Genomic DNA, 57,671 nt, shown 5'->3' with positions numbered 1-57,671 from the left:
ATTCATTTTTAGGTCTGCTTTGAAGATGTTGCCAAATAAATCACGACCTTTCAATGAAATCTCCATTCTTCCCCCACGCGCTACCATCCAGTCGTCTTCATTTTCTTCAACAGGATCAAACGATGCTCTCTCCTGATAATTCGTGCGAATCCCATTTTAAGCTCATATTTCTGTTATACACTCCATGTCGAAAGCTTTATTTTCCTATTCCGGTTTCTGAAAATGCGGTACATCCGGCGATATTTTCGCCTTCAGAGTATAAGGTATTCCATTTTCCTCCAACTGACGGAAAAACAGCTCCATCAATTCATCATCCTCAAATTTTTGATGAATGGACAAGCCTATCTTCCCGTTGATGGCGGAAATCTCGGAAGCGAACTCAATTGCTGCCGGCACGTGAGTCCAAAACTCGTCAATGTAAGAACCGATCGCCTTTTGTTTCCACTGCCCTACATAACTCACAACATGCGTAATGAACTGTCTGCCGCCCGCCATCATCTGACCAAAAGCCTTCTCCTTTTCTTCCACCGGGCCTGGCATTGCCAAAAAACCTTTGTACATCGATGACATGACGGTCATCGACTTCTGAACATAATCCTCATCGCTTTGCACGAATGTCATCCCGCGCAAAGCGGTGCATTGCCGGTCAAAGGACATATTTTTCAGCCGTTCCGAGTAATCATAGCGCATCGTGGTTATACAGTTGTGATGGGAAGCCGGCGCATGGAGCATCGGACGGCCATTGACCACATATCCGGCCTTGATCATTTTCTCCCGATTCGGATACCGCGCATCGATGGCTCTTGTGAACAGAAGAGACACCATCGTGCCGGGGCTTGCGTCACTGGCAGAAGAAAACCGTACAAAAGCGGATTCCGGAATCTCGATATCCGTGATGATCGGCGCACAGGGCTTTGCTCCGCCATCGTCCGTGATCAGGAACGCAGCGTCCCTCTTCTGTGCCGGCATTTTGGAAAGATCCATGACCGGCAAGAGATCCAGCGGATCGATGGTCTCCTCCGGAAGAATCGGATCCTCCAGTGTAAAAATGCCCTCATGGTCCGTCACTCCGTAACGAGCATTGCAATAGTAATATAAGAGAGTTGCGAGCACCCTGTACATGCCGGTTCCGTCAGCAATGCCATGGTAGAAGTCTAAAAAGAGCCGGTTGTCCTGATAGCATACTGCCCAGACATGTCCGTTGGACTCCGGCGCGTTCAGCGTAATCTGACGGTCGGTATGCAAAAGAGCGATGGGCGCCGGATTGGCCTCATAATAGTATTCGGTATCATTTTTGCACAGATGAACGGAAAAATAAGGATAGCGCTGCTCTGTCTTTCTCAGCGCATCCCGGAGCATATCTCCATCCACCTCATCCTTCATCTTCAGAACCAGTCGAACCGTATAATCCACGCCTCTTCCGAAGCTGCCGTATACATGCAGGCCATCCCCGGCAGTGATCTTTTTGCCCATGTTATCGATGTTTTTCAAGTTCTGTCTCCTTTTTTGTACCTGTCAAACAAATTATGCCGCCCGGTAAAACACGGTTAATCAAAGGAAAAGCTGATCAAAGTGTTTTCTTAAATATAACTCGTATTTTGGTTTTAAAAAAGAGGTCGCCCGACGGCGACCTTGATGTTCATTTACTTATTAAAAATATCTGAATGAAATCCCGTATCAACGAGAGTCAGCGTCAGAATATCATTCTCGATTAGATATATTAACAGCCAGTCCGGTTTGATGTGACACTCACGGAAACCTTCAAAATTTCCGGTCAATGCATGGTCTCGATACTTCTCCTCCAATGGTATTCCCTGACGAAGATTATCTACTGTCTCATCTATGAGAGACATATTAAGACCACGTTTTTTCATCAGCTTATAACTTTTCTTATAAGTTGTGGTGAATTTCACCCGGTACATCAGTCAGCCTCCAAAGCAGCTTTGAGTTCTTCCATTGAAGAGTATCCCTTTACATCTGGATCTCGAGATATTCGCCTTGCTTCCGAAATAGCGTCGAGTGTTGCCTGATTGTACTGCGGCATCTCGACACTGAAAGGAAGGCCACCTCTTAAAACACACTGATGAAGGAAAATATTTACAGCGCTGGACATATCAAGTCCGAGATTGCTGAACAAAGCTGTTGCCTGTTTTTTTATATCTGCATCGATGCGAATCTGAGTAGGAGTAGTTGCCATATTGATCACCACCTTTCATTTTCATTATCTTTTATTTGGTTTACATTGTCAATCATTTCAGCGATATTTAAAGATTTTTGTCAAAAAAATTATAATCACCAGCAAATAGTAGGCCGAGAGTCCCGTTTTGTAAGCGAGATTTCCCGATGTTAAGAAGCAGGGTGCCTATTCCCAGGCGCCCTGCTTCTCCCTATTTCTCAATATTTCTTTACAAAAATGATGCCGGCGATAATTGCCACTGCGCACGCGCCCATCCAAGCCCAGGTCTGCGGGTCATAATCCATGATCGTGTTCGCAGCACTTTCTGTGCTGTCCGCGCTGTCCGCGCTTTCCGTGTTCTGCGCGCCTTCCGCTCCTCCCGGAGTCTTTTCTCCCATTCGGCCCATGTCTCCCGACTGGAGACTGCCCATCTGAGACGGATCACCTGCACTCGTGTCCTGAGAATCCGATGTCCCGTCCGTTTCTCCGAACCGGAATCTGCCCCTCTTCTGAATTTCGTTCTCGCCTGCGCTCTCCGAATCCGGTGCTGCGCCTGTTTCATCCGTTTGGAAATTTCTCATTCCTCGGAAACTTCCCCTCTGCGGGAATCCGCTCTCACTCGAATTCTCTGAATCTGCCGCTCCGTCCGCTTCTCCGAACGGAACGCCTCCCATCTGGGCTCTGCCGCCAAATCCCGCATTACCGGAAACATTGATGGACTGAACCTTTTCATCAAAGGTGACTTCGGTTGTTATGTCCTCCTTTCCCACGGAAGAGATGACCACAGTGTAAGTCTGTCCCTGCTCCAGCTCCGGGCTGCTGAGTGTCAGCGCCGTTGCCTCCAGCGGAATCTCCCGTGAGAGAACCGTTTCTCCGGAAGCGCTCAGAATGCTGACGATGCTTCCCGCCGCTGCGCTCTCCTCCGGCACATAGACCAGCGAACACTGACCGGAATCCGCGGAGACTTCCTCCAGCATGGTGCTGCCGCCGCAGGCGATCACCGTGCCTCCGTTGATCTGACACGTTCCGCCGTTCTCACTTCCGTAATCAAGTGCGTTGTTCGGTCCGCTTCCCGACAGGCTCACGAACACCGTTCCGCCATTAATGATAATATCGCCGTTGGAGTCAATGCCGTCGGCATCCATTCCGGTTTCGTTGATGATCGTAACGGTTCCGCCGTTGATGGTAATCGTCGGCTGAACATCGTCATCTTCATTGTCAGAATCTGAAGCGGACTCTGTATTCTCATCTTTCTGAACCTGCTGTGATGTCCGCATGCCGGTTCTCTCCGGCGTTGCCGCAGCATCTGCGACAGTCTCATTTGTACCTGCTGTATCCTGTTCTCCCGCCGATTTCTGCGCGCTGTCCTGCATTTCCGGCGGCATGCCCATGCCTCCGACCGGACCACCGCCCGGGCCGCCTCCCATTCCGAAACTGTTCTCGCCGCCATTGGCGTTGATACCGTCATCGGTCGGGTAGATGGTGATGTCTCCGCCATCGATGGTAACCGTCGGCGCCTCGATTCCCTCATAGCAGCTTTCCAGCAAAATGGTGCCGCTCTTGATGGTAATCTCCGTATCACAATGCAGTGCGTCATCCCCCGCATTCACCGTGATGGATGCGCCTGTGATCTTCAGGCTGTCATTGACATGAAAACCATCCTGGACGCAGGTGACACCGATGGTTCCGCCGGCAATCACCAGATCATCATTGGCTTCAATGCCATGTTTGTAATCTCCCTCAATGGTCAGCGCTCCGCTTCCGTTGATGGTCAGATCATCATGTGCATAAATCACGCCGCCGGTTCCGTCGGAAAGAGCTTCTTCCGAGTACTCCGCTCCGCTGTGCATCCGGTTTTCCGATCCTTCCGCCAGCGTCAGGAATACCTTGTCTGCCTCATTTACCCGCAGGCAGGCGTCATCGGAACAGGTAATATCCACGCCGTCGAGGAGAATCCACACTTTGGCTTTCTGATCAAAATCCACGATAATACTTCCGTCATCCAACGTACCGCTGATCACATACTTTCCGGGAGTTGCAATCACGAGATCACCGTTCAGAAAATACGCGCCGTCTCCTGAGACGGTTCCGCTGCTGCCTTCCAGCGTGATGGTCACGGCGGATGCGGTATCCCAGGCACTGTTCAGGTCATTTTCCGTGAATCCCCCGGAAGTCTCGGCAAGATCGGAATCCGCATCGACCATTTTTTTCAGTCCCAGCGATTCTCCGTTGATAAAGAGAATCGTGATGACCATCGCAAGGATCGTAGCAACAATGCAGATCCGGTCTATCAATTTGTTCTTGGACATATCTTCCCTTCTTTCTGAGCTTCCCGGAATCTTTCTATCTCCATGTGTTCGTCGATGCGATCCCAAGCGTTTCCGTCAGCCCATATAATCGCCGTTGTAGCTGACGAGAACGGCATGCTCCACGCCCTGCAGTTCGGTAAGCTCGTTGATAAAATCGGTGTTGTCGTCCTTCAGGCGGATTTCCATGTTCAGTTCCACTTCACCCTTCCGGGCGGTCTTGCTCTTCACCTGAGTTTTTGCGGTGTGCTGTTTCAAATACTCGGTCACATTTTTCTCACTGTCATGGCCGTCGCAGGTCACCACCACGATGTACGGAGAGGTGTGGGATTTCCGGTTTGCAAACAGAAGCAGTACAATTCCGATCATGACACTTCCGAACACTGCCAGCGGAATCATGCCGGCTGCCAGAACGATGCCGGCCGCAATGGACCAGAACAGGAACGCGATATCCATCGGCTCCTTAATCGCGGTTCTGAAACGAACGATGGACAGCGCACCGACCATACCAAGAGACAGAACCACGTTGGACGTCACGGCAAGGATGACCAGTGTGGTAATCAGTGTCAGCGCGACAAGTGTCACACCAAAACTCGATGAATACATTACGCCGGCATAGGTTTTCTTATACACATAAAAGATAAACATTCCGATGCCAAATGCCAGGATCATGGCGAGCGCCATATCCAGAATACTGACTGAGTTTACGTTGTTTAAAAAACTGGATTTGAAAATGTCGTTAAATGTCATATCATGCTCTCCTTTGTGTTCCTTACCGCTGCAGGTTCTATACGATTCCGGGTTTCCTGTCGGTTCTGGTTTTCTTTCATTTTCGGGCTCACTTTCGGTTCCGGTTCACTTACAGTTCCGGCATTCCGCTGACCGGTGCGAGAATGTTCTTTGCCTCCGGATTGCTTAACCGTAGATCCGGCAGGCGGCGTATTTGGAAAATGCCTCCGCCCGGCGTCCTTTCAGGTCCACCGCGTCGCGGATGATGTCCGGCAGATATTCGTCCCACTTGACTTCGAGAATGATGGCCGCATCACCGGCCGGGACGGTAATACAGTCCGGATTCAGAAAATCGGTTCCGTTCATCCCTGTGCGGATGTCATAGTCGATGGTGACCCGGACATTGCCCGGCCCAAAGATGAAGGGTTCTCTGGTATAATCCACGATGGTCTTCGGCTTAAGACCGCGATTTCTCATCTTAACATAGAGTTCCTTAACCAGCGGCCGGCCGTCGTCCCGCATCCATTCGATCCGTCCGTCTGCGATCGACTGCGCTTCGCCTCTGGTGAGCGCGGCGCTGAATTTACTGCAAAGGCCGTTGGTCTTGCACTTCTTCTCAAGATGGATCCGGCTTGTATCGCCGTTATAATAACGGATCCGGAATTTCTCTCTTAGATTCACTCCATCGATTTTTTCCCGCAGCGCCGTGTCATTCAGATCGTCAAAATACAGGCTCCGAATCATATATTTTCCGTCCACCGTATGCGGATCGGGCCGGGCCACCGCCCGGAGTCTCTGCCGTATCGCGATACGGTCAGCAGCATTGATCACATGTTTCCATTCATGTCGGTATTTTGTCCCCATATGCGTGCCCTCCTTTGCCGGAAAAATAATCTTTTATTTTTTCGACTTTTATATATACCATTATCAACAGAAATGTGACTTATTCATGATATTCGAGTGAACTTTTTTTCACAATTCAGCAAGCATGCGCATCCTCGCGGAGCGGTTTTAAGGTATAGGGAATTTCGCGGAAATCTCCTGTCCGTACGTACAACCTATTGCGAAAAATAAATAATGCATCGTATTGTATTTTTTTCGAAACAATTTTATAATATTTTTGCTGAAAAAAGAAATAAACAGCAGTTCCGATCTGTCCATTGCATCATAGGAGGTGACCATGAAAAAACGAATCACTGCCGGACTTCTTGCTTACAGGAAAAGGGCCGACGCACTAACTTGAGTTAGTGCGCCAGCCCCCTTCTGATGATTTCTTTGTTCCGTATAAACTTACGCCAGTCCGCCCAGCGAATTTACATTCCAGTATCCCTGTTCTTTCAGAATCGCGGCCCCTTCTTTGGCCCGATATCCACTCTGGCAATACACGAAGATCGGAAGACGCATGTCCGGATAATCCCGCGGCATCTTCATTTTCAGCTGATCCAGCGGAATATTGACACTTCCGTTCAGATGGTATTCTCCGTATTCCTCTGAGGAACGGACGTCCAGCAAAAGTGCCGGATTACCACTTTTGATAAGTTTCAGATACTGATCAAAAATCTCTTTATTCATGGCAATTATCCTTTCCAGACGCAGTGGTGAGTTTGTATTTGTAACCGATGAAAATGCATTCTCCTTTAATAATAGACGATTTTGACATATTTTTACACTAAATAAAGAGCCAAGTACATACCAAAAGAGAGTACCCTGATTTTGTCAAAACCCAGAATACTCTCTGCACATTCCGCTTTATTTCCACTGTTTTCTATTACAGTTTTCCATCGAGGATGGCACGGATAATGACATCTCCGACGGCAAAATTGTTCTCCATCGCCGTCTCGAAGATATCCGCCGACTCCGCGCTGTCCTCACTGGCAAGCTCCGCGGAGCCGCTCTTTTCCGCCCAAAGACTTTCCGGGGTTGCGCCGTGCACAAAGACATCCATGTTCACACTGTCGCGGAGACTGATCACGCGGTCCAGCATTCCCGCCTTCTCTGCTGCCTTGAACACGCCGATCTCTTCCATCTCCGCCACCGCAAACGGATCCGCGCAGCCATAGCTCTTCACTGCGGCAATACAGTTTTCGTGATCATATTTTCCTTTCCAGTAATTATCGCTGGTGATCGTCGTCCCCCTCAGAATGCCGGGATCACGGTCTGCCCATTCCTCTCCCGGGAAGGCTTGTCTCATATAGGCTCTGGTCTTCTCCGTGGTGTGAACCGGCACATTCTGAATGATGGACCAGACGCGGTCCATCAGCTCCGGGTTCAGGCGTCTCACCGCCTCATCATCAAAGTCCGAATCACGGAACCAGCTGAGAGAAGCGGGATTCTCCAGTTCCCGGCTGTCTGCGTGATGACCGAGATCGTAATCCACAGCGGCCGTGACCAGACATACATCGCCCATCACGGTACTTCCGGCGGCCGAGCCGGAACAGCCGGTGGAAAGAATGTAGGCATTGGAAAAATCGAACCGTTCATCAGAAAGGACTGCCCAGGTATTCAGAGCCGCCTGAACCTTCCCCATCCCGAGCAGATAGAGGGCGACACCATCTTTGACGTAGAGCCGACTGCTCTCATTTACTCCCCGAACGGTATACTCCGCAACGCCTTCTCCCAGATATTTCTCATAATAGAGTTGCGCCTCTCCGGCAAAATCGCCGGACATTTCTCCCACCTCAAACTTCGGAAGAATCAGTACCCGGATCGGTATTTTTTCATTTTTGGTACTCTCCGGTGTCTCTGCAGTCTCTGCAGTCTTTGAAGTCTCTTCCATCTTTGAAGTCTTTGCAATCTCTGCGGTTTCCTTCGCCGGAGCGGAACTGCAGGCCGTTCCCGCAGCAAGTGCCACGAATAAGGGCGCCAGCAATGCAGGGTGCCGGAGCCATTTCATGTTTATTCTCATTTTTCTCTCCTTGTCCTTTTGGATGAATCTTCTCTTCTGCAGCTCTTCCTTTCAACAATTCTTCTTTTGGCAACTCTTCTTTACCGTAGATCTTCTTTTCTGCAGTTCTTCTTTTCCGCAATTTTTCTTTACCGCAGTCTTTCTTTTCCGGATCATGATCTTCTGCGGACTATGCTCCTGTTTTTATCCATTTCTTCCTGTGCTCTGCACATTCAGGCTTTCAGGCAATAAACCGCATATTCCTGAAAAAGTTCAAATCCGTGGCTCTGCGCCATACGCATCGAGGGTGTATTCTTGGCGTCCCAGTGCACGGTGAGTTTCCTCTCTGCGCAGTCATTCAGCATTTCCGCTACACAGCGGTCGGCCAGACCTCTTCTCCGGTGTGCCTCCGAGGTGGTGACATCCAGCTCCACATTTTCTCCGAGAGACAAATGACTGGACACCGAACAGACGATGTCTTTCCCGTGCCAGATCACAAATCCGGACCCGCGTCGGGAAAAATCCTCATAACTCTGATAGAACGATCCGTGCCGGTACGGCTTCCGTGCAAATGCCTCCTCGTCAAAGGGCCGAAGCCGGTATTCGGACGGAAGCGAAGATACCTCCTTCACCGATTTACCGCGCAGAGGCTTCATCAGCCGTCGAAGGCAGACCGTTTCAAGATTCGGCTGCTTCCTCAGAAACCGGGCCCATTCTTCCGTCATGCATACAAGGGATTTCCCGCAAAACAAGTCGGGCCGGTCTTCAAAGAGCTCTGCGTCCGGCAGTCCGCAAAGATATGTAAAATATGCATGATAGATACTTCCTGTCCCATACTGCACACTGATTCCGTACTCTCCCGCTTTTCCTGCACGAAGAAACAATGTGTCCTTATGGAGAACGCCGCTGTCATCCCGATTCCATCGCTCAATCATATCCGCACCTCCAATATCTTTCGGTGTTTCATACCTTCTTGTCTCTATCTTACTCTATGCTGTATTTCAGTGCGAGAAAAAAAAGGATCCGATTAGAACAAAATCCGACGCAGGTCACCGCAAGATGGCACCTTACACTCAGCGGCGTGCGCATCCCTGATTCCACCCGTTCTCAGACATGGATGATCAGGTCATTCCTACATTACTACATTTCACATGTGTTTTTCTCTATGAAATGTGATTTTTTAAGGTTTTCAGGTATTTTTTCTGTTCTTCCGTAATCCTTCTGCTTTCCACGCACTTCTGAATTGCCTTGTTATGAGTCCAGTCATCCAGCCTTTTCTTCTCAAAAAAGGGCAGTACGCTCTCATATTGTTTTGCAAGGGCTGTTGCAAAATACCAGGCGATCATCATGTTGACGTAGTACTCTTCTGATCGGATTCCGGCAACCATCTCCGGATATTGCGGATCATAGTCTTCATCCAGAAAATGCTCCATCAGCATTCCCACTCCGAATCTTATGGTATACGGCTTATCCGATGCGATCCACTCTTTTATATGCGCAAGAAGCACCGCTCTGTGCTTCTTAAACATCTTCGGAGACATCTGATCACAGGTAGCCCAGTTATCTACATAGGGGAGAAACTTCTCCAGTTCCTCCATGCATTCCTCCGGATCTTTCATCCCGGAAATGATAAACGCATGCAGCTGGTTTTCTTCAAAATACTTATGAGGCAGATCTTCAAGAAACTCCTTATAATCTCCGGCTTTCAAACTTTCCTTTGCCATATTCCGGAGATCCGGAGTCCTGACTCCGATGATTGACTCGGGATTTACGGTCGGAATGATCTTTATCTGCATATCGCGATATTTCCGGTCCTGAAGAGTATTCAGTTTCTTATACAACTCTGTTTTCTTCATGCTCTGTCACCTCTGTATGATTCCCTGCATCGTTTCCATGCAGCTTTTCCCTGTAGCTCTTTCACGCAGCGTTTCCGTGCATCATTTTCTCACATCATTTCCGTGCAGCTTTTCCAAGCATCATTTCCATGCAGCGCTTTTCAAGCATTCTCCCCTTACAGATACTTCTCAATCTCGCTTTGCTCTATGACGCTTTTTCCGAGAAGGGTAATTGCCTGCCTGGGGCATTTGTTTATGCATCTGTAACACATTGTACATCGCGATCCTGAAACTGCCTTCTGTTCCGTAACCGTAATGTTTTTCATCGGGCACAGTGTTTCACATTTCCCGCAGCCGATACACTTTTCTTTGTCAATCTTCAGTTTTGATGTATATTCTTTTGTCTTATGTCCGAAGTATAATCTCTGTCCAAAGAAACCGGCGAGCCAATAGAACGGACCTAACCCCTCATTCGCAGGATGGCCTTCTTTCAGATCCTTAACCGCTTTCTTTACCTTTTGTTCAGCCTCTCTGACAAGTTCCCGATTCGTTTCCAGGGGACGTTTCAATGCTTTCACATCTGCGACGATATCCGGCATCCTGACGTGAAGTCCACCGACCACTTCCGCACCGCAGCTTTTCAGAATACGTCCGAGCAATCCGGCCCCATCGCCGCTGAAAAGTCCCATCGTTGCAATCACAAAGACCTTTTTATTCTTCCACAGTCCCTTATTATCTACGATAAAATCACGCATCATCTTAGGAACCGTACTGAATTGTACAGGATACGCAAACACGATCCGTTCAGCATTTTTAATTGCCAATAACGCATCATGATCTTCAATAGAATATGTTGCAGCGTTGCCATCATATTCCCTGCAAAACTGCTCTATGATATATTTCGAATTACCTGTCCCGCTAAAATATATGCCAACCATAGTTTTCCTTCTCCTCTTGCATAACATTCGAATCACTGAATATCCTGCCGATCTGATGAATCCCTTTGATCCTGTCAAAAGATGCTGATGAGATCGTTAAGCTGTTTGAAGATCTCGGCTTTGAACGAACACATACGAAAGACGATCTCTAGGGACATAAAGAACTATTCTTTCTTCTGCCTTCTCCGAATCAAGAATACAATATATGCGCCAATTGCTACACCGATTGTGTTTAAGATCAAGTCATCAACATCCGTATGTCTTCCGAGACAAAAGAGCTGAGTCACTTCGATAAGTAGAGTAAACCCAGCACCTGCAAATATGGTTTTTCTAATCGTATCTAGTCTGCTAAAACAAATCGGCCATACAATCCCAACCGGTATGAACATTGTGATATTCCCAATAATATTCATCTTCCAACCATCATACCGGTCTACAAGAAAATAAAATGGAATGAAACTGGTCATATCACGGATATCATCTCCAAAGCCTACCTTTAATGTCGGTATCTTTCCATTCTCAAGATGGAATCCGAAGTATACAAATCTGCAAATAACAACAATGCACACATAAACCAAAAGCTGCCGACATTCATGCTTTACTGAAAATGTCTTCGATTTCATCGCTATGATACATCGAGTAATTATCCATATTATTGTTATAAATAGAAAAAGTTGAAAGTATGTGATCTCAATCATTTTCTCCGTGATCCTTAAAACTCGGATTGTTGTCGTAAACATAACTGGAATTCAAAGTTTTATCATTGTTGCCAGCTTCTTGCCACATAGTATCCCCAAAATACAGCAGCCACAGCTTAACATCACATATATCCCACCTGTAGTATATTGCTTATTACCAAAACACATATCTACCTTTCTCTGCTCAGTTATGCTGAAAGATAAATTAGCTACTATATCATCTGAAAATGCCTCAAAGCATCTTCTATAGCCTTCACCTTTTCCTCCGGACATCCCGGCTGTCTACTATTCTCAGATTTTGGCTTATTATAGTTTTCACGATCTATAATTCCATGCTTCTGCTTTACCTGAGCAATATTCAGATTTGTCACATGAAATCCATAATTCTTCTGCACCCATTCCTCGATCTCTTTGTATGTTGCCTTAGCTTCTGCACTTGTCAAATCAAGCTCGTCCATATCTACCTTTACGTTGATATGATGCTTTGCTTCATGAAGTTTGGACAATAAACATACAGTTTCGACAGTTGTTTCAGCTTCCAAGGGAAGTTCTTTCACTTCCTCGCCATCAACAGGCACAGGGAAATTGAATACGATCTTCTTTATCCAGCTTCCGTCTTTCCTTTTCTCCGGGAACATTTCAATTCGCTCGATAAAGGCTTTCATAAACTCTTTCTGTTCCGCTTCCGTTGCGGAATGGTAGACTTCATCAAATGCCAGTAAGAGCCGATAGATATTGTCGCCGGAGATTTTCTCCTGCTGAATGCTGCGGATTTGGCTTTGCAATTCCCCAATCTGAACTTCGATATCCTCTATGGTATCATACTGCTCATCATAGCGGCGCTGCAAGTCCAAAATCTTTCTGTCATAGTGGGCATCGTTGATGTCCAAGGTGTCCATCTGACGCTCCAAGCGGCTTTTTGTTCCAAAGGCTTGCTTTAACTGACCTTGCAGAACGGCGATCTGCTTTTCCATATCCTCTGTATCAACTGCCGAGCCGATTTTCGCCTGAATCGCTTCTACAAACCGAGGATTGTTGACCATAGCGGATATAATCTTTGCCACAAACTTATTGATTTCCGTCTGCTCGATATTCAGTCGGAAGCTGCACTCATGCCCGGTTGGTGTTACTGTGTTTTTACAGTAGTAATAATATCTTGTTTTCTTGTCCTTGCTGTGAGCCTTGGCGATATTGCCATACATACTCTTTCCGCAGCATGGACATTTCAGAATACCGGACAGGATATGTGCGTGATCTGGATTATTGACCTTTTCCCGCTTAAAGGAATTGATCTTGCGCTTTTCCTGTGCCAAATACCAATCTTCTTCCGAAACGATTGCTTCGTGTTGCCCATCATAAATAGGGAACTCTGACTGCTCAACCACGTGCATCTCGTTTCTTGTACCTTGCTTCTTTTCCGTCCTGCGTCTGCCATAGGCTATCTTACCCATGTAAACAGGATTGTCCAGTACGTCCTGCACGAAGCTCCTTGAAAATCCGGGAATGGTATTGTTCTGCCGCAGCTTCTTGACAAAGCCATTGCGATTCAGGTATTTTGCAACTCCAGCAACCCCCTCGTTGGTGTGAATATAACGGTCATAAATAACACGGATTACTTCCACTTCATCCTCGGCAATAACAAGATCGCCGTTTTCCAGACTATATCCATAAGGGGCAAATCCGCCGTTCCACTTGCCCTCACGAGCCTTTTGCTCCCGTCCTGCCATTGTTTGGGTGCGGATATTCTCTCGCTCGATTTCTGCCACCGCAGACAGCACGGAAATCATCAGTTTTCCGGCGTCCTTAGAGCTGTCAATGCCATCCTCCACGCAGATCAGATTGACACCGAAATCCTGCATGAGCTGCAAAGAGTTCAGAACATCCGCTGCATTTCTGCCAAATCGGGAAAGCTTAAAGACCAGCACATAGGAAACGCCGTCTTTGCAGTCCTGAATGTCATTCAGCATCCGTTGAAAATCCTGCCGTCCTTGGATGTTCTTTCCGGAAAAGCCCTCGTCAGAATACTCCCCCGCAATAACCATATCTTCGTATGCCGCATACTTCCGCAGTTTGTCACGCTGGGCATCCAAGCTGTACCCGTCAACCTGCATAGAGGTGGACACTCTTGTATAAAGATAGCATTTAGTTTGTTTCTTTTTCAGAATCGCCACCTCCCTCATCCATTTCTTTTACCATAAGTCCCTCGTTGCGGATATAATACTCCAAAAGCCACAGCACATAATCCGGTGCATGGCGGTTATCCAATTCCCACTCGGTCATAGTCCGGTAAGGGATATGGACGAGCTTGCAAAAATCTTTCCGGTTCAGTCCTGTACTTTCCCGCAACTTGATAATTCTGTTCTTACAATCCATCTGTCTTTTCTCCATTAAAAACAAAAATACACGTTGCGTAATCATTATAGCATAGCTACACCGAATACGCAACGTGTAAATTGTAAATTTTTACGCAGCCTTATTCGTCAAAGGCTGCGCTTGATTTCTTTCCTCGGAATGCTCTACTTTCTGCTGGGCATCCTGTTCCAATTTATCCAAAACCTGATGTCCGTATTTCTGGAGCATCTGGCTCATAACATCCACACAGCGGACAAATGCCGCATTATACTTTGCATCCTCATAATATTTCTTCAATAGGCAGTTACCTCCATCAAATTTCCATGTCCTGTCCACGCTTGCGGGCAGGTGCTTTGTGTTCCTGTGTTTCCTTTCCTCTGGCGAGGATAGAATTGATAAAAGCCCAAACCTTTTCGGATGCAACTTCCAGTGCATCAAGGAAAGGCTGGGCTTTCTGTTTCAATTCCTGATATTTTTTATTTGCTTCTTCACATCGCTGCTTCCAAATGGATGCAGACTTTTGAGCCGATTCCAGTTTCCCTTTCAATCGCTCATTCTCTGCATTGATGATAATGCCATTGGTGGCATAGCGTTTCAGCGTGTCACATTCATCCGGTGTCAGCGTGATATTGTTTCCGAATTTAACTTTCTTACCCATCGCTTCAATATCCTGCACCGTCAGAGCAACGGTCTTTACTGCCTTGGTTTCCTTTTGCAGAGCTTCCAGTTTCTTTTTCTGTTTCTCTGTGGCAGCCTTGGCATCCTCCAAACTTTGTTCTGCCTGTGCCACCTGTCCGGTCACAGCTTCCAAACGCTGCTGCTCTGCCTGCACCTTAAACTGTGTCACCGTCAGATGTTCTTCAGTGCTGCCACGTTCTCCACGCTCCACATCGTCATATCCGGCTGCACGCATGAACTGAAAGAAGTCATCCTGCAACACACTGTAGGATGACTTCAATATCTTTTTTCCTTTTGCGTTAATCATGGGATTACCGTTTTCGTCAAGCACCGGCTTGCAGTCCCATTTCTTACTTCGACTGACCTGCGTGATCGTTTCCTTTACGGTTCCCCGGAGGGCTTCATCCTTACACCGCTTCGACCAAAGGATCTGCTTTTCCACCACAGGGATATAAACCACATGAAGATGGTAGTGGTACACATCCTCGCCCAGCGCTTCGGACATTGCCTGGTTGCGTTCATCGGCGTGCATCACAGCGGAGAGGATATACTGTTCACCGCCCACGATCTCCACAGCGGCTTTATAGGCATCGGCATAAAACTGTTTTGCAAATTCATAGCCGCCGTGGTTATAGAAGTAAGCGGAGTTCACATCAAAAACTAACTCGCCGTATTTAACTGCGTCCGGTTTCAGACCTCTGGTAGAGATGATCTTGTCCTGCTCCATCTGCTCAAACATTTTTACATAATCATCGGTAGGAGCTTTGAAATGGACATTCAGGGTCGTGCGTTCCGGCACAATGTCCTGATTGCTGTAGCTGTCCTTTTCACGCTCATTGTGTTCCTGTATTTTTGCTACATCGTCCGGAGTTTCCAAGTCCTGATTCCGGGCTACGGTGCGGTCTATTCCATCATTTCTTGCCATAGATTTTTTGTCCTTTCTTTGAGATTTGCAGACAGCGGGGAGCTACGGAGAGGCACTTTTTCAAAGTGTAATAACCCACTATAACACTTTCATCCATACTGGCTGCAAAGTGCCGTGGGCTCTCCGAGGGCTCTCCCGAGGGGGAGTGCGGTCGCTGCGGCGACCTCTGCTGACCAAGGCGAAAATGTCTGCAACTTTTCTTATGGTCAGCCCGTCTGCATGAAGCTGTTCCGGCGAACTTCCTCTTGCAGACGGTGGCAGCGAAAACCGTATCTTTCACTGCCATCCATAGGCAGCACTGCGGTGCGCCTATGGGGACGGGAGAAGCGAGGGGCTGCTGCCGGGGCATCATTTCTCCCGTCTTTGCTGCCATACGATGTCGTATCCCAGCACATCGGCAAGCTCCAATACTTCCTTGTATCGGATGCTTTCCCGCTGTAATTTTGCGGACAGGTTGGAAACGCTGTCGCTCCAACCGTATTCGTCCGAGAGCAGGTCAACAACTTCCTGCATGGTCATCCCAGCACGGATGATCTGTGCCTTTATTTCGTTGCGTACATTCATATTGAAAAATCCTCCATATTTTTGATTTGTGGTTTGGTGCAAAGGCTACTCTCCAAAGCGGAGCAGATGCACCGAACAGTAAAAAATCTGCTTTCTCCTAAATCGTTTTAATTTTATGGGTGCGATACTCTGTCCATATAGGCATATATCCCACTTTACTGTTCCATGCGGTTTGGTCTGGAACAGTGAAAACACCTACTGTTCCGTGAACCGGGTGCATGGTTTGGAGAAGCACGATTTGGTGAAATGGTTTCGTTCTGCGGTCAAGAACTTTGCTGTTTTCATTACCATTGATTTTCAATGCCCGAAAACAGCTCAATTCTGACCGCTGATTGTTCCTATAAAAAAGAAAAACGGGCAAAACACTGCGTACATACATACAGAAAATGAAAGACAGGAATCAGTCCTGCCATTCCTCCGGTACGTACGTACATGGCGAAACGTCGTAAAACCCGTTTATATTAGGTCGTGCCACAGCTTCCACGCCCATAAACCCCCATACCCGCCGTCCGGCAGAATTAGTGATGTTGTTGCAATGCTCCAAATTAAATTTCTTCGCATTGGCAACCATGGCATCGCTGAAGCTGCGGGCTTTCAGAGGGGCAAGGGAGTTTTCCTCGCACCACAGGCGATAGATAGCGTAGAAGTCCTTGGAACTGATGGAAGCATCCGCTTTGCGCCGGATATACCCCTCGGAATCCATGAAGTCAAAAATGTTGTTATTGTCACGCTTGACCGCTTCCCGGTTTGCACGGATGCGGTCACTCTCCGTAAACTTAAAGTTGTTGGCAGCGAGCCGCTGTAAGCCTTCAAACGCCCAAAGGAAAATCCCCTCGGCTTCGGCTTTCATTTTCTCTGCAAGGTCGGGATCATCGGCTCTGCCTACGGGTTTTTCCTTGGTAGTCAACACAAGCTGTCTGCGGTAAAACCCATCGCTGCGGTCATACAGGGCTTGCAGATCGCCGTTGCTGAATGCCAGTAATCGGCAGAACATCCAGCCCTGATAACTCTGTTTGTTCTTTCGCTCCAAATCCATTCTGCCTTGCGCTGTCACAATGGATTTTACATAGTTGGTCTGACGCAGAGCTTCCATGCACATATCATCATCCACACACAGCAGGATGTGTTCCAGATCAGCACGGGCGAAGCGGTCTTTAGAAATCTTACCGATACTGCCGTCTTTCATATTCGTACCGAATATAGCAGAAAGCACCGAACCGATTTGAGATTTGCCCTCGCCGCCGTTGCCCTTAATCACCATCATGCGCTGTCCCTTGTTGGAGGGAATCAGGCAATAGCCGATAAATTCCTGCAAGGTGGGGATGTCCTCCGGGTACAGCAGACCGTCCAGAAAGTTCAGCCACAGGGCAGGCGCAGAAGCATCTGGATTGTAGGAAACAGGCAAGCGGCTCTGTACGATTTCCTGTTTCCCCTCGATAAATCTTCCATCCAGCATAAGTGTTCCGTTGGCAACATGGAGGCGGTCAGGCTGGGGAGGAAGATCCTCAACCATTGCTTCCAGTTTCAGCAATTCCATGATGTTTTTGATCTTCTGCGGTACGCTGCTGATGGTGTAGCTTTTCAGCTTTTCGTAGACCTCTCCCCGCAGGACAATATCATCCGTTACCCGTCCATTGGGCGTAAAGAAAGCTCTGTTTGCAAAGATGATTCTGCGCTCTTGCAGAAATTCTTCACAAAACAGAGCTTCGTTGATGTTCTGCCCCTCAAACCAGACAGGCAAGTTCATATCAGGCATTTTCCGTTTCTTCGCCATGGTGCGCCACCTCCTTTTTCTTTCGTGCGGTGTACTCTTGCAGAAAAGCAATTTTGCCATCTTGCATCAGCTTGTCCACCAATGCCACCCGTTCTTCCAGATCACCCACGGTAAGCACATCTGCCATATATTCGATATGGCAGTGCATCTGGCAGGCTTCCACAAAACGGTCATCATAAGGCTCGTCCGGTGTTTTGGGTGCATACAGCACTTTCCAATTCTCCAACAGATGCAGATAATCCGTCAGCACACGGAAGCAAAGCATTTCATCCTCCCGGAACTGTCGGATATGGGGGCGCTTTGGCTTGACCATAGCTGCGGCAGTGGGTGGTTTCGGGTCAAGCCCGAAGTCCGCAGCCAACTTTTGTGCCGCTTGCAAACTCGTCAGATTGAACAGCCTTGCCACAAGGTCAATTACATCCCCCTTGGCTCCGCAGCCGAAGCAGAAGAAATAATCTTCATTCAGCTTCAGGCTCGGATGCCTGTCATTGTGGAACGGGCAGCAAGCCATGCCGTTGCGGTTGACTTTCAGCCCGTAGTGTTCGGCGGCTTGCTTTACGCTGATTGCCGCCTTGATGTTTTCATAGATTGTCATAGAAAAACCTCCGTTCATAATAGTCTGGAAAGCACGAAGCACCCGCCGTGATTGGCAGGTGCTTCGCCCTTTCTACTATGGTTATGACGGATTTGGAAAAAAGCAGGCTAAAAGCAGGACAACCCCGTTTCAAAAAACAGGACAACTTATCTGATGATGTAGATTCCTTCACATTTGCATGGTATAATTAGAAAAGTGAAAAAACAGGACAGGAGGGCAAGCATGAATCAAGAACTTATGACATTGGATTTTTGGCAGGATACGGTCATATATGAGGGAAAAACATTTCCTATCGGTACTCTTGCCTGTGATGCGCTGAATGTTCCTGCGGATACCATTTCTAAAATGAACGAGCAATGCGAGAAAATCAATCTTATGCTTGGGGCGATGAATGCGAAACAGGATGCTTCGGCACTCTTTCCTATGGTAAGGGAAGCTGCTCTGGCAATGCTGGATATTCTCAGTAAAACGCCGCCATTCTCCTATATGGATGTTCCAAAACACAGAGAACGGATAGAAAGGGTCTTTACTACGGATTGTGCGTTGAGCCATTTAGAGTGTGTCCAAAAAGCGAACAGCGGCACAATGCAGCTTGAAGACCTCGTAAAATATGAAGATGCAGTACTACTTGAACGTTATACTGCGGTTTTCGGGCATCTGGCATTCTCTCTCGGAGAATACCAAAAGGCAATGCTTGATTTTGCGGAAAAGTCGGATAGCAATGAAGCAGACCGCACCGCAGAGGGCTTTGCAAAGATGTTCGGCAGCTATTTCCCGCCGGAGTTCTCCATCACGGAGGGCAATGCCTGGATGTCTGTGTCCAATCAGTCTGTTCAGTATGTATCCACCATCCGTCCCGGTGAGGATGTGGCAAAACTGGTCAAGCGGATGCACTATGTTTCCTTTGTGGGGATGTTCCGGTCTGATCTCTTTGAGGGCTTATGTGTCGGTCATGCACCGAAGAAATGCAAAATCTGTGGCAAATGGTTTTTGACCACCAATGCAAGGCACACAAAATACTGCGGCGGTTATGCACCGGAGGACAAGCTGCACCGCACCTGTCGGCAAATCGGCAATCTGAAAGGCAGAGAACAGCGAGAGCTTGCAGACGATCATCCGGTTATCCAGATATACGAAAAGCGGCTGAATACCATAAACCGCTATATCAAGCGTGGCAAACTGGACGATGACGTAGCGGAGGTTATGAAGAAACTGGCGAAAGATAAGATGCTCCGGGCAAAAAGCAATGTCGCTTATGCCAAAGGAGCTTATGAGAAAGAAATGGAACAGGCTGCTTTGAAAAAAGAAGCCCTAAAGAGAATTTGAATTTGGAGGTATATCCATGGAAGGAATAAATGCAAACGATAAAATTTATAAAATGTCCTTTTCAAAGGTTTATCCACTTCTTGTTACAAAGTGTGAGAAAAAGGGACGAACAAGAGAGGAAGTAGATCAAGTTACTTGCTGGTTAACAGGGTATAGTAAAGATCAAGTGAATGATTTTCTGATACATGATGTTGCATATGGAGACTTCTTTTTGAATGCTCCCCAGCTTAATCCTAATCGAAAACTGATTACAGGGAAAATCTGCGGAGTTTGTGTAGAAGAAATCGAAGAACCGCTAATGCAGGAAATACGCTATCTGGACAAGCTGATTGACGAGTTAGCAAAAGGAAAACCGATGGAGAAAATATTGAGAAAGTAATAATTGATATTGAGGAGGTTTTAGTATGTGGACTTGTCCAAAATGCGGAAGGGAGTTTAAAAGGACAAATCAAAGTCACTATTGCGGCAAGGCTCCTGAAAGTGTAGATGAATATATTGAATTACAGATTCCAGAAGCGAGAGCGTATGTTGTGGAATTAAGAAATCTAATTCTTCGTTGTGTTCCAGCAGTTAAGGAACAGATTGCTTGGAGTATGCCAGTATATAAGAAAGACAAGTTCTCAATATCTTTTGCTGCCTGTAATAAACATATTAGCCTTTACGTAGATACAAATGTTTTAGAAATATTCAAGTCACAACTAAGTGCTTTTACAATAAGGAAAAATGCAGTCTATCTGCCCTATGAGAAAGAATTACCGATTAAAATAATTGAAAAAATTATAAAACAAAGCCTTGAAGAAATAACGTGAATTTCAGTTTTCTGGAGATTGATAAACGTTATTAAAGTGAAGGGAGGTGCGCTATGCTGAATGATTTTACATGGAATATGACCGGATACATACCGAAGCACCAAGTCAATCCGCACGGTGATGGTCTCATTCCCTATGTGGCAGAGCGCATCTTCCAACTGGAGCCGGAACCGCCAACGGTTAGCAATCCAAATGAACATATTCTGTCTGCATTGCAGGAAAAGAATTTGCTATATTTTTCGTTCTTCCTGCACCACTACGAACCACAGCTCAACAAGCGCATCAAAGGCTTTCTCGGTGTGGATGGCGGCGATCTGTACGACACAGATCGATTTATAGATATAAAGCTATCCTGTCGGGAGCAAATGCTCCAAAAGCTGATGGATTATGATCCTGCCAAGGGTGCGGAGTATGCTACATACATTTTCCCGTTCATACGGGATGCGATGCTCCGTTTCCGTATGGGCGAAGAAAAATGGTCGGTATCCTCTCTGACCAATTACAAAATGGTGCGGTCAATGGCTTGGCTCTACCATAACACCAAGGATGCGGTCAGTGAGTTTTCAAAGAAATACAACTGCGACCTTGCCCTTGCGGAAGAATATTTGAAAGTTGTCCGTGGCATCCGCAATCAGCAGCCATTCTATGTGACGGACGAGGACGGAGAAGAAACAGGCGAAGATGTTGCCCTTGATGATACTTGGAACTATGCCGATATTCTCTGGAATGGCATACAGGCAGAAAAGGTGCAGCGGGCATTTGAGAAGCTAAACTACCGGGAACAGACCTTGCTTGAAAAGCGGCTGGCGATCTGCATGACCTGCGGGCGTGTCGGCTCATGGAAAGGCCGCCCCACCTTTGAGGAACTGGCTGTGATGTTTGAGGGCAGCACAGCCAGCGGTGCAGAGCGAGCCTACCGTAGAGCAGTGGACAAGCTGACGGAGTTTTTGGTTGCCGAGGGTGCTATCCATGCTGTCCGGCTGAAACAGAAATCCAAAACTAAACGCAAAAAGAAAATCGCCACCGCAATCTATGAATATCAAGCAGACTGCGACGGCGAATGGGGCGAGATTTCATTGGATTTTGAGAATGGTACAGCGGAGATCATCCGGCTTGCCGATTGGGATACGATGAAAACAAACCGCTTTGCGAACAAGGCAATAGTCTATCTTCTGAACTGTGAGAATGAGAAGCTGCCAAAGGAAACGATTGTGGCAGCTGAACTATAGAAAGAAAAACCGCTGTATTTTCCACCCTACACGGGAAGAATAATTACAGCGGTTTTTATTCGAGGGATTTCAGACTATGTAGAATCAATATGTGATTATCTGTTACGCCTTGGCGATCAGTATGGGAAAGATCTTTTTATTTTCCGTATTGTCACCTCTTATTAGCAGAAAAATCTGCCGCTTCCGCTATCCACCGCATCAGTTCTACATCGATTTCATCCACATTTCCCACCATCACATGGTGCGTCCAGCGATTTGGATAGGGCTCCGTCGCTACGTCGATTCTTGGAGAATCTATCCGATAACCCAGTCCGAACGTAATTGTCATCCAGATTTCTGGCCGATTCTTTGCCTTGCGGCAGGGATTAAAGGACACAAAAGCGAATCCTCGTTTGTTAGCAAAGGTAATCTGGGTTTTTGCGACCTTAATTTTTACTTCCGGAATCTGTGTCAGAATCTGATCTTCCAGTCGTTCGTAAAGGGGAAGAGCATCCATATGCTCCCCAAAGAAGAAAAGAATATCACTGTTCATGGTTATTCTACCGTTTCTTTCTTGGGACGGAAGAAATCTACCGCAAATGTCAGGAAGTCTGTCATCAGCGGGATGTAGGTTGCAAGAAAGACACCGAAAGCCCCGGCTGCGACAGTCTTTTTGTGCTTGACCGGAACCAATACTCCCAACAGGATACCAATGGAGCAAAGGCAGAATTTAAGACCCGTAAGCATTTTCCAATCTCTCGATTGAATGTAGTGGTCTGCACATCTAAACAGTTGTTTCATCGTAAAAACCTCCTGTGTTTCTGAGATTATGACAGATATGAGAAGCTACAATACTATCTACAACATATTACATTTCTTTGCCTGCCCACCGATTCTTTGCAAGGAAAATTGATAGGAAAGTAATCACCCCTGAAATCAGCAGGAACATAAGGGAGATACCATCTTTAGCCACTGCATATACATCAAAGTATTTTAGAGGTGTTAAATAAAACAGAGCCGGAATACACAAATATTCTGCCACAAAATAAATACAGTAAAATACTATTAAAGCGCCAAAGCCAAAAAGCATAGCCTGTTTGTAGGATTTGCAGAGACTGGATACCCAAAAACCAATCGAGTATAATATGATTTCCGTCAGAAAAAGCCCAACAGTTGTCAACAGAGCCGCATTCTTTTGATCCAGTCCACCCAGAGGAGCGATTGCAGTATAGTAATTACATACACCGCTGACAGCTGCAAGAATAAATAAATTACATACGTTGGCGGCAGCTTTTCCTATAACAATCTGATTTCTGCCTAAAGGTTTTGTGAATAGGTATTCTGCTGTTCCTTGCGTTTTTTCTTTTGCAATGCTTGAAATGCCCAGATAAATCGCATAGGAATAAGCGAGGATTGCCACCCAAAAATAAATACAGCCATACCAACCCAATGCAGTGTTAAGATCTTCACTAACACCAAACATCACCATCAAAATTCTTGGAAAGTCGTTTAGCATTTCTACCAGAATCGGTAAGCTGTCTTTTAAGGAAAGATACTCTATGTACGCAAAGACACAAAGAAGAATGATTATTCCAAGCCATATCAACAGTATTTTCCTTGTAAGTTTCAGTTCCTTTTTTATCAATGATATCATGTTGTTCCCCCCCTATACTGCTAATTTAATGTCTTTCTTCATCAGAATCTTACGAGACAGGAAGAAAAATACAGTGAGTAGAAGCACATACCACAGAAAATAATCCCATTCATAAAAAGAGTTCTCATGAATGTGAGCTGGATGAAAAAACGAAAATGGAGAGAGGTAACTTATTATTCTGCTTCCAATCGTTCTTGAAAAAGCTGTAATACAGTATCCCATAAACACAGCCAAAGATGCTGTCAGCAAAGGAGAACGATTGTTAGGATGCCAGCATCCTAACAATACTCCCATCCCTCCAAAAATCAAAGTAACAAGTGGGAAGGAGCCAGCCAACAGAATAAATTCTAACATAGAGAAGCCAGATTCATACACAATCATTGCTATAAAAGACGCAAGGATATATGCAGCACTCGTAATGCATGTGCCGACAAGTAGACAAAGCACCTTTCCTTTATAAATTTGAATACGCCCGCAGGGTTTTGTGAACAGGTATTCTGCTGTGTTTTCGGTACATTCTTTTGTAAACAGGGATAAGGCAAAGTGCATCCCGAAAATTCCGCCTGCCAAAGCAAAAAACGCATTAAGAAATCCATACATTCCCAGAGGTTCCAAGAGCAGTGCGAGAGAGATGCCGACAGTTTCAAAGAATCCACCCTCTGCAAAGTTTTTAGGCAGAAGCTCTGGCGTTTCAATCATGCTGTAATAGACAGGTATCATAGAGAAAATACAAACGGCAAGGGAAAGACCCCAAATCAGAATATATTTTCGACTACGTTTCCACTCATAATGAAATACAGTCATAGTGTCACCTCTCATTCGTAATAATGAAGAAAGATCTCTTCTAAAGACGGTTCTTCAATCAGAATATCAACCAAAGGTAGTTTATGTAGTTTTTCCATGATGGTCATAACATTGCCATTAAACATAAAAGAAATGGAATTTTGATTCTGTTCCAGGTTGGCAATTCCTGGGATGTCGAAGAACTGCGCAGGGACAGGCTCCTCGGTGGAAAGCGAAATCTTTTTATACCCGTTTTCACGCAATTCCTTCATGGACTGTATAGCAATGAGACGACCTTCTCTCAGAATACATACACGATCACATAGCTTCTGCACTTCGCTCAACACATGAGAGGAAAACAGAATGGTTGTTCCACGGCTGTTTTCTTCTCGAAGAATTTCATAGAATGTCTGTTGGACGAGTGGATCAAGGCCGCTGGTAGGCTCATCCAGAATCAGAAGTTTTGGAGAAGGTAGTAAAGCGGACACGATGCCAACTTTCTTTTTGTTGCCTAAAGACAAATCTCCGATTTTTCTGGACAAATCCAGATTCAGTCTCTCAGCCAGTTCTTCTATTCTGTCATGGCAGTTAACACCATACAGATCTGCAGTATATTGTAACTGCTCTTTCACTTTCAAATTATTATAATAGCAATTCTCGCTGGGAAGATATCCCACGTTCTTTGCGATTTCTGCAGCATGCTGCGTACAATCAAGGCCGAAAATCGTAGCATTGCCGCTTGTGGGTTTGAGCAAGCCCATCAAAGTGCGAATTGTTGTTGTTTTACCAGCACCATTAGGACCGATAAAACCAAAGATTTCGCCCGGCAGAACGGAATATGTGAGATTTTCAATACCTCTGTGCTTTCCATAACTTTTTGTCAGTCCATCTAACATTATCACCGCTTGTTTCATAATAAATATTCCTCCTTGTAGAAATGATATTTTAACATTTTCAGAATATTCTCCATTTCGCACACGATTCTATCAAAATCTGACACACCTTCAATCTCGTCTTCAATACCGTATCCAATATGCATCAATGTGCGGAACAGTAGTGGCGCATCTTCGGGATGCTTGAATTTGACCAGATCGGCATCACGGAGCATCAGATCATGCAAGTGTTTTTCACCTTCTTGCATTAAGTCCTTAATGTGCTCCGAAATTTCAATGGATGGCTCTTTTGCAACACTTATAATAAAAGCGGCGATATAGGGATTCTTTTTCAAATTATCTATCTTCATGATTATGGCTTGCTGTACACGATCAAAGAAATCTGCGTTTGCATATAACGCCTGTTCCTGATAAGCTGCTTTCATTTGTGTGCTGCTGTGTTCAACCAGATATTCATAGAGGTTTTGCTTTGTACCAAAATATTGAAAAAGGGATGCCTTAGAGATGCCCGCCATTTTTGCAATGTCGTTAATCGATGCTTTTTCGTATCCATGCTGAGAGAAGCAAGATAGTGCTGCATTTCTAATTAAGGTTTGCTTTTCGTCAGAAAGTGCTAAAAATTTTTCCATAATAACCTCCAACAAATAACCGATTCGGTTATTTTGCTATACTATATCACGAATAACCGATTCGGTCAATACAAATGTGCGTTTTTGTTCATAAAAATCGCCCGTGAGATATCTCCCACGGGCGGCAAAATAATCAGCTTTCTAAAGGCTTATATTCAGTTACAGTTTTCAAATAGGTTTCAGGATTGCCGTTCAAAATCAAGTCTGCATATCCAATCGGGTCAGTGTAAATCAGATAGTCAAGCTCTGACCGCTGATACATATTGTCAGCAACTTCATTCTCCACGGCGATGGTATCAATGGCAATCATGCTGCCATCAAAGAATTTCAGCTCCACACAAGCGGTATCCATGTTAAACTCACAAGAAATCAATCTATCCATAAGAAACCTCCATTTTACGGGATGTTAGATTATCCCAAAATATTTGAATGCTTCTCGGATTGCTTTCTCTTTTTCTGGCGGACACAGGGGCTGTCTGGAATCTTCGGATTTTGGCAGATTGTAGTTCTTGCCAACCTCAATCCCACATTTCCGCTTAATCTGTGAGATATACAGGTTAGACACCTTTAATCCGCTATGTTCCAGTACATAGTCCTTGATCTGCGTGTAGGTTGCCCCATCCTGAAATTCGGACATATCCATATCTTCCAAAGAGAACTCAACCCGAATCTTTTTCGAGTCGACCTCGCCCTTGGAAAGCAAGACAACCGTCTCGATATTCGCGGTCGATGGGAACATGTCCACGCAACAGGTCTTCTTCACGCGGTAGCCCGCATTCTGAAGAATCTCGAGATCCCGTGCAAGACTGGTCGGTTTACAGGATACATAAACCATACGTTTTACGCCGAAACCGATGATCTTATGGATCGCCTTCGGATGGATGCCTTCTCTCGGCGGATCGAGAATGATCAAATCCGGCTTCTCCGTGAGCTCATCCACCACCTTCAGCACGTCTCCGGCGATAAAATCACAGTTGGTCAGTCCGTTTAATCCGGCATTGACCTTCGCTGCCTCCACGGCTTCTTCCACGATCTCCACGCCGGTCACATGCTCTGCCACCGGTGCAAGAATCTGGGCAATGGTGCCGGTTCCGCTGTAAAGATCGAAAATGGTCTTCGGGGCCTGGTCCCCTCCGTCCAGCGCATACTCCCGGACCTTGCCGTAGAGAACCTCCGCCCCCCGGGAATTGGTCTGGAAGAAAGAGAACGGGGAGATCTTAAAATGGAGTCCAAGCAGTTCTTCCGTGATAAAGTCCTCGCCGAACAGAACCGCCGTCCCTTCATCTTTCACGACATCTGCCGCCGAATCATTATACGTATGCAGAATTCCGCGAAGATCTGCGGAAAGATCGAGTCCCCGGAGTACGTTCACATACTCGTCCAGCAGGGCGTTTTCCTCCTCTTTGGCCATATTGGTCGATGTCACAAGATCTACCAGAAGCTGAGAAGTATTCGCGGTTCTTCTCACCAGAAGATGGCGAAGATAACCGGTATGCTGTACTTTCTGATAGAATGGGATTTCCTTTTTTTCAAAGAATTCTTTGGTTGCGCGAAGAACTTTCCGGAAATCTCCGTTGACGATACAGCACTGGTCTGTGGTGATAATGTCATAAAATCCGCCTCTTCTGTGATGGCCGAGGGCGAACGGTCCGTCCTTGCACTCATCGCCGAAGGTGTATTCCATCTTATTGCGGTATTCATGTTCATCCGGGCTGGCATAGATGCCCTCAAAATGAAGGTCCGGACATACCGGTTCCAGCAGATGCAGAACCTGCTCCTTCTTGATCTCAAGCTGCTTTTCTTCCGGAACGGTCTGGTAGACGCAGCCGCCGCAGATTCCAAAATGCGGACATCGAACATCCGAGGTCTCCAGGTCGGACGGCTTCAGAACTTCATGGAGAAGCCCTTCCATCTTTCCGCCGGTGCGGCGTTTTGTAAAGCGGAAACGAACGGTCTGCCCCGGGATCACATTTTTCACCCATACATATGCGGTATCACCGCTTTCCGGTGTCCGCTCCTCCTCCGGAATGGTCACGCGGACATATCCGCGGTTCGGGAACTCCACTTTCTCAACATATCCGTCATAGATATTGCCTTTTTTCATCGGTATCATCCTTCCTGTCTTCTTTTACAGTCTTCTTTCACAGTCTATTTTTGCTGTCTTTCTTCACTGTCTTTCTTTACTGTCTCTTTTCGCTGTTTTATTCACTGTCTTTTTCACTGTCTTTTTTCACAGTCTTCTCATCCGGTATTCCAAACAACCCATTCACAGGATGCTTTCCGGCATGTGAGAGACACCGGCGGATCCATTTTCAGCATCCCTTTGGCGCTTCTTCCGCCGTCTATTCCGGGCTGTCGCTTCGTTATTCTGCGGACTCTAACCATTCTATCAGAAATCCCTCTTTTCGCAAGAATGATTAAACCGTCTTCCCTATATCAGCGTGTGCATCCATGCGGAGCATTTTGCCGGCAGGTTTATGCAGCAGGGATTTTCGGAGAAATTTCCTATGAAGCAGGAAAAGGGCCGACGCACTAACATGAGTTAGTGCGCCAGCCCCTTGCCTATCTCTTTTTGCTTCTCGCAAAGCACATAAAATTTTCGGTCTTATGCGATATTCGAAACCTCGCCCTCTTCATTGAAGGTATAGGTCTTTCCGTCAATCACAACTGTTCCGGTGTAGAAGAAACCGTTCGGATCTACCCAGTGCGCATGGAGCTGACCGTCCTCACCGAGGCAGTAGTAAACCTCCGTCTTTCCGGTGGCGATCGGTCCCGTTCCGTCTGCGTTCAGGAAATACCCTCTGGTCACGCCGTTTTCGGTGATCATAAGACTCGGCGCGCTGATGACAGAGAAGGTACGTCCGTCCTCCAGTGTCACGGAGGATCCGTCCGCCGATACCGTACCGACCCCCCGGAAGGATACCCCGGCGATATCGCCGCTCACGGTGCGGAGCGTTCTGCTCTGTCCGTTCTCTACCGTCACTCTGGTTGCCACCTCTGCGGTCTTTCCGCCGATCTCAACCTTCGAAAGAGAAGTTTTGATACCGCCATCTTCCGTAACGGTTCTGGTCACGGACGCACCGCTTGCGGATGTCACAGCGTTTCCTTTTTCCTCCCCGTAACCGGCCGGCGGATTGCCGGAATCATCCGAATCATCGGAACCACCGTTCATTTCGTTCTCGTTCTTCTTGATTGCGGACAGCACGGCGCTCAGCTCGACGCCGCCGCCCCGCGGAACAACCAGTGTATAACTTCCGTCCGCGTTCTTTGTCAGAAGCGCATCGCCGTTCTTCACCGCGTCGAGCTGATATCCATCGGCGGTCTTCACACGGATGATGACCTCCTGTGCTTCCTTCGCCGTATCGTATGTCGTTCCGTTTGCTCCGACAACCCGGGTCGTTCCGGAAAGGCTGATCACACCGTTCTCCACCTCATCGGTGCGAATGATGTAATTGACATTCTTCAGAATCTCTTCGGCTTTTTCCCTCTTTTCAGACCAAGAAAACGCATCGGTTTCCGGATCATACCCGGATACTTCTTCTGCTTTCACGAGATCTCCGCCGCTCTTCAGTTCCCATACCGTGACATTCAGTTCTCCTTCTTCCATTCCCGGTTGCGCCCCGAAATCCTGGGTGTGAATCGCCGCGCTTTCACCGCTCAGCGTTCCATCCACCACACAATTCGCGGTACCAAAATTAGCGCCAACGCGAAGACCTTCTTCTCCGCTCATATCCTTTCCGACAAAGACATCAATCTTCCCGAGATTCCCCTCCAGGGAAGCTCCCGCTCCTGTAGAGGTAACGCTTCCGTTTACAATAATAACAGTGTTTGCGTCCTTTGCTTTGCTTACATCTTTTCCCGCCAGTTCGAGATTTGTAACAATTCCATCGGCCCTCGCAGCCTCCGGGGCCGTACTCTTCGCCGCAGCGGATACATCTCCTTTCACAATAACGGTTCCGCTGCCCACAGCAACACCGCACGCCTGTGCTTTGGCATTACTGCTCTCGGCTGTAGCCGTCACATTGCCATCCACCGTAAGCTTCGTCCCATCCGTTATTTGAAGCCCATCTGCTCTTGCACCGGATGCTTCGCTGCCCTTTGCGAACGCCGTGACATTCCCCGTTACATGGACCGATGTATTCTCTCCATCCTTTTGATAGATATTTACTCCTGTTGCGGAAAATTCAGACGCTTCGCCACTTTTTCCTTCCGCTCGTCCTTTCTGCCCGCTGATGGCCACTTCGATACCGCCCGCAACCGATACATCGCTGTCGTATGCGACAACACCGTACACAGACTCTTGTTCATCCGTTCCGCTGACCTTAACGCCATGCTTCACCGTAACGTCACTGTTTGCCGAGCTGACTCCGGTTGATTTTGCCTCAACCGCTCCTTCTACGTCGACATGTGCCTCCTTCTTTGCCTGCACACCGATTCCGTTGGATTTAACATTCCCTTCGATCCTGACGTTAGAACCATCAAATGCTGATACAGCCGGGACCCTATCCCCCCCGTCTGTCATCTCAACATTTCCGTCAATATCGACCGTCGACTTAGAGGAAGCGTTCACCGCCTCATTTTTGGACTTGACATCGCCCTTCTGCTCTACGGCCGACCCGTTGTCCGCAAGAATACCACAGTCCTCCGCGTCGATCTTACCCTCATGCTTCTCCTCTTTGCCGTCCGTCTTCGAGACCGCATACTCATGCGCCATATCGGCCATCGCACCGATAGGGGATGACATCGCCAGACATACCGCCGCCGCGATGCTCACCCCCTGTTTCAAAAAACGTTTTCTCATTGGTTCCTCCCCGTCCTTGATCTTTTCCGGATATGACATTCCAAAATGTTATTTATCATTATAATTTAACCATTTTTTCTTTTCAATGACTGCAGCGAACGTATTGAGGACCGTTTTTTTGCTTTCGGTTACATTGACTCTGTCGTCCGGCGCAGACTCCTTCCGCAGCAGAGTAGACCAACTCCCGTCTGCCGGTATTATGGAAATATCCGATACCATTCCGGGAATCCTGGAATATGGCTGATTTATAACAGCGGACAGCTGCCCTTGAATTCAAGAGCAGCTGTCCCCCTGCGATCTTTCTTATTCTCTGATAGAACTACAGCATCTCCCCCTGATGCTTTGCCAGAAACACCGCCAGATGCACTCTCATATGGCGGACCGCTTGTTCCGAAAGCTTATTCTCACCTTTCTTCAGACACCAGTCGATGAGTTCGCTCCGCTCCAGTTCCAGAACAAAATCCACCATTTCGTCCGTAGACAGGTCTGTCCGGATCTCACCGTTCCGCTTCCCCTCCTCAAAGATCTCTTTCAGAATGCCGGAATATGCTCTGGAATCTGACCAGAAATCAATATTAGTCGTATGCTGGAACTGTGAGATATAAAGATTCGTCAAAAGATCCGGACCGATGCTTTTTTCCATGTAGTTCAACATGGAGTGATGAACCCGCAGAACCTTTTCCACCGCGCTCATCCCCGGAGAAAGCGCCCGGAAGATCTCCTCATATTTCTGGTCAAACAGCTCATACAGCCGGTCGAGAAGTTCCGCCTTGGCGTGAAAATAATAATAGAACCGGCCCTTGCTGCATTCGGCTTCCTCCAGAATGTCCTGCATGGTCACATTTTCGTATCCCTTCTCCCGAAAAAGCTTCCAGGCCGCCTCCAGAATCATCTGGCGCTGCCGCTGCTCATTCTTCTCATCCTTGGTTCTCACAACTCGTTTCCCCCATCCATTCCAATGCCCCGCAGCGGGCTACGGGGCATATCCATCTTGTCTTATCCTTGTTTATTTTCTTTTGCCGGTGCCGGCCCGTCACGGGAAATCGCCTCCCGTATGACGTCATTGGCATAATTCGCCGGCCATTATGAGAGGGAATAAATTTCCTCATACTTCCGGTTCAGATACCGCAGAAACGGTCCGGCATCCAGCCCCTGTCCGGTCAGCCGGCGGATCATCTCCGTCCCGGTATATACACAGCCGTACTGCCGGATCCGCCGATCCATCCACCCGTTCAGGCGTTCAAAACGTCCCTCCGCGATATCTCCGTAAATATCCGGAATCTCCTTTAAAAGCTGTTCCAGGATCTGCCCGTCGTAGATATTTCCCAGGGCATAGCTCTGGAAATATCCGATGAAATCGCCGGCCCAGTGCATATCCTGAAGAATGCCCTCCGTGTCGTCCTTCGGCCGTATCCCGAGATAGGCCTCATAACGGTCATTCCACGCCTCCGCCATGTCCTCCGCAGACAGCGCTCCGGAAAAAAAGTCCCGTTCCATCTCATACCGCAGAATCGCATGAAGGCTGTAGGTCACCTCGTCCGCGGAGATCCGTTTCACCGACGGTGCCACACGGTTCGTCCCGCGGTAAAACTCCTCCTCCGGGATCTCCCGGTACCTCGGAAATGTCTCCGCGAGCATCGGATAATAATGCTGCCAGTATTCCCGGCTCCGGGCGATCATGTTTTCGTTGAACCGGGACATCGCCTCGTGGAAGCCGCCTTCAATGCCGCCCCACATTCCGGCTTCATTGACTTCCCCGGAGCCTCCCGTCGCGTACATGGCATGCCCCGCCTCATGCATACAGGTATAGATCAGGTCAATGCTGCCGTTCCGGTAGGTGGAAATCCGGGAGTCTCTCGGCCCCATGAACGAGGTGAATCCGTGAATCACCTGGTCGTTGAAATATCCCCGGCTCTTCCGGTATCCGCTCTCGTAGGCCAGTCTTCTCGCAAACTCCGACATTTTCTCCGGATCCTCTTCCCGCGTGCGGAAGCGGTCGTCCAGAGAGATGCCGGCATTCTTTCCCACTCCATCGATTATATCACCGGTTGCATGACTGTCCGTTTTTCGGTTTACTTTTTCGATCCGTTCCATCAGCTTGCGGATCCCCGTTTTCAGCGCCTCAAATTCCCGGTCGACATCCGCCGTCTCAAGCCCTTCGTCCGTCAGATCCACCAGCGTGTCAAAGGCCGGTCTCTCCGGACAGATTCCGAGAGCAATCTCTTTTTTCAGCACAAAAGCCCTGTCCAGATACGGAAGAAAGATCCGGTAGTCTTTTGCCTCCCGCGCTTCCTTCCATTTTTTCATCAGATCAACCTTGAAGAGATTGTATTCTTTTTCCTTCTCTTCGGGCCTTCCGACCGCGTTGCGGTACCGGTACAGAAACGTCCGGACCACGCCCCGGGAAAGATCGTTTTCCAGAGAATCCAATCCCGCCTCCCGGAAATATTCCGCCGCTTTCTTTGCTTCCGGCGACCGGAACAGCCCGTCCTTTTTCTCTGCGACAAATGCCGCCGTCTTCTGACGGTACTCCGCCCCCTCTTCCGGAAGCTGCGTCCACTGGTCCAGCTGGAACAGCGACTCAATCGACTTATAGTACCGAAACTGCCGGGTGATGTCCTCCACCACCCGATACATTTCCCGAAAACTCATGTTGGTTCCTTCCTCAACTCACATCATCTTACATCATCACCGACACACCCGGTCCCAGCGGAAGATTCAGCGCGATCCAGACGATGGTCTGAACCACAAATACCGCGACAAAACCGACGGCATACGGCAGCATGTAGGCGATCAGAGAGCCCATTCCGAAATTTTTATCGTATTTCTTCGCCATGCCGAGGGCAATCGGAATGTACGGATAGATCGGTGTGATCGCATTGGTACAGGTATCGCCGATCCGGTAGATCACCTGGGCAAATGCCGGTGAATAGCCGAGATTCATCATCATCGGGACAAGGATCGGGGCGAAAATGTACCATTTTGCACTTCCGCTGGTCATAAACAGGTTGACAACGGAACATAAGATGATAAAGAACAGGATCATCGGAATTCCGGTGAACCCCACCGCCTTCAGCAGATCGGAGCTCTTCACGGCGATGATCATTCCGAGATTGGTATAAGAAAACATGTCGATGAACTGCGCGATCACAAAGACAAGGACAATGTATCCCGTGAGGCTCGTCAGCGACTCTGCCATAAACTGCGGAATCTGATCCGCACTGGTCAGTGTTCCCGCGGTCTTACCATAGATAATGCCCACAAAGATGAAGTACAGAATCAGGATCGGCACAAGACCGGTGATCAGCGTTCCGTTCAGAATGCTGCCGTCCTCGCCTCTCATAAAGCTGTTGGCCGGAAGAGTGATCGCCGCAAAAAACGCGATGTACAGGAGGGTAAAAATGCCGGAGGCCTTCAGTCCGCGCAGTTCCTTCTCGGTGATGTCGCTCTCACGGCCTTCATTTTCTCCCTGATACGTTCCGAGTCTCGGAGCGATAAATGCCTTATTCACAAATACGCCGACGGCGGTCAGTGTGACGGTCGCCGCGATCATGAAATACCAGTTACAGGTGGCATTGACATGATAATCCGCTGCGAGAAGCTGTGCCGCCGTCTCCGATACGCCGCTGAGAAGAACGTCCGTTCCGGTCGGGATCAGCGCTGCGGTAAACCCCGCATTGGTTGCCGCGTAACCGGCCAGAAGTCCCGCAATCGGATGCATTCCCACAACCTGAAATGCCGCTGCCGCAAGGCTCGGAACCACAACGATCGACGCCTCGGAAGCGATGCTTCCGTTAATTCCGATGAAAAATACCGTTGCGCTGAGGGCCCATACCGGAACGCCCAGAATGGCTTTCCGCATTGCCGTATTCAGCATACCGGTTCTCTCCGAGAAGCCGATGGCCATCTGCATTGCCAGAACCAGTCCCAGCGGAGTAAAGGTCTGGAAATTTTTCAGAAGATTGGTCAGAAGCCACACGAATCCGTCCGTGCTGATCAGGTTCCTGACCACAACCTCTTCCCCCTTGGTCGGATTGATGACGCTGACGCCCGCATAAGACAGCACCGCGCTCACCACCGCCAGGATCAGACAGAGCCACAGGAACAATACCCAGGGATGCGGAAGTGCATTTCCCACCCGCTCGATGAAGTCCAGAACTCCGCCGCGTTTCGTTGTTTTCTCTTCAGCCACCGCGTTCATACTCATTTTCCCCTCCTTGTCATTTTCTGAAAACCGAAGCAAAACACACTCCGCCTGTTCGCCGCTCAATCGTCGATACAGCTTCGCAGATTTCGCCCGGTAGTGCGGCAGTCGCCATGGCCTCACATAAGAACAGGCTTTGGCATTTTTGCCGCATAACATCAGAGCACAGACCGGGGTCGAAACATAATCAGACCGCGGTCTATATCAGACTACAGTCTAATTATAATTTCTTTTCGCAAAAAAACAATATTGAAAGTTTATATTCTCAATTCTTTTAAATTCAATGTCATTTTACACATAATTACAGTTTTCTACAAAATCCGTCTTTTCCCTAATCCTCCCTGTAACGTCGAAGGTGCTGTCGCATTAGTTGATTTTTCAACTGGTGCGCAGCACCTTTTCGTATACCAAGGGGCTGGTGCACTAACTCAAGTTAGTGCGCCAGCCCCTTCCATCGTCAATCTGATTTCATCGAAGTATCTGCGAAATTACTCCTCGTCTGCCTTGGCCTCTTCGGTCTTTTCGCATTTCTCACACTTCTTTACCGGCTCGTCATCCTCGTAATCGAACTCATCCTCGTAATCATCGTCGAAATCATCCTCATAGTCATCGAGGTAATCCGGTGTGAAGAAGCGGTATACCGCATAAGCGATCACAGCAATCACAGCAACTGCGCCGACAATAGAGAGAACCCAGATGATCCATCTCTTCTGCTTCTCCTCCTCTTCCTGTTTGTGGAGGAACTCGGATAATTTTGTCGCGTTCATGATCTCCTCAACCTTTGCAAGTGCATCACTTCTCACGTTATCAAATCTGTTCATACGACCACGCTCCCTCTCATTCTACGGCTCTGCCGTGATTTATTTTCTGAAAATATTATAGCACGAAAGCACAAGTCAAGTAAACACTTGTGTTGATCCGGAATTATTGCTCGATAGCAGATGTTCTGCATCGGATCGGCTGATCGGGGAGATCGCCGGTCTTACATATTATTGGTCGACTTTCTTGAGTTTCGCAAATCCGGCGAGCATCTTCTTCTGTCCGACGCGGTCAAACTCGACCGTGACCTCGTAATCGCGGCCCTCGTCTTTGATTGCCTTTACGGTTCCGGCGCCGAATTTGATGTGGGACACGCGGTCGCCCTCTTCATAGTTGAGATGATCCGGCTTGGTCATCGCAGAGCCTTTCTGAATTCCGCCCAGCCCTTTCTTTGCAGCGCCTGTCGCCGATACACTCTTTAAACCGGCCGACCCGCGATAGCTGCTGCCTCGGTCTGCGCTGCCATATCCGGCCCCGCCGCCAAAAGCTGCTCCTTTTCCGAATCCGGAACTGCTGCCGGAACCTGCGCCGCCGAAGCCGGTTCCGCCGCCAAAGCCGAAACCGCCACCGAAGCCGGAACTGCTGCCAAAGCCGTTACCGCTTCCGGTAGACCGCCCTCTCGCCGACGGAGTCTCCCACGGAAGCCCGTCGGAATCCTCCCAGTCATATCTTCGGCGCTCCGAGCCGTAACCGCCGCCGAACCGGGATCCGTAACTCATACCGCCGGACAGATCCTTAACCTCGATCATATTCTCCGGGATCTCCTCGACAAAGCGGCTGACCGTCTCGCCCATCGTCTGTCCGTGAATCATTCGCTGCATCGCCGCCGTGAGGGTGAGTTTTTTCTCCGCCCGGGTAATGCCGACATAGCAAAGTCTGCGCTCTTCTTCGATGGCGGACGGATCGCCGTCCGAAATCGCCATGCCACTCGGGAAGAGACCGTCCTCCATGCCGCTCATGTAGACATACGGAAACTCCAGTCCCTTTGCGGAGTGGAGTGTCATCAGCACCGCCCGGTTTTCCGAATCGTCCATGCTGTCGATATCCGCGACAAGCGCTACTTCTTCCAGAAATCCGTCCAGCGTCGGGTGATCGGTTCCATTTGCGTAGCTGACGGCTTTGTTCTCCAGCTCGTCGATATTTTCCAGACGGGCCTCGGCCTCTACTTCCCCTTCCGCCCGGATCTCATCGCGGAGTCCGGTCTCGTCGAGAACCGCCTCGATCAGATCCCGGATGCTGATCTCGTTTGCGCGAATCCGGAAATCTTCAATCTGCTCCACGAATTTCTTCATTCCGTTCAGCGCTTTTCCGGCGGACATGATATTTGACGCGGACTTCAGTCCACGATAAAAGCTCATGCCGTTCGCTGCGGAAAAATCGATGATCTTTCCGACGGAGGCCGCACCGATCCCGCGCTTCGGAACATTAATGATGCGCTGCACGGCGATATCGTCGAGACCGTTCGCGATGGTCTTCAGATACGCGAGAACATCCTTGATTTCCTTTCGCTGATAGAAGTTCACACCGCCCACCAGCCGGTACGGAATGTTATACTGAAGGAATTTTTCCTCAACGATTCGGGACTGGGCGTTTGTCCGGTACAGCACGGCAAAATCGGAATAGTCCGCCTGACACGCCGCCTTGCGGGAAATGACATCTTTCGCGATTCCCTCGGCCTCCTCGTAGGCATTGCTGTAAAGTTCAAAGGTGACCTTGTCGCCCTGGTCGTTGTCCGTCCAGAGCTTCTTATCCTTCCGGCCGCGGTTGTTCGCGATGACTTCATTGGCCGCATCCAGAATGCTCTTCGTCGAGCGGTAGTTCTGCTCCAGTTTGATGACCTTCGCACCCTCAAATGCCTTCTCAAAGCTCAGAATATTGTGGATATCCGCGCCTCGGAAACCGTAAATTGACTGATCATCATCGCCCACCACGCAGAGATTGCGGTGCCGTTTTGCCAGAAGGTCGATAAGGCGAAACTGCACCGTATTGGTGTCCTGATATTCATCCACCATGATGTAGCGGAACCGGTCCTGATAATAATCCAGCACCTGCGGGTATTTCTCAAAAAGCTGCACCGTCTTCACGAGAAGATCGTCAAAGTCGAGAGCATTGTTCTTTTTGAGTTCCTTCTGATACTCCATATAGCAGTTCGCAAAGATTTTCCCCGGGAAGGAACCTCCGTTGTCGTCCATGTACTGCTCTTCGCCGATCATCGCGTTCTTGGCGGCAGAGATCTCGCCGAGCACGGATTTTTCCCGGAATTTCTTCGGATCGATGTTCAGCCGTTTCAGAATCTGGCGCATCAGCGCCTTCTGATCATCGGTGTCGTAGATGGAAAAGCTGTTTCCGTATCCGAGATTATCGATATACCGCCGCAGGATCCGGACGCACATGGAGTGGAAGGTGGAAACCCAGACGCTCTCCGCCCCCTGTCCCACGATCCGGTCGACACGCTCCCGCATCTCGGCGGCTGCTTTGTTGGTAAATGTGATCGCGAGAATGTTCCACGGCGCCACATTCATTTCCCCGATGAGGTAGGCAATGCGGTGCACCAGCACTCTCGTCTTTCCCGAACCCGCGCCGGCAAGGATCAGCAGCGGTCCTTCCGTCGACGCCACTGCCTCGCGCTGCATCGGATTCAATGTATTCAAATCGATCATAGATCCTCCAAATCGCACAGTTGTTCTGCTTTGCTGAATGTTAAGTATAATACATCCGAGGAAAAAAAGCGAGGGTGGGAATCTCTTGAAACATCGTTTTCATTACTATATAATGTTATTTGATTCCACATATGATTCAAAACACAGGCAAATGTTGTGTTTTACGTACAATATGTATGCCGGAGTTCCTTTTTCATCCGGTAAATTCATGGAACCAAGCACCAGAGGGAACAGACTATGCGATCGAATGACGAAAAATTCAAATCAATTCTGGAATACATCGACCGCCTGGACCACATTGATCCGGGGGAGATTCCGGGAATCAACTTATATATGGATCAGGTTCTCACGTTTATGAATGAACGGCTCTCCGGCACCCAGCATAAGACGGAAGGTCCGGTCATCACCAAGACGATGATCAACAATTACGCGAAGAACCATCTCTTCCCGGCGCCGGTCAAGAAAAAGTATTCCCGAGACCACATTCTGATGCTGATTCTGATCCTCTATTACAAAAATGTCGTCTCTCTGTCGGACATCGAGGAGATCCTGACGCCACTCGGCGACCTGTACACCGGCCCGAATGCGAATCCGGATCTGCCGTCCATCTACCGTGAAGTCTTTTCTCTTGAAACGGATCAGCGGGAACGGCTGAAACAGGATATCCGTGAGAAGTTTGACCGCGCGAAGGAGACCTTCCCCGAGGCGGAGGAAGAAGACCGGGAGCGCCTTCAGCTCTTTGCTTTTCTGAGTGAGCTCGCCTTCGATGTCTACCTGAAAAAGGAAATGATCGAGCTCGTGGCCGATGAGCTCCGCAGCGAACACCCCGACAACAAAAAACATAAATGAACTGAAACAGGTATTCCTCATACGTCTGCCGTTATGAGAAATACCTGTTTTTTGAAATCCTTTTTTTAATCGTAATGTCACTGACGTTTTTGACCGATACCGCATGCCGGTCCCGCAGGTGCGGAAGCCTTTTCTGCTTCCATTTTACTACTTTAGCGGGGCATTTGTCTTCTTGAGTTCCGCGATGTACTCAAAACCAAACGACTCAATCTGATCCAATACTTTTCGGAACTTCTCTCCCATTTCACTCAGATTGTATTCCACGCGAGGCGGTACTTCCGCATACACCGTCCGGGTTATCAGGCGGTCTTCTTCTAATTGCCGAAGCTGCCTTGTCAGCATAGTTCTGGTAATCCCCGGGATATTTCTCTGCAGTTCGTTGAATCGCTGTGTTCCGGTGCTTAGCTGAAACAAAATGACGATGGCCCATTTGCCCTGCAATACCCGCTGCGTTGTTGCAAACGGACACTGTCCATAGATGCTCTGCATATGTTTTTCTCCTGTATTCTCCACAATAGTATCAAAAATGTGACTATGTAGTATAAATGTGCGTACTTTTATTTTTGACTCCAGATTCTATAATGATGATATCGCAGGCAAACAAAAATAGCAATCACATGGAGGAAAACAAACATGGCAAATTACAGCAAAGTAAACACAGCAAACGATACCAGAACAGAGCTTCACGACGTACTCGGACTTACCGGTGCGGAAGTGAGCATGAACCATCTTCCCGCAGGAACCGGCGTTCCGTTCGTGCACGCTCATAAGAAGAACGAAGAGATCTACATTGTCTTATCCGGAAAGGGCAAGGCTGTTGTCGATGGTGACGAGATCCCTCTTCAGGCAGGAGACGTCGTTCGTATCTCTCCGGAAGGTAAGAGACAGTTCTCCGCGGCATCAGATTCCGAACTGAGTTACGCATGTATTCAGGTCAAAGCAGGATCCCTCGAAGGTTATACCGCCGAGGATGCCGTGATGTGCTGAATCGGTACCACAATCCGGGTTATCCGACGAGATGCAACACGCTTCGCGAGTTACGAGCGTTTCGCGGCAGTCGCCAAGGCCTCGTGTAAACACAGGCTTTGGCCCGTTGTTTGCGTAAAATGAGAGAGAAGCGGTTCAACCCCGCTTCCCTCTCTCGTTTTATCAAACATTTGAAATGCGTCCCGCATTTATCATTTGGGAAATTCCCCCATAAGGAACCCTGAGTGAGCTCGCCTTTGATGTCTACCTGAAAAAGGAAATGATCGAGCTCGTGGCCGATGAGCTCCGCAGCGAACACCCCGACAACAAAAAACACAAATGAACTGAAACAGGTATTCATCATACGTCTGCCGTTATGAGAAATACCTGTTTTTTGAAATCCTTTGTTTTTTTAATCGTAATGTCACTGACGTTTTTGACCGATACCGCATGCCGGTCCCGCAAGTGCGGAAGCCTTTTCTGCTTCCTGTTCCGGATTTACCAAAAGATCGGAATACTCCGGATGCTTCTGAAACCATTTAATCGAATAAGAACAGGATAATTCTGCTTTACGTCCGTCTTCTCTCAAAAGATTTGCAACATGCTCTGTTATTCTTCCGGCTATTCCCTGTCCGCCCAAAGATGGATCCACCTCTGTATGTACCAGATTAACCACTCCCGGTCTAATCTCTGGATAGTCAAGTACCGCTATTTTCTTTCCACTTTCGTCCGCAAGCCATGTACTCGATCCGTTCGATTTAAATTCCATAATCCATCCTCTCTTTCAAAACATTTTCCCGGCAGTTTCAGGACTCCCCTGTCTGATTCATGCACCTATCTGCTGATAACCACATTATAGATAGTACGCAATACATATCAAGTACGCAGTTTTTGTATGCTTGGTAAGAAAAAGCATACCATTATGGCATAGAAGATCCTGAAGAGGATGTGCCTCTTCAAGATCTTCTGATACTATCGTTTTTCCGCCTCCTTTCGAATGGTTCCGACTTTCTTATCACTTCGAGTATCTCTTCCATCCTTGTTACGGATTGTTCCAGCCGGGAGGCCAAACTTCTTTTCCAATGTTCCTACCGTGCAATCGCTTCTAATCTTTCTCGACACAGTCTCACCTCCATTCTATACATTCCTGAAACATGTCCTAAGACAAATCAGTCATCATCATCGAAACAAACATCGTCCGACGCAAAATCATCTCCGTCATCGTCATTATCATCGGCTTCATCCATCACCTGCATTCCGAAAGCAGCTTCCATTGAGCTGATGTTCCCATCTCGATTCAGGTCGTTAAAACCAAAATCAAACAATCCGCGTCTTTTCATCTTCGTGCCCTCCTCGTAATCACACAACAGCAAATCCATCTCTGGACAATGACATTTTACCTTACCCTACGGTTCCTCCTCCGCTTCCTATGCATAACCGGTGTTCCATCAAGGTGCCATACCGAACTATGGTATTTACGTACAGTAGCCGGTTTTGATCTATTAACATATTCATTGTCATAGTCAAATTCGTGTAAAGCCTCTCTATGTCTTGCAAACTGAATGTAATGCATTCCAGCGTGATTGTTATTTGCCATAGTGTCGCACCTCACATCTTCTGAAAACCAAAACCCAGAGTTTCAACGATCAACCTCAATAGCTGTCACATCACCTTTGTGATACAGATATTATGCCTCAAGATGTTATTCTGTTTTTGGGCTGAAAGTGTTATCTGTTGAAAAATGTCTCTTCGTATTCTTCACCATCCCTCCTCCAAAACTTTTGAAGTTCTTTCACAGAATGAGAATCAAAGCCAAGGATTTCTCGATTCTTTAATCCTTGCGCCACGACCATCTCCCAAAACTCACTTCTGTAGTTGTTCTTACGACGTGTCGAAGAAATATTTCTTTCCAACAGAATTTCGTCCATCTCATATTGCTTCAAACAATCTATAATCTCTTCCGACATCCTCCAACAGCCATCCGAAAAAGGCATGATCTTATGAAAAATCCGATCGGGATGCGCAATAACATCAAAGTATCGTCTTTCAATCCCTCTAAGCATCCCTTTTCCGAGCGCCTTGAATTCCATTTCTGCATCTTGACCCTCAAAGCTATAATGCCCTGTTACGGTTTCAGAGAAATGCTGTCCCATGATCAAAACATCCAACGCCTCATCGTTTCGCAGCCGTTTAATGTAATCATCAAATGCCGAAAGGTACTCAATTTCCAAACCACACAGGATTTCAATCATTCCATCATATTTGGACTTTAGGTCATGCATGGAAGATTTATATTCCGGTAATTGCTCTATATCCATCCGATTTCCAAATGGATTTCCCGGAAACGGAGCATGATCCGTAAATACGATCCTGTCCGCACCCAATTCTAAAGCTTTCTGAACATAATTTTCATCCGAATCCATGCTAGCATGCTTACACCGCCAAGTATGGACATGGAAAATTTCGTTTCTTATGGGTTTGTATGCCATAAATTCTTCATCTCCAGCCTTTATCAGCCTACATTTGTGAAGACCCGTCTTGCAGGCAAAGCGCCAATATCCTCATCGCTCCGCCTGCAAGCACACGTCGTTTGCTCAATGTGCACTGATCTTCACATCAACCGTATACTCTGGGCTAACAGAAGATACTACCCTCTGATAGATTTCCCAAACACTGAGTTTTGCAAAACGTTCCGCATCAGCCTGAGAATTCTCTTCCTCAAGAGTCTTCTCCATATCTGTCAGAACTTTACAACGCAGTGTAGAGGACTCCTCTTCCGATAATTTCGGATCGCCAAATGCCAGAACACCATGAATCGTTTCTGACTGCTTGGTGTCTGCCTCATTCAGGCGAATATCCATTACCGGTTTCGGAACTTCAATCGTAACAACCTTGCGGTCTTCATCCACAGAAACATTCTGTTCACAGAGACCGCCAAGATCAACGGAGTACGAAGCCACACCTGCGTATCGCACAAGCTGGGCCTTCTTTCCAATCTCCATAAAAAAGCCATCATCGACCAGCTTCATAATATGATCGACTTTCCTCGTGCAAACGACCAGATTCTTTTCACGAATCGGCGCGTCAACAATTGCCTCCTGAAAGGATGCCGTGAGATCCTTCTCGATCTCATACTTTTCCTTCGCGGAATCATCATCTAAAGAAGCTGCCGTGACTTCTTTAAGCCATCCCGCGTTCCGTGCAATAGAAAAAAACTTCATTCCCAGAGAAAATGTCAGAGCCGCGGAAAGAACACAAACAAAGAAACACTTAAAAAATGTCTTCATACAGCAAAGCCCTCCTTTAACATAAATCATTCACTTGATCTGAAATCATTATGCCATGGAGGGCTTGATAATTATTGGGCAAATAGTGTCTTTATATTATTTTTAAAAATCTCACTCTTTGGCCAGAGGGGCACTTTATGAGTTTCTGAAGGGATCAAATCCTGCAAACGGAGTATTTGAAAAGCCAGTATCATTGAATTCTCTTGGTCCGTTATCTTTCTCTTTTCTCGCTGTTCCCTTCTGTTTGTTAAAAGTACCATCACCTCGATTTGTTTTCTTGTTATTCTTTTTTTCTCTTGTATCAACAATACTCTTCTTTGCTTCGTGAGGATAGTATAGAAGACGTGCAACTGTATTCAGGTATTTTTGATCTCTGGCAGCAATCATGCAAGTGCTGATGTTTTTCTTTCCATCACTGAGTTTATAGGTGAAGTCTTCTGATCTCATCCCATTCTCAGCAATTTCAATCTGAGCTCGGGCTTTACAAGTTATTTTTTTTCCTTCTCCAACCTTTTTGGATCCTGTAAAAAACTCCGGACGAATAAGAACAAAATGTCTCAGAAGAATATTTTCCAACATATTGGCCACGTTCTTCTGATACTTCATATCATATGTAAAGAACCGATCATGTATCTCGCTGTACAAATCAAGAATGCTCATAGCATTCTCATCACTGGTTGCGTAATACTTAAAATGATCAACATACTTTCTCACATCCGTTATATTGTCATGCTCATCCGTGTTCTCAAACAATTCTAGGCCAGCTAAATATATCGTATACTTTTGGTTCTGATCAGTTAGCATTCGATCTTTGATCAAAACATACTTGGAATATCTGAAGAAATCTTTGATTTTCTTTCCTGCTCCTGCAGTGTCCTTGGAAATCGACAGTTTACAGTCCGCTTCACCTTTTTCGAATGCTGCAAGTTTCTTGTCCGCTAACGTATATACCGGAAGCCCGCCAACATACATCGCCGCAACCTGATGCAAAATCGCATTGCGGATTACAGTTCCATCCTCACGGGAAATCTCTTTATACTCTGCAGGTTTTTCCGTGTCATTATGAAGGCATAGATAGTGAAATCCCAGCTGGAAGTACAGTAAATCTCTCTCCCGAAGAAATGACCAACTGATCAGCTGACCTAAGAGCTCATTGATGATTTCGCTGAATTCTGTAATAGTCTGAAACTCTACACGGTTTTTTATCCTCTGAAATCTGAGGAGTTTTTTCTGATCCTCTTCGCTCTTACAATATCCGTTCTGTCTATATGGAGCGATCTGCTTCTCCAGCTGATAGTATTCCTCGATTTCTTCCCGCGTAACCTTAGGAACAACGTTTTTCAATACCTCATCCGGTCCAAACAGCTTTGCCATTACAATGTTTCTCTGCATGACCGGATTTTCTCCGTCCATATAGATGCCCGCCTTTACTTCTTCCTCATTACAGAACGTCTTCAATGCTGCAAAAGAAGACACCTCAGCAATTTTTTCATCTTTGAACTGGAGATAGTTATCCAAATAATCGGCATACGCATCTTCGTCCCTAAAATAATCGCTGAAAACATTAGAGAAACGGGAGGTTCCTTTTATACAGAAGTCTACTACCTCAAGGACATTGCTATAATACTCCACTCTCTGAGTATTATCCATATAAAGTCTATTATGGTTGGCCTTTGCCCTTCTCTGAATATCCCCGGCAAACTGAATATATGACCGAATAACTCCGGACAACTGGTTCAGTAATCTTCCATTGAGAAATTTACATAACACGTACCATCTCTGAAGATCCGGCGATTGCTTAACCCGCTCAACCAAACTGTCAAACATCCCGGATTTCCAATTTGGAAGAAATTCTTCTACCGGCTTCATCACATACAGCGTTTTAGGTAAATCGAAAATAAACTTGAATTCTTCCCTTCGAATATAGATCGCAAATGCCTCTTGTAACGTCCTTAACAGCAACATCTTGTAATGCTGGAAAATATCCGGTTTCCGCTTATCTTCACGCGTTGACTTTACCTTACGATTACCATTATTCTGCTCATTATACTCCGTCATTATCATCTGACATATTGCCGATAAAGACAGATTTTTCAGTTCATCACATCTTCTGCCAAAATCCTGAACAGCGTTCCTTTTTTTTGCTTCTTTTCCAACAATCGGTAAATTGTCGGCTTCTTTTCGAATTCTTCTCAGGCCTTCAAAAAACAGATGATGCGCATCACCGGACGGAAGGAATGAATTGTAATAGATCTCCTTAAAGAGATAGTAAACCCCGCTCTCCCATTTCTGGTATACTTCCGTATCAAAACTGGTGTTTGTATTCAACGTGTTTGAAAGAAACAATCTAAAGTTTTTACGGACAAAAACGCTATTAAACGAAGGAACCTGCGACGCCCTCGGATGATACGTGTTATACAGATGATCCATTATTCTCTTCAAATCCGATTCCCGATAAAACATTGGAAGATTGTTTGAATAAAACCTTGTCCTCTCTACTGCTATTCCCGTCGCAGCCTCATGAGAAAACATATCCCCGATGAGCTTTGCATTCCAATCAAAGCTTCCCTTATTTAAAGTTGTAAAGTGGAAGGTTTCATTTCTAAGTGAGTATATGGCCTTACGAAGATCATCTGCAAATTTTGTTTCATATCCAAGAGCCGAGGACTCATTACCATATGCAGCACAAAAATGGTTCAAATCCCAACTGGATGCTCCTCCGAAAAACTGAAGAATCGATTTCAGAGTATTACCTTCCCCTTCTTTTTTTATACTCTCAGCAATCTTTTCTGCCTTCCAGAGAAGAAAATCTTCTTCATTCTCTTCACTTTTCGATTGCTCAATTTTCTTGCCTGTCTGACCAACCACTGCTCTAAAAAGATTATTTGCCGCGAAGGCAACCTCCACGGAAAGTTGACGTTGAAGTGTCTCATCCGCTCGGATTTGTTCATAATCAAAGGATGTCAGTCCACCCGACACACTGTTCGAAAGCTTGCCTAATTCGATATCCTGGCCGGTCTTTCCCAGGTCTTCCATGGCAAAATGAAATACTGCCTTACCGACTGCTATGTACTTTATGCTCAGATAATTCAGGAGATCCTTCCAGACCTTCTCACCCAGATATCCAATCCGTAATTTGTAAAGTTTTTCCGGGTTTATACTTGCCAGAATTCTCTCTACGGCAGATTCTATGTGATGAATCCAAAATCGATTGATTCTCTGGTCCTCGAAAAACAATCCATCCTTATCCTGTTCTGTTACTTTGATGCTGCAGCGATAAGCCATAATATTGTGATCACGAATTGCGGATTTCAGATCATTTAGAGCTTCTTTTACTGCAAGCTTTTCTTTTTTTCGAGTCTCTCGATCTTCTGTCAGAATCTTGGCAAACGTCGCAAACTGCCGATCATTTTCCTTCCCTTTTTCATGGTCATGCCAGACTTCGAAAACGGGATTTGTATCAACTTCTCCTGGAAGTGTCGGTTCTTCTGTCTTTTCCGTGTCAACATTGAAATACAGCACGTTAAGTCTTCGGAGCTTCCGAAGGACATCCTCTCGATGATCTTCATTAAGATCGGCGTACATCGACATCATCCGCTCAATCGCACTTTTTTCCTCATTTTTCTGCGAATTGAATCTCCCCTGAGTAATCCCGATGATAGGATCTCCCTCATTGGATGGCTGAACAGCCATATTCTGATTTTCGATCGATCGAATAAGGTTCTTTTTAAAGGTTTTCTTTTCAAAGTCCTCATCCAGAGTCTGTAGAAATACTTTGAGTTCTTTCTCATCACCAGACAGTTTTCGTAATCCACAAGAAGCCTCTAAGATCATACGAAGACCGTCTGTTCCTGGTTTTAACCCCTTTCGCAGATAATACAGAAGAAGCTTTGAAATCACCTTCTGCGGATCTCTTTCGCCTTTAAGGGATTCTACCATTCCAAGATTAGACACAATTTCTTCCGGATTTGACTTGATTCCGTAGTAATTATACTTTGCATTTCCTATACTATTGTATCTACTCACTTCCCTATGAAACAGAAGATCCTTCAGCTCTCGATTCAGTTTTTTTACAACTTTTCCAAACCTTTTCTCATCGTCATCCTCTTCCGCTTTGCTCTGATTGAAAACATTGTAAAGTCTCTTTGCCTTTACATTTAATTGATCAAATCGTTTGTCAAGATCATTCACCTCTTGTTTTTTGGGATCCGTATAAAGCATTCCATGAACAGAGTCCGTCGCCTTCTGAATCCCTACTGCAGATCTGGTATGATCTACCTTTGAAAATTTCATCGTTTCCTCCCTGATTTAGCATCAACCAATTCTATTAGAATCCAACTTTTTCCATTTAATGGTACATAAATACCGCTATCTTCTTTCGATCAATTCCAAGGTTCTCAAAATATGCCTTCTCCTCATCCATCATAGTAGTATCTCCCACATATTCCGCAAACTCGTATCGGCCATTATGAATAACGCAATCGATAATACTGCCTTTCTTTTCACCATCTAATGCGCTGCATCTCATGTACTCATCGGCCTTTCGTTTATCGCCAAGATGATATGCGATTAATGCAAAATACTTATATATCATCTCCCACGGGTGGCCGCCACGCTGTTCCAGCTTGTCATATCTACGAAGTTCCATTTCTGGATGAAGCACAAAACTCTTGCAATTCTCCGTAAGGGCATCCCTCTCAGCGCACCAGAGTGCTCTCGCAAATACATACAAACCAAATTTGAATGTTGTCGCAGAATCGCCATCTGTGCCAAGCTTAAGCAGATACTCCAGCTGTCGATCAACATTATTCTCGCCGCCAAAATACTGAGGTGCTGTGTTCCTATATTCATCAAACATTCCGTTATCCAGATAATAATGGAGAAGGTAGGAAAGGGTGATCTGATAATCGGAGCTTCCTTCCTTCATCTGTTTTAATGCAGCCTTAAAATTCGTTTCAGCTTCTGTGTCCTTCAAAACGCTGAGCGCCTGTCCATATTGGCTAAGTGACTTGCCGTATTCCGAATCCTTTAATTCTTTTCCCGGGAAAATACTGCTTCGTATTTCGGCCAGTTTCTTCTGATACGCTACATTTTCCTTCGCAAGATTACGCGCTTCATCAAACTCGAATGAATCATCCAAGGACACAATTTTTCGATTTCTCATCCGAAGTATCTGAACCAAGTCCGTCTTTTCGAGATGTTCCATGGCCATATCAAAATAACAGTTCGCCTGCTCAGAATATCCAAGATGATTAAATACTGCTGTTCCGGCATTATACAATTCATAAAGAAGTTTTTCCTTTGTAGAAATGTCTTTTATCCTGCCGGATTCAACGGCCATTTTTATCTTCTCAAAAATATAATACAGCTTTTGCTGATTCAGGTTACTCTTATACATAGCAAGATTAAGCTTCTGAACCGCACCTCCAATAAGCACAGCATCGTCACTCTCTGTAACCTTTTTTTCTATTACAGGAAACCAATCGGAATGATAATGCTGCGCAAATTCGCTATTTCCATGTCCGGCATCATAACTGATCTCAAGCGCAGTATAATAATCACCATTCTCAACCGCGTTCAATGCCCTTTTATATTCCTCGTCAATGTCATCATATCCGAACGCGATTACACGGTCTTCGCCAAAAACATCCTTTCCCCATTCGACCATCTGGTTCATCCATGCTGAAGGGTATTCTCCGATTCTTCCATAGCTCAGCATAGAGCAGATAATGTCTGCAAGATATAAAAACGAGTGCTGACTTTGCCCCCGTTCCGTTCCTTTCTTTTTATACGAAATCGGTTTTGTATCCATATATCGAATATTAAATTTCCGAACATTGCATCTGGTCGCCTCACTCTCCATCATGGTGCGATAGATATCAGCACTTACGATATCATAATATTTCTCACCATTATCACCGCGTTCTCCCTGAGCTTTTTCTAATCGATACCCCAGAGTTCTATACTCATCGTCAATCTCTGTCCGAAAAACCTTTCTTGTAGGAAAATTAAGACTCACATCAGAAATCTCCGAATACATCGGATTGTGAAACAATAACCGCGTAACAGCATTTTCAATCATATGAATATACAGATTACTACCGATGGTTTCTTTTACCAGATTACTGTCAAGAGTATAGTTGATTCTGCTTCGAATGCCGCTGGCACTCTTTAATTCAACAAACATAACGTATTTTCCTACGCGCGATTTGTAATACCCATCCGCTGTCGGAAGATCTTGACCTTGATAAGTCCCCTTTTGAATAAACTCTTTTAAAGAGTTTCCAATTTCGGTTTTCACTGCTCTTACACTTGCTAAATTAGACGATTCATTCGCATGAAGCGCTTCCGGGAATTCTTCATCGCAATTGTTGCATACACTCTGAAGATAATTCATAATGCGATAACGTTCATTCCTTGCGTCATACGCATCCCCACAATCATCATAGAGTAACCCGGCAATAAACACCGGAGTCTTTTTCCGTTCTTTTTTTTCATCCGGTTCAAACTGTCCATTCTCGTCTAATGCTAACGTGATCATTTATGCCTCCTCAAAGCGTAAAACGCCTTCCATACTCTCTTTTTCCTTCAATACGTTATATAATTTATCCCAACGGTTATCCTTTGCCTCCGCTTGAAGATTCCAAATCACCTGCTGATTTCTTGCATCATGACCATTCAAAAGATTGAACTTCCATAATATAGAAGCACGTATTACTTTTTGAATATTGAATCTCCCTCCGACAACATCCAAATCATAACTGATTGCCTGTTGGAACAGTTCTTTTACCTGTTTCGTGATTCCGTTACTACGCGTCATTTCGATGAGCGCCAAATAATACTCGATCAGTGGTAATGGGTAGGTATACTCTTTCTTTTCAAATTCATGCGCATAAAACGGCTGAAGAATACAATAAATCGCTTCCTCTTCCTCTTCGCCATCAGACAAAAAGAACATGAATATTCCTTTTAGTAGTGCATACAGTGCAAAATAATACTCTGAAATATGCCTTTGGCTAAGAATATTCCTAAGCCACTCTGCCGGCGTATTTCCAACAAAATACTCATATTGTGACGCATACTCTATGTACAGGTTCTTATCCTTTATTTCGCATGCATAGTGAAGAATATGACATATGGTGATTTGAATGTTTCCCTTTGACTCGCCGAATGCGTCAATAGCTTTCTTAAATGACTCCAATGCTCCCGGCATTCCCATGCGGACCATATTGCATGCCATTCCGCTATATGACCGCCCAAGGAAAACCTTATATTGCTGTGTAGTTCCATGAGTCGCAATCCATTTTTGCAATTCTTCAATATTCTGTTTCTGAAGATGGTACGCCTCTTCATACTGATAACTGTCGGTATAAGCGGATGCTATAATCGGCATCAATTCAAACCGATCATCCTTAGTTAAAAAATTCTCAATGCTCTTTGCTAAAAAAATAGCGGCAATATGATTTCCTACATTGTTGTATGCACGAACACCTTGTATGCCCAAACCAGCAATAGCTTCTGGAGATAATTCATCGGAATGAGCTTTAGCAACACTTGCAAGGGCCTCATAGATGTATAACGCCCGATACTTGTCAACATAGTCTGATGTCAGAGCAGTCTGCAGCTGGTCAACGGCATTCTTAAACCCACTCGTATTCAAAAAGTCCACGCATATTCTGCATCTTTCAGGAAAAATATCCCTTTCATAAGCAATATTAAACAATTCGTAGTATTGTTTTTTTTGAAAAATATCATTAACCTGGATCAGTTCATCCAATGCTTTTCTCATTTGGTCCATATTGGGATATCGATACTTAGGATCCAGTTCCGTACTGACACGAAGAAATCTCTCTGCCAATCCATCAAACACCATATTCTGCGGAACGGTATCCAAATCCGGTCTCGATAGTTCATCCTTCAAAACCCATTTTGCAATGCCTCCAACAGAATAAACATCTGCTGTTTCATCTATCGTTTCCGCTGAATTATACAACACAAACGTTCTCACTTCCGGCGCTGAAAAATCATCCGAAATTGATATTTGGTTCTTTTTTCCAATGTCCTTTCTCAAAACGGCCTGATATTGCTCATGGAAAGATACCTTTACCGCCGAGATTTCATCGAAAGACACCATAATACACTTTGGTTCAAGAGACAAAAATACATAACCGCTATGATGTGCTGCTTCTGTTTTATCGATAATCTGTTTAATCAAATTAAGCTTTTGGGTTAGGCTCAAGCGTTTCAGTAACTTATCAGAAAGGATCTCTTTATTTTCACTCTTCATACTCAGTTATCCCTTTCTGCATATCAACCATCTTCTCAAACTCTGCAATCCACGGGCTGCACTCGACATATTCCAACACATACATTTTTCTCGATTTTAGTATCTTGTCGTCCTCATCCTCTTTCGGATATTGTCGAGGAAGATTTGCAATAAACGGGATATACTCATCATATACCCTGATAATCTTTTTTATTTCTGCATCTGATAATTCCTGATTGTGAGAAAGGCTTCCAACAACAAATTGCCACTCTCTCAAAACCGTCATTATCAATTTGATCAATGGAAATTCAGAAAGAAGATTTTTATCATTCTCCAGGAGACGATCCCTATACTTCATTGCATAAACAATGATCAGATCCGTCAAATCCATTTCAGCCATATCAGAGCTCTCATTTAAATAGTTTTTCTTCCAAAAGCCGCTGCTCGTCATGAAAAAACCCATCTCATTTTCATGCCCTGTTGCAATAAGATACTGAATCATCTCAATCTTTCGAATCTGCGCGGAGATATCCTCTGAGTTTTTCTTTTTTCTTCCAAACACCATTTTGCCTGCAAATGAATGATTTGCGCTTGATTGCTTTTTATTGGTGTTGAAGATGAGTCTGTTCTCGCCATTATATTCGGCACAATCCTTCATCGCCCTATCAGGATGAAGACCATCATTAAGAAACCGAATACTGTTCACTCCCGATATCAGGACTGATTCTTTAGTTATTTTTTTCGGTTTTACGATACTCTCGTACATTCGTTCCCAATTCTCGTTCCACGATAAATCGTGTTCAGAATAATTAGTCCTCCGATAATCTCCCAACGGAGAAAGGTCATGCTCGGAAACCCTGAGATTCTTTATATAAGCATTTCTATCATGAAGCCATCCTCTATTTACTTTCCGAAAACAGTTTTCCAAGTAGTCGATATGCTCTATACTGCCATCGGGATACATCACTGTAATCAGATCATCCAGCTTTAGGTCCTTATTCTGTTCATATAGTTGTCGTGATTTAACTATCTCTTCATAGAGCAGAGAAAGACTATACGGTTGCAATCTTTCCACCGAATCATTTTCTGATCGGTCTGTTTTCTGATTTTCTTTATCCTTTAAATGAGCAATATTATCAATGTCTTTTTTATATAGTTTTAATGCCTCAACAGGAGTATTTCCGCCAAATCCTCTTTCCAAATGATAAATACAAATAAGATCTTCAACATCCAAAAGGCACAGTGAGTAATATCCGCAGATTCTCAATAAATGGCTCATGTCCTCCGGTCGTAGATTCCAATAAACACCCAACTGCAGTAAAACGAATCGCGGCGGAACCGAAGCGCCGGTAAGAAACCATTTTTTTATTGCTGATGTGCTATAAAAGTGGGATGAACTGTCACTCCAACCATTCTGCTTCCAATATTTTTCTTTATGAATGATTCCACCGTCCGGGCGAGGCAACCTATACTGCTTCACCATATTCATAAACATTTTTTCATGAGTATGCAGTTTTGCCATCTCCTGAAGAAAAAATACAAATGCTACATGATTATTATTGGAAAAAGCGTAATCCAAGCATGTTTCAAACGTCTTGCTCTCCTCATTTTTTACTGCCGTATATCGTTTTAAACATGTTTCACGCGCTTTCGAATACTTAGGGGAGATTTCTTCATTTCCATAGAAAGCATCAACATAATAAATCCACGGCATATTGACACTATCATAATGAAAACTCTGATCTCTAACTGTAAACTGCGGCCTCATCACCGTACCCCCTAGTCCATGCATTCATGTGCAACTACTCTTCTCACTGTGACTTATCACTAATTAATCGGAATTTATACGCATTTGTATTATTATATCTCACCAATTCATGCCTCTCAACATATACACTATATAGGTATTGTAGTATTTTCTCTCACCGTTTTCCAATCAGAGAACCATGCTCGATTCTTTACAAATCCGAAGATTCTGACCTGCAAGATAGAGATCACATTTATCCGGCAAATGATATGCTCGCAGGCTGTCCTCATCATCTTTAATAAGATCCTTCAGATCAACCAACATCCTTTTATATAAAACGCGGTTTATCCATACCTCAAAGGCAGATTTCTGAACCCGAATGCCGTACTTACTGATTTCTTTCACAAATTTCGTGCGACGCTTATCGTTCGTTATGTCGTAGATAATCAAAGCATACACCATCTTTTCATTCATACGTTTATCACCTCAGCATGATCGGTTTGTATAATTCCGGCGCCTCTAACTCAAGCATTTTCCCGTAGGTATAAATCTGATGGGCCACTGCCTGTGCGAACACGATTTTCTGTTTACTCACATCCAGATACTGACAGCTACTATCCATTTTCATTTGCAGCTTTCGAATCAGCTTACAAACTCCTGTATGCGATAGATATACGGCCTCTCCTACTTTCTGAAAATCATCGTCAGTGAACTCGTGCCCGGTAAACATCGACATGACCGTAGAATCCACTATGATCGGTCTCCATTCTTCCATCAGATCGCAGGCAAGCGCTGGACGATGATATCCTGAAGCATGAAATACGCCAACCTCCGGAAGTAATCCGGCTCCCGATATCTTTCCAAGAACCTCATTCATCAAAATGGTATATCCCATTCCCAAAGCTGCATTCACCGGATCTTTTGGTGGTCTGCGAGATCGTCGGGAGAATCGATACTTTTCATCCGGAAATGATCCAAGAGTTTCAAAATATGTCTTTGCCGCAATCCCTTCTATTCCCATAAGTTCTTCAATCTTCGTTGCTCGTTCAATGCGTCGGATCATGATTTTCATTTTCTCATTCCAAGATCCGTATTCTCCTCCCGTTTCTGCACGTTTTCTGGTATATCTTCGGAGAATTATCAACTGATTATTGATTTTCGCCTTCACGATCTTCTTATCAATTTCCAGCCGGTCTTCCTGCCGATCCAGAAATCGGTATTGATTCCAAACCTTTTTGGGATCAATGAATCCAGGCCCGGTCAATTTACCCGCACAGTACCCCTTGTATGAGTAAAACACTACCGGAATGTGTTCTTTAAGGCATCGGGTTGAAGCCTGTGTCGTCATCTGAACACCGCCAAATAATTCAACCATATCAATCATGCTGATAGGCAGTTCTCTTTGTGAATGGTCTGCCTTTTTCACAATGAGTCTGTTTTCCTTTAAAGAAATATGTGCTCCCTGATCGCATACGTAAAGGTTCATCATAGCCCTCCCGACATATATCGATGCTCTGTGTTCTCATGCCGCAAGATGATTATCTCATCCTTTTCTTCTATGCTTCTTGGGCGAATAGTATCTCTCTTCGATTAGAAAAAACACGCTTCCACAATGGAAAGCGTGTTCTTCCTATCAGTTATGACCGGTACGGTTATGTATAATTAACTCTCAAAGGTTGGAATATCAATTTGCATTCAGTTTTTCCTGAATCTCCTGCTGAACCTCCATAATTCTTGCAGTTGCCAACAGCTGGAATGAGGTCGCACATACCGGAAGGAGCGTTCCAAAAAAAATCGCGAGAGTAGTATTCCAATCACGAGCCTCATACGAATAGTAGTACCCTCTTGTTTCCGTTCCAAATACGTTTGCAAGAATGAATGCGCCAATGGTTCCTAAAATCAGCATTGTCCATCCAAGCAGATTGCAGACATCACCTAAACTCATTTTGTTTTCTCTTTCTTCCATTTCTAAATCCTCCATTTCAAAAAACATTGTCCTTATAGTATGAGATTGTTCTCAGAACAGAGTCACAGATTCGTGAATAATCAAGATGGTCTTACGACCTCAGTATTAGGAAGATTTCAACACAAGAAAACTTAGTTTCAGGCTTAATGATCGAGTCATGCAGCCAAAGTCCTATCGCCCTCTATATCAGGCTGTTCTACAAACAAGATGATAAGTGGATTGAGTGGAACAAGTACACCGTCTATTGCCCTCTATATCGGGCTGTTCTCCAAACGGTCGCAAGAGTTCTGGCAGATTCGCAGCATCAGGTCTATTGCCCTCTTTATCGGGCTGTTCTCCAAACAGATGGTAAAGATCCCGTCTGAAAAGGTATGGTCTGGTCTATTGCCCTCTTTATCGGGCTGTTCTCCAAACTTAAGATGGTTACTCGTTAAGAGTTTACATAAACGTCTATTGCCCTCTATATCGGGCTGTTCTCCAAACTTGTGATGCAAGGCAGACTCTTGATGATGATATGTCTATTGCCCTCTATATCGGGCTGTTCTCCAAACGTGACAAGTTCCATCTCAAGTATCCGGCAATTAAGTCTATTGCCCTCTATATCGGGCTGTTCTCCAAACTGGCTTGGACAGGCCATTGGGGGAATTGCTTCCGGGTCTATTGCCCTCTATATCGGGCTGTTCTCCAAACGGGAAAGAACTCTTCCCCGATGAAGCATATGTTGCGTCTATTGCCCTCTATATCGGGCTGTTCTCCAAACCGTTATCCGGTACGGCAACACTTGCGACAAAAGGCGTCTATTGCCCTCTATATCGGGCTGTTCTCCAAACCCTGCTCTTTATAAGGCAGGTATTATGCGGGGTCTTTAGGCATTTATCGGCCGAAAAAATCATCATCCATGTCAGAGACAATCTCCTCAACATTTTATGTTCTCCGAAGCTCAGAACGTTAGAATTTACGCCATATCGGCCCAAAACCTTACCGCATTTGTTTCGTTTGATTATAAACCAGCATATTAATCCATTCAACCCTTGAGTGTCTACTTTCGACCCGAAACAAATTTTTCATAACATCGTATAGGCCGAGATTTACCCAACCCATACGATATCATCTTCATGCCAGAGCAGCGTCCCTCTCATCTGCGAATTGACTTGCAGCCAACCATCCCAGATTCTCCGTAATGGCAACAGCAATCGTCGCATTCACGACATTGCCGAATCCAGGAATACGGCTAACTATCGCTTTGGAAACAGCCTTACCAACTGTTGAACCAATCCCGCTTGCAACAATCGCTAACGCTTCACTCTCGCTAAGCGACTTACCAAAGACCCTTCCCAAGTTCACAACCATGGCCATCTGACATGGTGCAATAAAAACGGCATCTCCGCACGGAATCTGCGCAAGCCCTCCTCCAATCACCCCCGTCATAGCACTAGCGGAATGAATGATAACCGCACATCTTGATTTCTCCTTAGAAGTCATCATATACTCCCACCTTTCTGCAGGTTTCCCTGCCAAAATCATCCTAATACTGAATGGTTATTCCATCCGAATGTGTTGAATCTGTTCTTCGTATGTAACTATACAGCATTAATTGTTTATATTTTTGGGCAAAAAGTATCGTTCTTCACTTATAAAATTTAAACCGCATAAAATAGAATCACCATATAAATAAGACCTCGTCCCAGTTTCATAACCTTGGACGAGGTCCTCCAATTATTCGAATGTTCTCATCTCAAATCATCGGTCGTTTTTTTATATCCTCCGATATTCTTGTTCTCAGCTTATCCCGTAAATCCCTGGACAAAGAACTTGATAAAAGCAATCGTCTGCGACTGATAAATGATATCAATCAGGAACGCTCCGACGATCGGAACAATCATAAATGCCCGACGGGACATTCCATATTCTCTCGAAACCGCAGTCATGTTAACGATAGCACTCTGTGTTGCCCCGAGATGATGCCGTGATGTGCTGAATCTGTTCCAAAATTTGAGTTATCAAAAAAGAGAGGGAAGCGGTTCACCCCAATGTCATTAAGTTAGTATTGTATCCCGAGGCTGAAACTTTAAAGAGGGTGCTGAAATTGTTCCGGCATCCTCTTTTTCCATGTCTTTTTCCACGACAAATAGACGGATGCAAATCCGTCTGATAAATACGTGTATAATCTATGGATTTATGCTACTCTATAAAGGAAACCTTTAAAGATTCTTGCGGATTGGTATCTTTCCCGGTGCCGGTCAAGCCTGACAGGTACAAGATTTCTTGATATGATGGTTTCCAAATTGGGTGGAGATGTAATACCGCGGTAGAACTTTCTGCACATGTGAGCTGCAACTGAGAAGTTAGC

52 protein-coding genes and 1 CRISPR repeat array are annotated in these 57,671 nt (G+C 46.0%); of the genes, 6 read left to right on the top strand and 46 right to left on the bottom strand.

What is annotated here, in order from left to right; all coding sequences use genetic code 11:
• Positions 1-204: 204 nt before the first annotated feature.
• From BR86_RS0109700 to BR86_RS0109590, 19 genes are all read right to left on the bottom strand, one after another.
• Positions 205-1,491 carry a hypothetical protein gene (locus BR86_RS0109700; RefSeq protein ID WP_031473439.1) on the bottom strand — a complete coding sequence of 429 codons (1,287 nt, stop codon included), beginning with the start codon at positions 1,489-1,491 and terminating at the stop codon, positions 205-207.
• 152 nt (positions 1,492-1,643) lie between these two features.
• Entirely contained in the window at positions 1,644-1,922 is a 279-nt protein-coding gene (locus BR86_RS0109695; RefSeq protein WP_031473437.1) for a type II toxin-antitoxin system YafQ family toxin, read from the bottom strand.
• Entirely contained in the window at positions 1,922-2,197 is a 276-nt protein-coding gene (locus tag BR86_RS0109690) for a type II toxin-antitoxin system RelB/DinJ family antitoxin (protein ID WP_031473436.1), read from the bottom strand. Before BR86_RS0109690 ends, BR86_RS0109695 begins: the two co-directional genes overlap by 1 nt.
• 197 nt (positions 2,198-2,394) lie before the next feature.
• Entirely contained in the window at positions 2,395-4,485 is a 2,091-nt protein-coding gene (locus tag BR86_RS0109685) for a carbohydrate-binding domain-containing protein (protein ID WP_031473435.1), read from the bottom strand.
• Between the two features lie 75 nt (positions 4,486-4,560).
• Positions 4,561-5,232, bottom strand: coding sequence for a DUF4956 domain-containing protein (locus BR86_RS0109680; RefSeq protein WP_031473432.1), 672 nt, complete (start codon positions 5,230-5,232; stop codon positions 4,561-4,563).
• 165 nt (positions 5,233-5,397) lie between these two features.
• The gene (locus tag BR86_RS0109675; protein WP_031473430.1) at positions 5,398-6,075 is read right to left on the bottom strand and encodes a polyphosphate polymerase domain-containing protein; all 678 of its coding nucleotides are present in this window, start codon (positions 6,073-6,075) and stop codon (positions 5,398-5,400) included.
• Between the two features lie 426 nt (positions 6,076-6,501).
• A complete protein-coding gene (locus BR86_RS0109670) occupies positions 6,502-6,783 on the bottom strand; it encodes a rhodanese-like domain-containing protein (protein ID WP_051684722.1) in 282 nt (93 codons plus the stop codon).
• Positions 6,784-6,979: 196 nt separating this feature from the next.
• On the bottom strand, positions 6,980-8,116 hold the full coding sequence (locus BR86_RS0109665) for a phosphorylase family protein (RefSeq protein ID WP_081844216.1): 1,137 nt from the start codon (positions 8,114-8,116) through the stop codon (positions 6,980-6,982).
• A gap of 212 nt (positions 8,117-8,328) precedes the next feature.
• Positions 8,329-9,030, bottom strand: coding sequence for a GNAT family N-acetyltransferase (locus tag BR86_RS0109655; protein WP_031473424.1), 702 nt, complete (start codon positions 9,028-9,030; stop codon positions 8,329-8,331).
• A gap of 228 nt (positions 9,031-9,258) precedes the next feature.
• Positions 9,259-9,951, bottom strand: a complete 693-nt coding sequence (locus BR86_RS0109650) for a DNA alkylation repair protein (RefSeq protein ID WP_031473422.1) — start codon at positions 9,949-9,951, stop codon at positions 9,259-9,261.
• 155 nt (positions 9,952-10,106) lie between these two features.
• Positions 10,107-10,868, bottom strand: a complete 762-nt coding sequence (locus BR86_RS0109645; RefSeq protein WP_031473420.1) for an EFR1 family ferrodoxin — start codon at positions 10,866-10,868, stop codon at positions 10,107-10,109.
• A 164-nt stretch (positions 10,869-11,032) separates the two neighbouring features.
• Entirely contained in the window at positions 11,033-11,491 is a 459-nt protein-coding gene (locus BR86_RS16605) for a VanZ family protein (protein ID WP_242841595.1), read from the bottom strand.
• A gap of 287 nt (positions 11,492-11,778) precedes the next feature.
• Entirely contained in the window at positions 11,779-13,728 is a 1,950-nt protein-coding gene (locus BR86_RS14720; protein WP_075034474.1) for a recombinase family protein, read from the bottom strand.
• Positions 13,709-13,939 carry a helix-turn-helix domain-containing protein gene (locus BR86_RS0109625; RefSeq protein WP_031473414.1) on the bottom strand — a complete coding sequence of 77 codons (231 nt, stop codon included), beginning with the start codon at positions 13,937-13,939 and terminating at the stop codon, positions 13,709-13,711. Before BR86_RS0109625 ends, BR86_RS14720 begins: the two co-directional genes overlap by 20 nt.
• Before the next feature lie 90 nt (positions 13,940-14,029).
• Positions 14,030-14,215 (bottom strand): hypothetical protein, encoded by a 186-nt coding sequence (locus BR86_RS0109620; protein ID WP_031473412.1) that lies wholly within the window; start codon positions 14,213-14,215, stop codon positions 14,030-14,032.
• 16 nt (positions 14,216-14,231) lie between these two features.
• Positions 14,232-15,521, bottom strand: coding sequence for a plasmid recombination protein (locus BR86_RS0109615; RefSeq protein ID WP_031473410.1), 1,290 nt, complete (start codon positions 15,519-15,521; stop codon positions 14,232-14,234).
• A 348-nt stretch (positions 15,522-15,869) separates the two neighbouring features.
• A complete protein-coding gene (locus BR86_RS0109605) occupies positions 15,870-16,085 on the bottom strand; it encodes a hypothetical protein (protein ID WP_031473406.1) in 216 nt (71 codons plus the stop codon).
• 400 nt (positions 16,086-16,485) lie between these two features.
• Positions 16,486-17,859: a DNA primase family protein gene (locus BR86_RS0109595; RefSeq protein ID WP_031473402.1), complete on the bottom strand. Its 1,374-nt coding sequence runs from the start codon at positions 17,857-17,859 to the stop codon at positions 16,486-16,488.
• Positions 17,834-18,454, bottom strand: coding sequence for a CHC2 zinc finger domain-containing protein (locus tag BR86_RS0109590; protein WP_031473400.1), 621 nt, complete (start codon positions 18,452-18,454; stop codon positions 17,834-17,836). Before BR86_RS0109590 ends, BR86_RS0109595 begins: the two co-directional genes overlap by 26 nt.
• A gap of 222 nt (positions 18,455-18,676) precedes the next feature.
• Between BR86_RS0109590 and BR86_RS0109585 the strand changes: the two genes are divergently transcribed.
• Genes BR86_RS0109585 through BR86_RS0109570 form a run of 4 tightly spaced genes read left to right on the top strand, consistent with a single transcriptional unit; the run spans position 18,677 to position 21,818 of the window.
• Complete coding sequence (locus BR86_RS0109585) at positions 18,677-19,780, top strand: DUF6076 domain-containing protein (protein WP_031473398.1); 1,104 nt, start codon at positions 18,677-18,679, stop codon at positions 19,778-19,780.
• 16 nt (positions 19,781-19,796) lie between these two features.
• Positions 19,797-20,159 (top strand): DUF2200 domain-containing protein, encoded by a 363-nt coding sequence (locus BR86_RS0109580; RefSeq protein WP_031473396.1) that lies wholly within the window; start codon positions 19,797-19,799, stop codon positions 20,157-20,159.
• Positions 20,160-20,184: 25 nt separating this feature from the next.
• Positions 20,185-20,589: an iron chaperone gene (locus BR86_RS0109575; protein ID WP_031473394.1), complete on the top strand. Its 405-nt coding sequence runs from the start codon at positions 20,185-20,187 to the stop codon at positions 20,587-20,589.
• A gap of 53 nt (positions 20,590-20,642) precedes the next feature.
• Positions 20,643-21,818 carry a sigma-70 family RNA polymerase sigma factor gene (locus BR86_RS0109570; protein ID WP_031473392.1) on the top strand — a complete coding sequence of 392 codons (1,176 nt, stop codon included), beginning with the start codon at positions 20,643-20,645 and terminating at the stop codon, positions 21,816-21,818.
• A gap of 151 nt (positions 21,819-21,969) precedes the next feature.
• Here the strand turns inward: BR86_RS0109570 and BR86_RS0109565 are convergent, their stop codons facing one another.
• The 14 genes from BR86_RS0109565 to BR86_RS0109495 form a co-directional block, all read right to left on the bottom strand.
• Positions 21,970-22,350 carry a DUF5655 domain-containing protein gene (locus tag BR86_RS0109565; protein ID WP_031473390.1) on the bottom strand — a complete coding sequence of 127 codons (381 nt, stop codon included), beginning with the start codon at positions 22,348-22,350 and terminating at the stop codon, positions 21,970-21,972.
• A 2-nt stretch (positions 22,351-22,352) separates the two neighbouring features.
• On the bottom strand, positions 22,353-22,598 hold the full coding sequence (locus tag BR86_RS14715; protein ID WP_038288442.1) for a hypothetical protein: 246 nt from the start codon (positions 22,596-22,598) through the stop codon (positions 22,353-22,355).
• A gap of 67 nt (positions 22,599-22,665) precedes the next feature.
• Entirely contained in the window at positions 22,666-23,451 is a 786-nt protein-coding gene (locus BR86_RS0109555; RefSeq protein WP_031473386.1) for an ABC transporter permease, read from the bottom strand.
• A 12-nt stretch (positions 23,452-23,463) separates the two neighbouring features.
• Positions 23,464-24,255, bottom strand: a complete 792-nt coding sequence (locus BR86_RS0109550; protein ID WP_031473384.1) for an ABC transporter permease subunit — start codon at positions 24,253-24,255, stop codon at positions 23,464-23,466.
• A gap of 11 nt (positions 24,256-24,266) precedes the next feature.
• Entirely contained in the window at positions 24,267-25,148 is an 882-nt protein-coding gene (locus BR86_RS0109545; RefSeq protein WP_031473382.1) for an ABC transporter ATP-binding protein, read from the bottom strand.
• Entirely contained in the window at positions 25,145-25,756 is a 612-nt protein-coding gene (locus tag BR86_RS0109540; RefSeq protein ID WP_031473380.1) for a TetR/AcrR family transcriptional regulator, read from the bottom strand. The genes BR86_RS0109545 and BR86_RS0109540 overlap by 4 nt, the downstream gene beginning before the upstream one ends.
• Positions 25,757-25,889: 133 nt before the next feature.
• Positions 25,890-26,138, bottom strand: coding sequence for a DUF6061 family protein (locus BR86_RS0109535; RefSeq protein ID WP_031473378.1), 249 nt, complete (start codon positions 26,136-26,138; stop codon positions 25,890-25,892).
• A gap of 24 nt (positions 26,139-26,162) precedes the next feature.
• The gene (gene rlmD, locus BR86_RS0109530; RefSeq protein WP_031473376.1) at positions 26,163-27,860 is read right to left on the bottom strand and encodes a 23S rRNA (uracil(1939)-C(5))-methyltransferase RlmD; all 1,698 of its coding nucleotides are present in this window, start codon (positions 27,858-27,860) and stop codon (positions 26,163-26,165) included.
• 501 nt (positions 27,861-28,361) lie between these two features.
• On the bottom strand, positions 28,362-30,557 hold the full coding sequence (locus BR86_RS0109525; RefSeq protein WP_031473374.1) for a hypothetical protein: 2,196 nt from the start codon (positions 30,555-30,557) through the stop codon (positions 28,362-28,364).
• A gap of 319 nt (positions 30,558-30,876) precedes the next feature.
• A complete protein-coding gene (locus BR86_RS0109515) occupies positions 30,877-31,491 on the bottom strand; it encodes a TetR/AcrR family transcriptional regulator (protein ID WP_051684721.1) in 615 nt (204 codons plus the stop codon).
• 149 nt (positions 31,492-31,640) lie between these two features.
• Positions 31,641-33,209, bottom strand: coding sequence for a gluzincin family metallopeptidase (locus BR86_RS0109510; RefSeq protein ID WP_031473370.1), 1,569 nt, complete (start codon positions 33,207-33,209; stop codon positions 31,641-31,643).
• Between the two features lie 28 nt (positions 33,210-33,237).
• A complete protein-coding gene (locus BR86_RS0109505) occupies positions 33,238-34,764 on the bottom strand; it encodes an AbgT family transporter (RefSeq protein ID WP_242841594.1) in 1,527 nt (508 codons plus the stop codon).
• Positions 34,765-35,249: 485 nt separating this feature from the next.
• On the bottom strand, positions 35,250-35,582 hold the full coding sequence (locus tag BR86_RS0109500) for a hypothetical protein (RefSeq protein ID WP_031473366.1): 333 nt from the start codon (positions 35,580-35,582) through the stop codon (positions 35,250-35,252).
• 168 nt (positions 35,583-35,750) lie between these two features.
• Complete coding sequence (locus BR86_RS0109495; RefSeq protein ID WP_031473364.1) at positions 35,751-38,240, bottom strand: ATP-dependent helicase; 2,490 nt, start codon at positions 38,238-38,240, stop codon at positions 35,751-35,753.
• Positions 38,241-38,477: 237 nt separating this feature from the next.
• Between BR86_RS0109495 and BR86_RS0109490 the strand changes: the two genes are divergently transcribed.
• Positions 38,478-39,089: a DUF1836 domain-containing protein gene (locus BR86_RS0109490; protein WP_031473362.1), complete on the top strand. Its 612-nt coding sequence runs from the start codon at positions 38,478-38,480 to the stop codon at positions 39,087-39,089.
• 147 nt (positions 39,090-39,236) lie between these two features.
• On the opposite strand, the gene BR86_RS0109485 is transcribed toward BR86_RS0109490, so the two are convergent.
• Positions 39,237-39,578, bottom strand: a complete 342-nt coding sequence (locus BR86_RS0109485) for a winged helix-turn-helix transcriptional regulator (protein ID WP_031473360.1) — start codon at positions 39,576-39,578, stop codon at positions 39,237-39,239.
• A 144-nt stretch (positions 39,579-39,722) separates the two neighbouring features.
• On the opposite strand from BR86_RS0109485, the gene BR86_RS0109480 reads away from it, so the two are divergent.
• A complete protein-coding gene (locus BR86_RS0109480) occupies positions 39,723-40,076 on the top strand; it encodes a cupin domain-containing protein (RefSeq protein WP_031473358.1) in 354 nt (117 codons plus the stop codon).
• Between the two features lie 403 nt (positions 40,077-40,479).
• Here the strand turns inward: BR86_RS0109480 and BR86_RS0109470 are convergent, their stop codons facing one another.
• The 12 genes from BR86_RS0109470 to BR86_RS0109415 all read right to left on the bottom strand — a co-directional run bounded on the left by BR86_RS0109470 (position 40,480) and on the right by BR86_RS0109415 (position 56,806).
• Positions 40,480-40,824: a GNAT family N-acetyltransferase gene (locus BR86_RS0109470; RefSeq protein ID WP_075034470.1), complete on the bottom strand. Its 345-nt coding sequence runs from the start codon at positions 40,822-40,824 to the stop codon at positions 40,480-40,482.
• A gap of 400 nt (positions 40,825-41,224) precedes the next feature.
• The gene (locus BR86_RS0109465; protein WP_154661377.1) at positions 41,225-41,395 is read right to left on the bottom strand and encodes a hypothetical protein; all 171 of its coding nucleotides are present in this window, start codon (positions 41,393-41,395) and stop codon (positions 41,225-41,227) included.
• Between the two features lie 387 nt (positions 41,396-41,782).
• Complete coding sequence (locus BR86_RS15250; protein ID WP_051684720.1) at positions 41,783-42,544, bottom strand: PHP domain-containing protein; 762 nt, start codon at positions 42,542-42,544, stop codon at positions 41,783-41,785.
• 105 nt (positions 42,545-42,649) lie between these two features.
• Complete coding sequence (locus tag BR86_RS0109455; RefSeq protein WP_031473348.1) at positions 42,650-43,342, bottom strand: DUF4230 domain-containing protein; 693 nt, start codon at positions 43,340-43,342, stop codon at positions 42,650-42,652.
• 135 nt (positions 43,343-43,477) lie between these two features.
• Complete coding sequence (gene cas13a / locus BR86_RS0109450; protein ID WP_031473346.1) at positions 43,478-47,635, bottom strand: type VI-A CRISPR-associated RNA-guided ribonuclease Cas13a; 4,158 nt, start codon at positions 47,633-47,635, stop codon at positions 43,478-43,480.
• 55 nt (positions 47,636-47,690) lie between these two features.
• Positions 47,691-49,883, bottom strand: coding sequence for a hypothetical protein (locus BR86_RS0109445; RefSeq protein WP_031473344.1), 2,193 nt, complete (start codon positions 49,881-49,883; stop codon positions 47,691-47,693).
• A complete protein-coding gene (locus tag BR86_RS0109440) occupies positions 49,884-51,629 on the bottom strand; it encodes a protein kinase family protein (RefSeq protein WP_031473342.1) in 1,746 nt (581 codons plus the stop codon). It lies immediately after the preceding gene.
• Positions 51,619-53,376 (bottom strand): hypothetical protein, encoded by a 1,758-nt coding sequence (locus BR86_RS0109435; protein ID WP_031473340.1) that lies wholly within the window; start codon positions 53,374-53,376, stop codon positions 51,619-51,621. The genes BR86_RS0109440 and BR86_RS0109435 overlap by 11 nt, the downstream gene beginning before the upstream one ends.
• Positions 53,377-53,544: 168 nt before the next feature.
• Positions 53,545-53,829, bottom strand: a complete 285-nt coding sequence (gene cas2, locus BR86_RS14710) for a CRISPR-associated endonuclease Cas2 (RefSeq protein ID WP_207641166.1) — start codon at positions 53,827-53,829, stop codon at positions 53,545-53,547.
• A 7-nt stretch (positions 53,830-53,836) separates the two neighbouring features.
• Positions 53,837-54,841 (bottom strand): CRISPR-associated endonuclease Cas1, encoded by a 1,005-nt coding sequence (gene cas1 / locus BR86_RS0109425; RefSeq protein WP_031473336.1) that lies wholly within the window; start codon positions 54,839-54,841, stop codon positions 53,837-53,839.
• Between the two features lie 198 nt (positions 54,842-55,039).
• Positions 55,040-55,321, bottom strand: coding sequence for a hypothetical protein (locus BR86_RS0109420; RefSeq protein WP_031473334.1), 282 nt, complete (start codon positions 55,319-55,321; stop codon positions 55,040-55,042).
• Positions 55,322-55,490: 169 nt separating this feature from the next.
• Positions 55,491-56,151: a CRISPR direct-repeat array (repeat unit 35 nt; unit sequence GTCTATTGCCCTCTATATCGGGCTGTTCTCCAAAC).
• 283 nt (positions 56,152-56,434) lie between these two features.
• On the bottom strand, positions 56,435-56,806 hold the full coding sequence (locus BR86_RS0109415; protein ID WP_081844214.1) for a hypothetical protein: 372 nt from the start codon (positions 56,804-56,806) through the stop codon (positions 56,435-56,437).
• Positions 56,807-57,671: the final 865 nt, after the last annotated feature.

The sequence above is a fragment of the [Clostridium] aminophilum DSM 10710 genome (assembly GCF_000711825.1).
In the GTDB taxonomy this organism is placed as follows: domain Bacteria; phylum Bacillota; class Clostridia; order Lachnospirales; family Lachnospiraceae; genus Clostridium_R; species Clostridium_R aminophilum.
The sequence above is the reverse complement of the archived record's forward strand: the minus strand, read 5'-3'. Positions and strand labels throughout refer to the sequence as shown.

Coding starts and splice junctions, on each gene's coding strand:
- BR86_RS0109695 (WP_031473437.1), bottom strand. CDS start 1,922: ATGTACCGGGTGAAATTCACCACAACTTATAAGAAAAGTTATAAGCTG.
- BR86_RS0109690 (WP_031473436.1), bottom strand. CDS start 2,197: ATGGCAACTACTCCTACTCAGATTCGCATCGATGCAGATATAAAAAAA.
- BR86_RS0109685 (WP_031473435.1), bottom strand. CDS start 4,485: ATGTCCAAGAACAAATTGATAGACCGGATCTGCATTGTTGCTACGATC.
- BR86_RS0109680 (WP_031473432.1), bottom strand. CDS start 5,232: ATGACATTTAACGACATTTTCAAATCCAGTTTTTTAAACAACGTAAAC.
- BR86_RS0109675 (WP_031473430.1), bottom strand. CDS start 6,075: ATGGGGACAAAATACCGACATGAATGGAAACATGTGATCAATGCTGCT.
- BR86_RS0109670 (WP_051684722.1), bottom strand. CDS start 6,783: ATGAATAAAGAGATTTTTGATCAGTATCTGAAACTTATCAAAAGTGGT.
- BR86_RS0109665 (WP_081844216.1), bottom strand. CDS start 8,116: ATGAGAATAAACATGAAATGGCTCCGGCACCCTGCATTGCTGGCGCCC.
- BR86_RS0109655 (WP_031473424.1), bottom strand. CDS start 9,030: ATGATTGAGCGATGGAATCGGGATGACAGCGGCGTTCTCCATAAGGAC.
- BR86_RS0109650 (WP_031473422.1), bottom strand. CDS start 9,951: ATGAAGAAAACAGAGTTGTATAAGAAACTGAATACTCTTCAGGACCGG.
- BR86_RS0109645 (WP_031473420.1), bottom strand. CDS start 10,868: ATGGTTGGCATATATTTTAGCGGGACAGGTAATTCGAAATATATCATA.
- BR86_RS16605 (WP_242841595.1), bottom strand. CDS start 11,491: ATGAAATCGAAGACATTTTCAGTAAAGCATGAATGTCGGCAGCTTTTG.
- BR86_RS0109625 (WP_031473414.1), bottom strand. CDS start 13,939: ATGGATTGTAAGAACAGAATTATCAAGTTGCGGGAAAGTACAGGACTG.
- BR86_RS0109615 (WP_031473410.1), bottom strand. CDS start 15,521: ATGGCAAGAAATGATGGAATAGACCGCACCGTAGCCCGGAATCAGGAC.
- BR86_RS0109605 (WP_031473406.1), bottom strand. CDS start 16,085: ATGAATGTACGCAACGAAATAAAGGCACAGATCATCCGTGCTGGGATG.
- BR86_RS0109595 (WP_031473402.1), bottom strand. CDS start 17,859: ATGGCGAAGAAACGGAAAATGCCTGATATGAACTTGCCTGTCTGGTTT.
- BR86_RS0109590 (WP_031473400.1), bottom strand. CDS start 18,454: ATGACAATCTATGAAAACATCAAGGCGGCAATCAGCGTAAAGCAAGCC.
- BR86_RS0109585 (WP_031473398.1), top strand. CDS start 18,677: ATGAATCAAGAACTTATGACATTGGATTTTTGGCAGGATACGGTCATA.
- BR86_RS0109580 (WP_031473396.1), top strand. CDS start 19,797: ATGGAAGGAATAAATGCAAACGATAAAATTTATAAAATGTCCTTTTCA.
- BR86_RS0109575 (WP_031473394.1), top strand. CDS start 20,185: ATGTGGACTTGTCCAAAATGCGGAAGGGAGTTTAAAAGGACAAATCAA.
- BR86_RS0109570 (WP_031473392.1), top strand. CDS start 20,643: ATGCTGAATGATTTTACATGGAATATGACCGGATACATACCGAAGCAC.
- BR86_RS0109565 (WP_031473390.1), bottom strand. CDS start 22,350: ATGAACAGTGATATTCTTTTCTTCTTTGGGGAGCATATGGATGCTCTT.
- BR86_RS14715 (WP_038288442.1), bottom strand. CDS start 22,598: ATGAAACAACTGTTTAGATGTGCAGACCACTACATTCAATCGAGAGAT.
- BR86_RS0109555 (WP_031473386.1), bottom strand. CDS start 23,451: ATGATATCATTGATAAAAAAGGAACTGAAACTTACAAGGAAAATACTG.
- BR86_RS0109550 (WP_031473384.1), bottom strand. CDS start 24,255: ATGACTGTATTTCATTATGAGTGGAAACGTAGTCGAAAATATATTCTG.
- BR86_RS0109545 (WP_031473382.1), bottom strand. CDS start 25,148: ATGAAACAAGCGGTGATAATGTTAGATGGACTGACAAAAAGTTATGGA.
- BR86_RS0109540 (WP_031473380.1), bottom strand. CDS start 25,756: ATGGAAAAATTTTTAGCACTTTCTGACGAAAAGCAAACCTTAATTAGA.
- BR86_RS0109535 (WP_031473378.1), bottom strand. CDS start 26,138: ATGGATAGATTGATTTCTTGTGAGTTTAACATGGATACCGCTTGTGTG.
- rlmD (WP_031473376.1), bottom strand. CDS start 27,860: ATGAAAAAAGGCAATATCTATGACGGATATGTTGAGAAAGTGGAGTTC.
- BR86_RS0109525 (WP_031473374.1), bottom strand. CDS start 30,557: ATGAGAAAACGTTTTTTGAAACAGGGGGTGAGCATCGCGGCGGCGGTA.
- BR86_RS0109510 (WP_031473370.1), bottom strand. CDS start 33,209: ATGAGTTTTCGGGAAATGTATCGGGTGGTGGAGGACATCACCCGGCAG.
- BR86_RS0109505 (WP_242841594.1), bottom strand. CDS start 34,764: ATGAGTATGAACGCGGTGGCTGAAGAGAAAACAACGAAACGCGGCGGA.
- BR86_RS0109500 (WP_031473366.1), bottom strand. CDS start 35,582: ATGAACAGATTTGATAACGTGAGAAGTGATGCACTTGCAAAGGTTGAG.
- BR86_RS0109495 (WP_031473364.1), bottom strand. CDS start 38,240: ATGATCGATTTGAATACATTGAATCCGATGCAGCGCGAGGCAGTGGCG.
- BR86_RS0109490 (WP_031473362.1), top strand. CDS start 38,478: ATGCGATCGAATGACGAAAAATTCAAATCAATTCTGGAATACATCGAC.
- BR86_RS0109485 (WP_031473360.1), bottom strand. CDS start 39,578: ATGCAGAGCATCTATGGACAGTGTCCGTTTGCAACAACGCAGCGGGTA.
- BR86_RS0109480 (WP_031473358.1), top strand. CDS start 39,723: ATGGCAAATTACAGCAAAGTAAACACAGCAAACGATACCAGAACAGAG.
- BR86_RS0109470 (WP_075034470.1), bottom strand. CDS start 40,824: ATGGAATTTAAATCGAACGGATCGAGTACATGGCTTGCGGACGAAAGT.
- BR86_RS0109465 (WP_154661377.1), bottom strand. CDS start 41,395: ATGAAAAGACGCGGATTGTTTGATTTTGGTTTTAACGACCTGAATCGA.
- BR86_RS15250 (WP_051684720.1), bottom strand. CDS start 42,544: ATGGCATACAAACCCATAAGAAACGAAATTTTCCATGTCCATACTTGG.
- BR86_RS0109455 (WP_031473348.1), bottom strand. CDS start 43,342: ATGAAGACATTTTTTAAGTGTTTCTTTGTTTGTGTTCTTTCCGCGGCT.
- cas13a (WP_031473346.1), bottom strand. CDS start 47,635: ATGAAATTTTCAAAGGTAGATCATACCAGATCTGCAGTAGGGATTCAG.
- BR86_RS0109445 (WP_031473344.1), bottom strand. CDS start 49,883: ATGATCACGTTAGCATTAGACGAGAATGGACAGTTTGAACCGGATGAA.
- BR86_RS0109440 (WP_031473342.1), bottom strand. CDS start 51,629: ATGAAGAGTGAAAATAAAGAGATCCTTTCTGATAAGTTACTGAAACGC.
- BR86_RS0109435 (WP_031473340.1), bottom strand. CDS start 53,376: ATGAGGCCGCAGTTTACAGTTAGAGATCAGAGTTTTCATTATGATAGT.
- cas2 (WP_207641166.1), bottom strand. CDS start 53,829: ATGAATGAAAAGATGGTGTATGCTTTGATTATCTACGACATAACGAAC.
- cas1 (WP_031473336.1), bottom strand. CDS start 54,841: ATGAACCTTTACGTATGCGATCAGGGAGCACATATTTCTTTAAAGGAA.
- BR86_RS0109420 (WP_031473334.1), bottom strand. CDS start 55,321: ATGGAAGAAAGAGAAAACAAAATGAGTTTAGGTGATGTCTGCAATCTG.
- BR86_RS0109415 (WP_081844214.1), bottom strand. CDS start 56,806: ATGATGACTTCTAAGGAGAAATCAAGATGTGCGGTTATCATTCATTCC.